This window comes from Sinobacterium caligoides, from assembly GCF_003752585.1.
Classification (GTDB): domain Bacteria; phylum Pseudomonadota; class Gammaproteobacteria; order Pseudomonadales; family Sinobacteriaceae; genus Sinobacterium; species Sinobacterium caligoides.
The window spans coordinates 1-57,671 of the sequence record NZ_RKHR01000011.1 but is presented as its reverse complement, the minus strand read 5'-3'; the positions used below and the strand labels follow the sequence as shown (position 1 = coordinate 57,671).

Sequence of the window (57,671 nt, the reverse complement as noted above, 5' to 3'; positions counted from 1 at the left end):
GCTTGGGGGTAACGCGCGTGAGCGAGAAGTTTCTTTGTCGACGGGTGATGCGGTACTCAAAGCATTGGAGGCTTCGGGTATAGCCTGTATTGCGGTAGATACACGCGCAGACTGGATGTCGGTGTTGGCGCAACACGGAGTTAAGCACTGCTTTATCGCCTTGCACGGGCCCGGTGGCGAGGATGGAACGATACAAGGGGCGCTGGAGTATTTAGGTATTAGTTATACCGGTAGTGGCGTATTAGCCTCGGCGTTGGGGATGGATAAACTGCGCTGTAAGCACTTGTGGCGCGGTATTGGTTTACCGACTGCAGACTATCGCCTGTTGGACGATCGTAGTGACTTTGCCGAGTTATTGGCTGCACTGGGTGGCAAGGTGATTGTTAAGCCAGCGCTGGAAGGCTCTAGCATTGGTATGTCGATAGCGGAGACGGCTGAGCAGTTGTCAGCAGCCTATCAATTGGCTGGGGGGCAGCAGGCTGTAGTCATGGCCGAGCGTTGGATTGATGGACCAGAGTATACGCTTGCAATCTTGAATAACCGCCCGTTACCTGCGATCGAGCTGCGTACGGAGCACAGTTTTTACGATTACGACGCTAAATATATTGCCAACGATACTCAGTACATTTGTCCTGCACCATTAGATGATAGTGCCGCAGATGAATTATCTACTTTGGCATTGGCGGCTTTTAATAGTATCGGCTGTGATGGCTGGGGCCGGGTTGATTTTATGCGAGATAAGCAGGGGCGGTTTATGTTACTCGAGGTGAATACCGTGCCGGGTATGACCAGTCATAGCCTCGTGCCAATGGCTGCGCGTGAGGAGGGTATAGATTTCAATGCCCTAGTCTTACACATATTATTAGATTCATTGTAGGAGTGGTTAAGTAAAGGTTATGGTGATGAGAGTAGAGGGCAACAAACGGGTGAAGAAAGGGGCGTCGCGTAAGCAAGCCCGAACTCCGCTTGTTGTAAAATTACCTTTTAAAGCCATAGCTATCGTACTGCTGGGGTGTTCGTCGTTGGTGGGGGGGTATTATGCGCTCACAAACCTACCGGAGTTCCATTGGCGTTGGATGAATGACCCCGTCGCTGTCGACTCATTCATTGTTAAAGGGCGTTTTGAGCATATTGATCGCTTGACAGCAGAGGCTGTCGTGATGCCCTATATGCAGAAAGATTTTTACAGTATTGACCTAGAGCAGGTAAGGCAAGACTTCTTGATGCTTCCATGGGTGGAGTCGGCCATGATACAGCGCGTCTGGCCGGATAAGATTGAAGTGAAACTTGCCGAGCAAGGTGTGATCGCGCGTTGGGGGGAGGGAGCATTACTCAATCAGGCGGGAGAGGTCTTTAAACCGAGCGATATTAGCAATGCATTACAGTTGCCCCTACTTGAAGGGCCTGACGGCCTTGAACATAAGGTCATGGATCTATATCAAGAACTCAGCTTGATGTTGGGGGCTAAAGGGCCATCGATAGCGCGCTTAGCTGTCGATAACAGATATAATTGGCTGTTAGAGCTGGATGATGGCGTTAGGTTGATTCTGGGTGATGAGTTGATGGTGGAACGTCTGAGACGCTTTATTACTGTTTATCCGCAATTGCAGTCACAGCCTCAAGCGATAAAGTACGTCGATTTACGCTATGTCAACGGTCTTGCGGTCGGCTGGAAAAGTGTAAAAGAGGAAAATGGTAATGGTTAAGCAAGAGCAGAGCCGACAACAGAATAGGTACTGGAGAAAGTTCGATGAGTAATCCGCAGCATGGCAAAATGATAGTCGGGCTTGATATTGGTACGAGCAAAGTTGTTGCTATCGTTGGCGAGATTAATGCTGAAGGTGGTATCGAGATTGTCGGGTTGGGCTCGCATCAGTCCAGGGGCCTTAAGAAGGGGGTCGTCGTCAATATTGAGTCAACGGTACAATCTATACAGCGAGCTGTCGAAGAGGCGGAGCTGATGGCGGGCTGCCAAATCCACTCTGTTTATGCGGGCATTGCTGGCAGTCATATTAATAGCCTTAATTCACATGGCATTGTGGCGATACGTGACCGTGAAGTTTTTCCGTTAGATATTGAAAGAGTCATTGATGCGGCACAGGCGGTTGCCGTACCTGCCGATCAAAAAGTGCTACATATTCTCCCGCAGGAATACGCCATAGATGATCAAGAAGGGGTGAAAGAACCTCTCGGTATGTCGGGTGTGCGCCTCGAGGCGAAAGTGCATCTGGTGACTTGTGCGATCAATGCGGCGCAAAATATTGAGAAGTGCATTCGTCGATGCGGCTTAGAGGTTGACGATATTATTTTGGAACAACTAGCGTCTAGTTACTCCGTGTTGACTGAAGATGAGAAAGAGCTTGGTGTCTGCCTAGTCGATATAGGCGGCGGCACTACTGATATTGCTATTTTCACTGAAGGCTCAATTAAGCATACAGGCGTGATACCTATAGCGGGTGATCAGGTTACTAACGATATAGCGATGGCCCTGAGAACACCGACACAGCATGCCGACGAAATTAAAATTAAATACGCTTGTGCGCTGACGCAGCTCGCTGGGGCAGATGAAACGATCAAAGTGCCGAGTGTCGGTGATCGTCCTCCACGTGATTTATCGCGCCAAGCCTTGGCTGAGGTTGTTGAACCACGCTATGATGAGCTATTTACTTTGGTGCAAGCGGAGATTCGTCGCAGTGGTTTTGAGGATATTATCCCAGCGGGAATCGTACTGACCGGTGGTACCTCGAAGATAGAGGGAGCGATTGAGTTAGCGGAAGAGATTTTCCACGCGCCTGTTCGCCTCGGTTGTCCAACGAATGTGACTGGATTGAAAGATATAGTTAAAAACCCCATCTATGCAACAGGGGTTGGCTTGTTACAATATGCCTTAGACCAGCAGGGTGTAAGCGCTATCGTGCAGAGGGAGCGTCAAACGATGAGTTTCTTCGCCCGCGCCAAGCAGTGGTTTCAAGGTAATTTTTAAAGAGTTGTAGAGCACCCGTAGTGCAAATACAAAAGGGAGAGCGCTTATGTTCGAAATGGTAGATAACGTACCCCAGAGTGCGGTGATTAAGGTCATCGGCGTCGGTGGTGGTGGCGGTAATGCCGTCAAACACATGATCACGAACAGTGTTGACGGCGTCGACTTTGTCTGTGCTAATACGGATGCTCAGGCATTGGCGGATGTCGCAACTAAAACCGTGCTGCAGCTGGGTGGAGCCGTAACAAAAGGCTTGGGCGCAGGTGCTAATCCAGCGGTTGGTCGTCAGGCGGCAATGGACGATCGCGAGCGCATTTCTGAAGTGCTTGAAGGTGCCGACATGGTCTTCATCACTGCGGGCATGGGTGGCGGCACGGGAACAGGGGCGGCACCGGTTGTTGCCGAAGTTGCGCGTGAACTTGGTATTTTAACGGTCGCGGTCGTAACTAAGCCATTCCCCTTCGAAGGGCGTAAGCGTATGCGTATCGCCGAAGAAGGGTTGAAGGAACTCGGTGAACACGTCGACTCGCTGATTACCATTCCCAATGAAAAACTGCTAGGTGTGCTAGGTAAAACGACTAGTTTGCTGGATGCCTTTAAGGCGGCTAACGATGTTTTATTAGGTGCGGTGCAGGGTATCGCCGACCTGATTATTCGCCCGGGTATGATCAACGTCGATTTCGCGGACGTAAAGACTGTGATGTCTGAGATGGGTATGGCGATGATGGGCACAGGCAGCGCAACCGGTGATGACCGCGCTAAGCTTGCTGCAGAGGCGGCGATACGTAGCCCGCTACTAGAAGATGTCAATCTACAGGGCGCCCGCGGTATATTGGTGAATATTACAGCCGGTGTTGACTTGTCTTTGGGTGAGTTTACCGATGTCGGTGAGACCGTCGAAGATTATGCCTCCGATAACGCGACCGTGGTTGTGGGTACGGTAATTGATGCAGAGATGAGTGATGAGATTCGTGTGACTGTTGTCGCTACCGGTCTTGGCGCGGAGCTCGCTGAGACGCCAGTACGCCCCGTCGTCGACAACACGCGCAAGGCAAATGGTACTTTAAATTACAACGAGTTAGATCGCCCTACCGTGATGCGGAAACGCACTGTTGATGCGCTGTCGACGCCACCGACTAAGCAGCCTATCGCGGACAATGCGGAGCAGCGTAAGAAGGATAAGGATATGGAATATCTTGATATTCCAGCTTTTTTACGCAGACAGGCGGATTGATCTTGACAAATCAACAGTAACTGATTGGCGCTGAGGGGACGGTTCTGGTACAATCGCGCCGCCCCGCAATGCATATGCAGTTTCTTGCGGGTATTTAACAGGGTTAAAGAGTCGATGATAAAGCAACGTACGCTTAGAAATGCAATCCGGGCAACGGGTGTGGGTCTACACACCGGGCAAAAGGTCTATTTGACTTTGAAGCCTGCGCCGGTAAATACAGGTATTATCTTCCGTCGCGTGGATCTGAATCCGCCGGTAGAGGTGCACGCCAAAGCCGATAATGTCGGCGACACCACGCTGTCTACGACACTGGTCAATGGCGATGTGCGCGTATCAACGGTTGAGCATTTGCTCTCTGCGATGGCAGGTCTTGGTATCGATAATGCGTATATTGAGCTGACCGCACCAGAAGTTCCTATCATGGACGGCAGTGCGGGACCGTTTGTGTTCCTGATTCAGTCTGCGGGTATCGAGGAGCAGGGTGCGGCGAAGAAGTTTATTCGCATCAAGAAAAAGGTCACCGTTAAAGATGGTGATAAGACGGCGACTTTCCTGCCTTTTGATGGCTTTAAGGTGGCTTTCGGCATCGACTTCGATCACCCCGTTTTTAAAGGGCGTAAGGTTAATGCCGAGGTGGACTTCTCTAGTACTTCTTTCGTGAAAGAAGTGAGTCGTGCACGTACCTTCGGCTTTATGCATGAAATCGAATATTTACGCTCTAAGGGTTTGGCTCAGGGCGGCAGCGTGGATAATGCCATCGTTGTCGATGAGTACCGCATCCTCAATGAGGGCGGACTACGCTACGATGATGAGTTTGTTAAGCACAAGATTCTCGATGCTATTGGCGACCTTTATCTACTTGGTAATAGCTTGATAGGCGAATTCCGTGCGTTCAAATCAGGGCACGCCCTTAACAATGCTTCGCTGCATAAGTTGATGGCCGAGACGGATGCTTGGGAGGTTGTGACCTTTGAGGATGGTGCAGAGGCACCGATCTCCTATATTAATGCCGCTGCTGTGGCATCATAGAGTAGTCAAAAAAAGAGGCGTAACGCCTCTTTTTTATTGGCTAGAAATAATAATGAAGAGTGAGCTTGTAATGGATGACGGCTTAGACACTCCAGCACGAGTTAACTGAAGTAATGAAGATTATTGTTGTTAGTGATCGTGGTGATCGCTCTTATTCCTTCCATCTAACGCCGCTTAGCCGGGCGCTCATGGGTATTTTCTTTCTGTTGCTATTGTCGATGGCATCGCTGCTGAGTTATCAACTTTGGCAGAACTCGTCCATCACCGTGCTTGATTCGCAGGGTAGTGAGGCCTGGGTGGCGCGACTAGATCAGCAGGGCAGTGATGTGGAGGCGCTGCGTGAAAGCGCACAGCGAGATTTATCGGCTCTTACCTTACAGTTAGCAAACCTGCAGAGCCGCCTGCTGCGTCTGGATGCTCTCGGTCAACGAGTGGCCAAGCTAACTAAGCTCGACAGTGGCGAGTTTGACTTCTCGGCGACACCGGCCGTCGGTGGCCCGGCGGCAGAATCGGAACAGCAGCTTGACTATCAGCCTCCTGCCTTTATGGACTTGATCAACCAGATGTCTGTGGAGATCAACGATCGTGAGCAGCAGTTACGGATTCTAGAGGATATCATCAGCAACAAGCAGCAGGCGAATGAGCGCTTTATTTCTGGCCGGCCGATTGTGAAGGGCTGGATGTCGTCACCTTACGGTCACCGAACAGACCCTTTTAGCGGCAAGATAGCGATGCATCATGGTATCGACTTCGCTGGCGAGGAGGGCTCTTCGGTTATTGCTGTTGCTGGCGGCGTGGTGACTTGGGCGGGGCGGCGCAGTGGCTACGGTGTATTGGTGGAGATCAATCACGGCGATGGTTATAAAACACGATATGCCCACAATGCCAAGGTGTTAGTTAAAGTGGGGGACATTGTGAAGAAAGGTGACGCTATCTCTCTGATGGGCTCGACGGGGCGCTCTACTGGGCCGCACGTACATTTCGAAGTGTTAAAGAACGATGCCAAGGTGAACCCGGCGCGCTTTGTTTACCGGGCGAGTCGTTAGAAGTTATTGTTATAAAAGCGTCTTTTGTCTTCTGTGTTGCCTGAAAACATTCCTCATTAGGTTAAATTAGCCACAATAAAGCAACCGTTTAGCAGGGGGTAGATTTAACTGCTTGCGTACGAGTGGGTAATGGGTAAAACTGTAGCGCTTTAGCGCGTCGTGAAGCTAATGAACGTGCATGTTTATCAGGGTATCTCTCGCCCTGTCATTGACGAAGGTTATTATGATTGTCCGCTTGTTAAGAAAAGTTTTAGGTACTAAGAACGATCGCGAATTAAAGCGAATGCGCAAATTAGTCGTACAGATCAATGCGTATGAAGAGGCCGTCTCGGCCTTGAGTGATGAGCAGTTGCAGGGGAAGACTCCTGAATTTAAGCAGCAACTTGCAGACGGCAAAACTTTAGATGAGATTCTGCCGGAAGCCTTCGCAGTCTGCCGTGAGGCCAGTAAGCGTGTGATGGGCATGCGTCATTTTGACGTTCAGCTGATCGGTGGTATCACCCTGCATGAGGGACGTATCGCCGAGATGCGCACCGGTGAAGGTAAGACACTGGTAGCAACACTCCCGGTTTACCTAAACGCTCTTGCCGGGGAAGGCGTTCACGTTGTTACCGTGAATGACTATCTCGCCACGCGTGATGCCAACTGGATGCGCCCACTCTATGAGTTCATGGGGCTGACCGTCGGTACCGTGGTACCGCAACAGGATCCAGTGAGTAAGCGCGCGGCCTATGCTAGCGACATTATTTACGGTACCAACAACGAGTTCGGCTTCGATTACCTGCGTGACAATATGGCTTTTGCCGCCGAGGAACGCTTCCAGCGTAAGCTCAGTTTTGCCATTATCGATGAGGTCGACTCGATTCTCATTGATGAGGCGCGCACGCCGTTGATTATTTCCGGTCCGGCGGAAGATCACTCAGAGCTGTACCGCAAGGTTAATACCTTCATCCCCAGTTTGCAGGAGGCGCCAGAGGCAGAAGAAGGCGCCGAGCTGGTGGGTGACTACACCATCGATGAAAAGCAGCGCCAAGTTGAGCTGACTGAGTCGGGCCATACTGTGGTCGAAGAGTGGATGGTGTCGCAGAAACTGCTGGAAGAGGGCGATAGCCTCTACTCCAGTAGTAACCTGACATTGTTGCATCACGTGCATACGGCATTGAAGGCACACATCTTATTCCAGCGTGATGTCGACTATATCGTGCAGGAAAAGCAGGTGGTGTTAATCGACGAGCACACCGGTCGTACCATGCAGGGGCGCCGTCTTTCTGAGGGCTTGCACCAGGCGATTGAGGCAAAGGAGGGTGTTGAAATTCAGTCGGAGAGTCAGACGCTGGCTTCGACCACCTTCCAGAACTATTTCCGTCTCTACGACAAGCTCGGTGGCATGACCGGTACTGCTGACACCGAGGCCTTCGAATTTCACCAGATTTACGGCCTCGATGTTATCGTACTGCCGACCAATCGCGAGGTTTTACGTAAAGACTTAAACGACCTCATCTACTTGAGCAAGCAAGAGAAGTTTGATGCTGTGGTAGAGGACATTCGCGAGTATCAGACCAAGGGCGTGCCAACGTTAGTCGGTACCGCTTCGATCGAGTCTTCAGAAGAATTGCACCGCCTATTGGTCAAGCACAAGATCAACCACCAGGTACTGAACGCCAAATTCCACTCGAAAGAGGCCGATATCATCGCTCAGGCCGGTCGTCCTGGTGCGGTCACTATCGCCACAAACATGGCTGGTCGTGGTACCGACATCGTCTTGGGCGGTAACCTCGAGGCTGAAATCGCCGCGTTGGTCAACCCAACCGAGGCGAAGATTGCCGAGCTGACTGAGGCTTGGGAGCAGCGTCATCAGGCGGTACTCGATGCGGGTGGTCTGCACATTATTGGTACTGAGCGTCATGAGTCACGCCGTATCGATAATCAGCTACGTGGTCGTGCCGGTCGTCAGGGTGACCCAGGACTGTCGCGTTTCTATCTGTCGCTGGAAGATAACTTAATGCGCATCTTTGCCTCTGATCGGGTGAAGAACTTCATGCAAGCCTTAGGCATGGAGAAGGGTGAGGCGATCGAGCACCGTATGGTCACCAATGCCATCGAGAAGGCGCAGAAGAAGGTCGAGGGACGTAACTTCGACATGCGTAAGCAGTTGCTGGAGTTTGACGATGTGGCAAACGATCAGCGTCAGGTCATCTATCAGCAGCGCAACGCCTTACTCGAGCAGGAAAATGTCAACGAGATGCTCAGCACTATTCGCGAAGATGTGGTGTCGTCGCTGGTGGCGGAGTATGTGCCGCCGCAGAGTGTTGAAGATATGTGGGATGTGCCGGCGCTTGAGCAGCAACTGAATGCCGATTTTGGCCTAGAGCTGCCGGTTCAGCAGTGGCTCGATGAAGACGATGATCTACACGGTGAGTCGCTACAAAAGAAGCTAGTTGAGTCAGTTGAAGCTGCCTACCAAGAGAAGTCGGCGATGGTCGGCGAGCAGATGAATCAGTTTGAGAAGCACATCATGCTGCAGGTGCTCGACTCGCTGTGGAAAGAGCATCTGGCGACGATGGATGCACTGCGTAATGGTATTCATCTGCGCGCTTATGCACAGAAGAATCCGAAGCAGGAATACAAGCGCGAGTCGTTCGAACTGTTCCAGGAAATGTTGGAGAACTTTAAGCATGAAGTGGTTTGCTTCATGTCGAAGGTGCAGGTGCGTGATGAGGATGCCGAGCGCATCGAGCAGCAGCGTCGTGAGCAGCAACAGGCTCAGCAGCAGCTGGATATGCAGCATGCCGAGACTGCCGCACTGGGCATGAGTGAAGAGGGAGAGGCCGAGGGTGCTGAGACGGCTAAGCAGGTGCCAGTGCGTACCGCGCAGAAGGTCGGTCGTAACGACCCCTGTCCTTGCGGCTCCGGTCAGAAGTTTAAGCAGTGCCACGGCAAGCTCTAATCACTCGCTGCAAATAGCTTCCAGATAGTTGATAAAAAGCGCTGTTTTAACAGCGCTTTTTTTTTGTATAGTAGAGGGCTCGCCGAGTGTTTACCGGCGGACAAATAAAGTGGCTCGATGAGCGACAATTTTCAGGTATAGATAATAAGGAAGGTAAGGGCAATGGCAGTCGGCAACGGTGATCTACCCCAGTTCTACCCCGTGGCGGGGTTTCGTTTAGGCACCAGCAGTGGCGGCATCAAAACGCCCGGGCGCAAAGATGTGGTGGTGATGGAGCTGTGTAGTCGTGCAACGACGGCGGCGGTCTTTACCCAAAATGCCTTCTGTGCGGCGCCAGTAGTGGTCGCCAAGCGCAATCTCGCCGCGCATCAGCCGAGCTATTTTCTGGTCAACACCGGTAACGCTAATGCGGGCACGGGCGAAGCCGGGCTGCGCGCCGCGGAAGATTGTTGCGAGGCCCTAGCCAAGGTGGTCGACGACAACAGTAATGCGATACTGCCGTTCTCGACCGGGGTGATCGGTGAGTCGTTGCCTGTGGATAAGGTCGTCAGCGCGCTGCCGGATGCTGTCGATAAGCTCAGTGAAGAGGGGTGGCAGGAGGCAGCCAGTGGCATCATGACTACGGATACGCGGCCAAAGGGCGCGACCAGCCGGTTGCACCTCGACGGCAAGCAGTGCGTGATTAGCGGTATCACCAAGGGCGCGGGGATGATTAAGCCGAACATGGCGACCATGTTGGGTTATGTGGCGACGGACGCCAAGGTGCCGCAGCCGCTGTTGCAACAGATACTGACCCACGCGGTGAATCAGAGCTTCAACCGCATTACTATCGATGGCGACACCTCGACCAACGACGCACTCACCCTGACCGCCACCGGCGAGGGCGAGCTGCTGATCGATGGCAGTGATCCGGCGCTACTCGCGGCTTTTCAGGACGAGATCACCAGCGTCTGTATTGAGTTGGCGCAGCTGCTGGTGCGTGATGGTGAGGGGGCGAGTAAGTTTGTCACTGTCGATGTCAGCGGCGGCGTCGATGAGGCAGAGTGTCTGCGTGTCGCCTATACCATTGCCGAGTCGCCGCTGGTGAAGACGGCGCTGTTTGCCTCCGACCCTAACTGGGGCCGGTTGTTGGCGGCGATCGGCCGTGCTGGCATCGAAGGTCTTGATGTCAGTAAGATCGACGTCAGCCTCAGCGGCATCCTGATCGCGGAGAAGGGCGAGCGTGCCGCAAGTTACAGTGAGGAGAAGGGCCAGGAGGCGATGGATCAGGAGGAGATTGTTATCGAGGTGACACTGGGTCGTGGCGATGCGGCGACCAAGGTGTGGACCAGTGACCTTTCCCACGAGTACGTGCGTATCAATGCCGAGTATCGTACCTGATGGCGGCGAACGAAACCTTGCAAGAGGGCGTGGACGGCATGCCTAAAGAGGCGCTAGATGTGGTATTAGCCGTCATCGTGCACCCGGGCCGCCGCCATTGTCTGCTGTCGAAGCGTCCAGAGGGCGTCCATCTCGCCGGTCACTGGGAGTTTCCCGGTGGCAAGGTGGGGCTCACCGAGGGCTTGCAGGCGGCGCTGACGCGTGAAGTGCGGGAAGAGCTCGGTCTGGTGGTTTCGACGGCGGATAGTCGTCTGTTTAATAGTCTTAATCACAGCTACCCCGAGCGGGACGTCTGTCTGCATACCTATCTGGTCGAGGGGGTGGCGAGCGAGGCTTACCTGCCGCTGGGTGAGGACGGTGTCGGCAGCGAGGGGCAGTTGACGCGCTGGGTTGCCTTCAGTCGCCTCGGTGACTACGACTTTCCCGCGGCCAACGCGCCGATCGTGGCGGCACTCAAGCGGAACCGCTGGTAAAAGCTGCAGCTCGTCTATAGCTTTTGTCTATATGAGCGGCGCAACGCCGCTCTGCACGCGGTTACTTAGTAGCCTTCCGGTGATTCGAGGTCGCCGGAGAGTACGTCATCATAGACCGAGCTACCCTGAATCGTGCGCTCCTCATTGCTCCAATCGATAAAGTCGGCATCCTTGCAGCGCTTGCTGCAAAATGGCCGGCTGGCGTTGTCGCGGCTGTAAGGCGTGGGTTGCTGACAGCTGGGGCAGTTAACGATTGGCTCGTTGCTGGCGTGGCTTTGGCTCATGGTGATCTCTCTGCAGTGGTGGTACTAACTTGAAGCGTCGGCCTTGCGTTCGGCTTCGAGCAGATAATACCGGTGTAGGCGCGCAACTTCACCCTCTAAATGATCGAGATCGCGGTCGTTGAGAATGACGTCGTCGGCCTGCTCTAGCCGGGTCTCGCGGCTCGCCTGTTGTGCGAGGATCGCCTCTACCTGACCTCTACTGTTGTTGTCCCTGGCCATGGTGCGGCTGAGCTGAATCTCACGTGGCACATCCACCAGCAGCACGCGATCGCAGAGGCTGTTTTGCCCAGATTCAAACAGCAGCGGCGATACAAACAGGCAGTAGTGGCTGCGGGCGGCGCCGAGCTGGCGAAAGATCTCCTCGCCGATGAGCGGGTGCAGCAATCCCTCCAGCCAGCTCTTAGCCTCCGGGTCGCTGAAGATGCGTTGGCGCAGCTGGGCGCGGTCGAGCTGGCCGTCGGCGAGTAAGATGTCGTCGCCGAACTGGGCGCAGATCTTCGCCAGCGCCGGTTGGCCGGGCTCGACCACGGTGCGGGCGGCGACATCGGCGTCGATGACTTCGATGCCGAGTTGTTGAAAGCGGTCGCTGACGGCGGTCTTGCCGCTGCCGATGCCACCGGCTAGGCCGACGATATACATGGTGTGTTAGCTCCAGAAAATGGTAGGGGGGCGACGCCCGAAAAATTGATCGGTCTATGATAGAGGCTTATTGCCGGCATAGCGATCGAGAGAGGGTGAGGGCGAGCACTGATCAATGCTCGCCCCGATAGATGGCGATTAAATGTTGCTGTTAGCCTAGTTGAGGCCGGCAAACTGCAGATAGTGCTGGGTAATGGTGTCGCCCCAGAGCAGGGCGATATAACCGGCGCAGGCGAGGTAGGGGCCGAAGGGGATCGTGGTCTGGCTGTCGCGCTTGCTGAGTACGATCATCGCCACGCCCAAGATGGCGCCGACACCGGCGGAGAGGATCAGGATCAGCGGCAGTGCCTGCCAACCCATCCAGGCGCCGAGGAAGGCCAGTAGCTTGAAGTCGCCGTAGCCCATGCCTTCCTTGCCGGTCAGTAGTTTGAACAGCCAGTAGACGGACCACAGCGCCAGGTAGCCGGCGATAGCGCCCCAGAAGGCGTCACCGAAATCGGCGAACAGGCCGAAGTAGTTGGCGATCAGCGCCGCCCACAATAGCGGTAGGGTGAGGCTGTCGGGTAGCAGCTTGTGGTCGGCATCGATCAGCGTCAGCGCCACCAGCACCCAGGTGAACGCGACGGCAACGAGGCCGGCGATGGTGAAGCCGAGTTGGTAGATGACCAGGGCGGAGAGCAGCGCAGTGACCGCCTCGACGAGAGGATAGCGCAGTGAGATCGGTTGTTGGCAGCTGCTACAGCGGCCGCGCTGCAGCAGATAGCTGACGACGGGGATGTTCTCCCACGGGCGAATCTTGTGGCCGCAGTGCGGGCAGCTGGAGTTGGGCGTGGCCAGATTAAAGCGCTCGGCCGTGGGTAGCTTCGGTAGCTCGCTCTCGTCGAACTCCTCGACTTGCTGTTTCCAGTCGCGGTACATCATCAGCGGCAGCCGATAGATCACCACGTTGAGGAAGCTGCCGACGAGCAGGCTGATAATCAGGACGACGGCGATAGCCGTCATCGGGTGGTGTTGAAAGTATTCGAGGTACAACATGTAAAAGCCTGACTCTATTATAAAGATAGGGGGAGTTTACATGACCTGACCGATGGTGAATATCGGCATGTACATCGCCAGTAGTAGCACCCCGACAACACCGCCGAGCACCGACATGATCAGCGGTTCCATCAGCGAGGTGAGGCTGTCGACGGCGTTGTCGACTTCCTCTTCGTAGTGGTTGGCGACTTTCGCCAGCATCTCATCGAGGGCACCGGACTCCTCGCCGATGGCGACCATCTGGATTAACAGGTTGGGGAACAGGTCGGTGGCTTTGATCGAGGCGTTGAGGGTGTTGCCCGAGGTGACCTCCTCCTTAACCTTGTTGATCGCGCGATAATAGACGTCGTTGCCAGCGGCGCCGGCCACCGAGTCGAGGGCGTCGACCAGTGGTACACCGGCGGCGAAGGTGGTCGATAGGGTGCGGCTGAAGCGTGCCATGATCGACTGGTAGACCACTGAGCCGATGATCGGCGCCTTCAATAGCGCGCGGTCGAGGCCGTCGGCGAAGGGTTTGGAACGTTGCCGGGCCTGGCCGAACAACACCACGGCGACGACGATGGCGGCAACAATAAGCAGCGCGTAGGCCTGCACGAACTCGGAGCAGGCGAGCACGAAGAGGGTCAGTGCAGGCAGCTCGGCGCCAAAGGAGCCGAAGGTCTCGGCAAACTGGGGCACCACGTAGATCAATAGGATGCCGGTGACAATACAGGCGACCGCGACCACGGCGGCGGGGTAGGTCATCGCCTTCTTGATCTTTTTCTTCACCGCCTCGCTCTTCTCTTTGTAGAGGGCGACGCGGTCGAGCATGGTCTCCAGCGCACCGGACTGCTCGCCGGCCTCGATCAGGCTGCAGAACAGCGCGTCGAAGTACTTAGGGTGTTTCTGCAAGCTCTCGGCGAGGCTGGTGCCGCCGGCGACGTCGTCACGGATTTCCAGCACCAGCTCGGCCATGGTGGGGTTGTCGAGGCCCTCGGCGACGATCTCGAAGGACTGCATCAGCGGCACGCCGGCCTTCATCATGGTGGCCAGCTGGCGGGTGAAGACGGTGATGTCGGAGGTTTTGATCGGCTTCTTATTGCTGAACAGTGGCTTGGTTTTCTTACGCACCTTACCATTCTTGATGCCTTGGTTGCGCAGCTGTGCCTTGGCGAGGGCGATCGAGGCGGCGCTTATTTCGCCACTGGTCTTGCGCCCCTGCCTATCCTTGCCCTCCCAGGTATAGGTGGCGCCCTTGGCGGCGTTACGTGTTGCAGTGGCCATACTTAATCCTTCGTTACTCGGTTAACTTCTTCTAAACTGGTTAATCCTGCGGCGGCTTTCAATAGCGCTGAGCGTCTCAGGTCGTTGAAACCTTCCCGGCGTGCCTGGTCGGCGATATCGATAGAGTTACCCTCCTCCATGATAATGCGTGCGAGGTTGTCGGTGATGCGAACCACTTCATAAATACCGACACGCCCTTTGTAGCCGTTGTTGCACTGTGAGCAGCCATTACTGCTGGGTTTCTTCAGCGTCATGGTGTCGAGGTCTTGCTCGGTGAAGCCCTCTTTTAATAGCATCTCGCGGGGGGCGTCGCTGAAGTCTTCGGCGCAGTGTTTACACAGGCGTCGAGCCAGGCGCTGGGCGATAATTAGGCTGACGGTGGTGGCGAGGTTGAAGGCCGGTACGCCCATGTTGAGTAAGCGGGTGACGGTCTCGGCGGCGCTGTTGGTGTGTAGCGTCGACATCACCATGTGACCGGTCTGTGCCGCCTTGATGGCGATCTCGGCGGTCTCCAGGTCACGAATCTCACCGACCATGATGACGTCGGGATCCTGACGCAGGAAGGAGCGCAGCGCCTCGGAGAAGTTGAGGCCGATCTTGGCCTTGACGTGCACCTGGTTGATGCCCTCGAGGTTGATCTCGACGGGGTCTTCGGCGGTGGAGATGTTGCGCTCGGCGGTGTTGAGGATGTTGAGGCCGGTGTACAGCGACACGGTCTTGCCACTACCGGTGGGGCCGGTGACTAGGATCATGCCCTGGGGCTGATGCAGCGCGGCGAGGTACATCTCTTTCTGATCGTCGTCGTAACCGAGCGCCTCGATGCCCATCTGGGCACTGCTGGGGTCGAGGATCCGCAGTACGATCTTCTCGCCCCACAGCGTCGGCAGGGTGTTGACGCGGAAGTCGATGGAGCGCTTCCTCGACAGTTTCAGCTTGATGCGGCCATCCTGCGGCATGCGTCGCTCGGAGATGTCCATCTCCGACATCACCTTCAATCGCGCCGACAGCTTACCGGCGAGGGTTAGCGGCGGCCGGGCGATCTCTTTTAGTACGCCGTCGGTGCGAAAGCGCACCCGGTAGGATTTCTCGTAGGGTTCAAAGTGCAGGTCGGAGGCGCCCATCTTGATGGCGTCGAGCAGCATCTTGTTGACGAACTTGACGATCGGCGTGTCGTCGCTGCCGTTGCCGTCGTCCTGTTCTTTCTCCTGGGTATCGGGACCAATGTCGAGGTCTTCCAGGCTGTCGTCGAGGTCGCCGAAGTCGACGTCGGTGTCCTCGGTATTATCGGCGAGGTTGGTGATCAGCAGGGTTAGCTGATCCTCGTCGACCAGTACCGCCTCGGTACTGAGCCCGGTGTGAAACTGGATCTCATCCTGGGCGCGGAAATTGGTGGGGTCGGAGACACCGATAAACAGTCGCGTGCCGCGCTTGAACAGCGGCACCGCGCGGTGTCTCTCGATCAGCTTGGGGTCGATCAAGTCGTTGGGCATGGCCTCTGGGTTGAGGCTGGCGAGGTCGAACAGCGGATTGCCAAACTCGTCGCTGGCCAGTTCGGCGATGGTGCGCGCCGGTACCAGCTGTTGCTGTACTAAATAACTGACAAATGGCTGCCGATCGCTGTGTGCCTGTTGCCAGGCGTGGCGCGCGCGCTCCTCATCGAGCAGGCCCTCTTTGACCAGGCGTCGGGCGAGGCCGTTGAGGGGGGAAATACTGGGCTGGCTCATAGTCACCGTCTTAATCAATGCAAGCGTGTTGTGTTGGCCGATTTTTATTGGCTCTTATATAAGGCAAGCATACGTCGATCCGTCGCCGAGATAAAGCCCTAAGCTATTGGCGGTGCAGATGCCGTCAGCGGGTGATGGTAGCAGGTGACGCAGAGGGTCACATTGTGTCGGTGAGGGGAAGTGTTAGGCGAGATAGCGGAGTTGCTAGGGCGGCCTAGTGATATTACTTATAACACTTCTATCAAGTTGGCACAGCGGTTGCTTTGTTAAGCTCACCAATACTAATTCTGTGTATAACAGACCTCTGGAGTGACACTTATGAACAAGCAACAATCCGGTTTTACCCTCATCGAATTAATGGTGGTCATCGCGATCATCGGTATCCTCGCCGCCGTCGCCCTGCCGGCCTACCAGACCTACACCAAGAAGGCCAAGTTCTCCGAGGTGGTGTTGGCAACGACGGCGGTTAAGAGCGCCATCGAGGTTTGTGCTCAGACTCAAGCGACGACTGCAGACTTTGATAGCGAATGTATCGGTGGCTCAAATGGTGTTATTGATATAGCTACCGGTAATGGACAGGGCATGCTCGATAGCATTGAAACTACGGCTGGTCCAACTAACGCTGAGGTTTTGGTTACCGCGACGGGCACCAGCGATGTTGACGACCTGACATATATTTTAACCGGAGAGCTAACAAACGGCCAAGTTATTTGGACGCGTAGTGATGACTCTACCTGTATTTCAGCAGGCCTTTGCTAATCGCTTAAGCTAAGCCTCAGCTGGATTAGAAACACCGACCCCTGCGGGTCGGTGTTTTTTTTTGCCTGCTGTAAAGCTTTAGCAGCAGGGTCGCACGCCGATAGAGTTGTCGGCGTCGGCCTTGTCGCTGCTGGCCTGAGCAAGTGGCGGGGGCAGAGTTGCCCTGGGCTTGCTCGATGGCGAGACGGCGGTTAGGTGAGGGCTCGTGGTCCGAAAACTGGCGGCGGTGAGCAGCTATCGATAGAAGAAAAATGTCACAGCTGCAGGATAAAAGCAGAGGCAGGTAATAAGAGGCGGCTAAGAAGGGCTGGGTAAAAAGAGGGGCGGGGCGAGAAGGCCGCCGCCCGGTGTCCGCTTAGCGGCGACGGTTCTTGTAGGCGACGGAGGTGGCCTCGCGGCTCTCTAGGCGAGCGAGGATGCTGGCCATCTCATCGGCCTCGGCGGCGATTTTCTGACGACCGGCCTCTTCCCGCGCCGTCTTCTCGGCGGCGATGGCTTCCTTGATACGTTTCTCTTTGATGCTGTTACCGGTACGGCCGCTGGCGATCTTCGGTGCCTTCAGCGTGGCCTTGGCGGTCTTGCCCGGCTTGCCAATGCGTGGCGCGGCCGTTGCCTTACCGGTGGCTGCGGTTTTGTTGGCTGCGGTCTTGTTGGTGGTGCTCTTGTTGCCGGCAGCGGTGCTGCTGCCCGCGTCGCCGGTGCCGACACCGTTGACGCGCATGGCGAAGACGGTCTTGGCGGCTTCGGAGTGGACCTTTTTGTCGAGGGGGCGGCGGCCGCGGACCATGCCGCTGACCGAGGAGGCCTTGTCGATGTTCTGCGGCGCCAACACAACGCTGGAGTTGACCGTCTTATGGCCGCGCAGACTGATGCCGTCGAACTTCAGCATCGCCTCGCGGTTGAGTGTGGTCAGCTCTTCCATGGAATCGGCGAAGGCCCACTCGCTGACCTGGAAAGCGTCGCTGCCGTAGTCGCGTATGTCATTGTACAGGGGGAAATCTAACCCCGCGGCGGTGGACGAGAGGTATTGTTTCCACTTCTCCTCGGCGGTGTTACGTGCGGTGCCAACATAAACTTCGTTGGTGTGTTGATTGGTGATGGTAAATACAATCACTTAAAGCTTCCCCATTAATACAGCTGAACAACGATGGCCGGTGGCGCGGCAACAGACCGCCGCGCACAAAGGGGGCGTATTATAGGCAAAACCTTATAAATTATAAGGCTTGATATTTGAGTATTTTTTCGGCCCGGATTTGGCGTTGGCCAAATGCGCAGAGGTGAAGCGATGCGCTGATTGCACCGAGTCATCGAACCCGGTGCCAACGCGCAAATAACCGCCGCAACAACCGATTGTTAGGCGGTGATGATGCGCAGCGTGTTGGTGCCGCCGTGCAGGCCGGTGATATCACCGTGGGTGACGATGACCTTGTCGCCGGGCTGGATGTGACCGCGCTCGAGCAACTGCTGCAGCGCCGGCTGTTCGACATCCTGCGGCTGCTGGAACAGATCGAACTCGATGGCGGTGACGCCGCGATACAGCGCCATCTTAGCGCAGCTGTCGGCGTGGCGGGAGACGGCGTAGATCGGCATGTTGGAGGCCAGGCGCGACATCCACATCGGTGTCGAGCCGGACTCGGTCAGACAGAGGATGGCGCGAATGCCGGAGGTGTGGTTGGCGACGTACATCGCCGCCATGGCGATCGACTGGTCGGTGCGCTCGAAGTCGATCTCGAAGCACAGGTTGGCGGCATAGGGACGTACCTGCTTCTCGGCACCGATACAGGTGCGGGCCATGGCCTCGACGGCGGCGATGGGGTATTTACCGGCGGCGGTCTCCGCCGACAGCATCACCGCGTCGGTGCCGTCGAGCACGGCGTTGGCGACGTCGAACACCTCGGCGCGGGTCGGCATCGGTGCCTCGATCATCGACTCCATCATCTGGGTAGCGGTGATGACGCAGCGATTGAGCTGGCGGGCGCGCTCGATCATGTGCTTCTGTACGCCGACCAGTTCGGCGTCGCCGATCTCTACCCCGAGGTCGCCCCGTGCCACCATTACGGCGTCGCTGGCGATGATCATCTGTTCGAGTAGTTGGCGGTCGTGCACGGTCTCGGCGCGCTCGATCTTGGCGACGATGCCGGCGTCACAGCCTTCGGCCTCGAGCAGTTGACGAGCCTGATGCAGGTCATCGGGGCTGCCGGGGAAGGAGACGGCGACGTAGTCACAGCGCAGCTCGGCGGCGAGCTTAATATCGCGCAGGTCTTTCTCAGTCAGCGCGTCGGCGGCCAGTCCACCGCCGAGGCGGTTGAGGCCCTTGTTGTTGGACAGCGTGCCGCCGCTGCGCACGATACAGTGTACGGCGCTGCCGTCGACGCTATCGACCTCAAGTACGATACGGCCATCGTCGAGCAGCAGCTTATCACCGCTGCCGACTTGGTCGGCGAGGGGAGGGTAGTCGACGCCGACGATCTGTTGGTTGCCGGCGTCGGGGTCGAAGGCGGTATCGAGGGTGAAGCGGTCGCCGCTCTCGATGACAATGCGCTGTTCGCTGAAGCGGGCGATGCGAATCTTCGGCCCCTGCAGGTCGCCGAGAATGGCGACGCTGAGCCCGAGTTCATCGGCAAATTGACGGATCAGTCGTGCGCGTTCTCGGTGGTCGTCGGCGTCGCCGTGCGAGAAGTTGAGACGCAACACGTTGGCGCCGGCCTGTAGCAAGGCCTTGAGGGTGTCAGGGTGATCAGTGGCGGGACCGAGGGTGGCGATGATTTTCGTTCTTCTGGGCATTGTTGAGTCTTGATCCTTGGAAGTTAAGTGCAGTTTAAGCACACATTGAGACGGGATGATGACAAGGCTAGCAGATTAGGCCGATGAAATGCTGGAATTGTAACTATACTCGTGTGTAATTTGAGGTAATGTATTAGGCGCATAGGAAAGGGGCGGCTAGAGGCGACCACCCAGTTAGGTGGTCTGCATTGGCCGGCGACTGGTTACAATCGATATTGAATAGTAGCAGTATCGATCAGTAGCAATATTGAGTAAAAGCAATATTGGGTAAAGGCAATATTGGGTAAAGGCAATATTGGGTAAAAGCAATGGCGAGGTCGCCGCAACAATAACAACGATTAAGGTAGGTTTATGATTCCCCATGTGGCACTAAAAGAACAGAAAATTTTAATTGCTGGCCCTACCAGCCAGGTGGCGGCGCCGGTTATCGATGCGCTGCGTACTGATAATACCCTCTATGCGATCGCTCGCTTCAGCGATGAGGCGCAGCGGTTGGCGCTTGAGGCCAAGGGTGTGCACTGCCTGCGCGCCGACTTGGCGACGGATGATCTGGCGGCGTTGATCCCCGATGATATCGATTATGTATTGAACTATGCCGTGGTTAAAAGCGGTGACTTTGCCTATGACCTGAAGGTGAATGCCGAGGGCGCGGGTCGGTTGATCGCGGCTTGCCGTGGGGTGAAGGCGTTCGTGCACTTCTCGTCGACGGCGGTCTATGAATACGCCAAAGGGGAGCTGTGTCGTGAAGACTCGGCCCTCGGTGATAATCACCGGGCGATGTTTCCCACCTACTCGATCAGTAAAATCGCCGCCGAGAGCGTGGTGCGCTTCGCCGCAGAAACCTTCGAGGTGCCGGTGGTGATCGCGCGACTCAGCGTGCCTTATGGTGATAATGGTGGCTGGCCGCTGTTTCATTTACAGATGATGCAGGCGGGGGTGCAGATTGATATTCATCCGGATCGTCCTAACGCCTATAACCTGTTGCACAGCTGTGACTATATCGAGAAGATCCCGGCGCTGTTGGCCAGTGCCAGCCCGCAGGCGGTGACGGTGAACTTCGGTGGTAGTGTCGCCACCTCGGTGGAGGAATGGTGTGGCTATCTGACCGAGATCTCCGGCTTCGAACCCATTTTTAATGAAACCCCGGCCGCCTTCGGGACACTGGCGATCGATACCGAAAAAATGCACGAGTTACTCGGCCCGACGCGTGTCGACTGGCGCGAGGGCATCCTGAGTATGATTCAGAAGATGGCGCCAGGGCTGCTGAAACCGGCCTATCGGCCATAACCTTATAAGCAAATCAAGGAGTGATGATGACCAATGAAGAGTTGCAGTCCCTGCAGAAGAGAGTACAGCGGTTGGAGGCAATCGAGGCGATTAAGCAGCTGAAGGCGCGTTATCTGTCCGCCTGCGATAGCAAGCAGCTGACGCTAATTCGCGATTGCTTCGCCGAGGGTGAGATCGATATCGACTACGGTGCCGTGGGCTGCTTCCGGCACCGCGATGAACTGCTGGCGCTGTTCGACAACGTCGGTAATCACCAGCACATGGTGGAGATGCATCACGGCCAGAACCCACGCATTACGCTGCTGGATGAGGAGCAGGCCGAGGGTGAGTGGGGGCTGTACTACTTTCTTATCAACAGTGAGGAGAATACCCTTACCCAGCTCGGTGGCGTCTATGCGGACCGCTATCGGCTGATCGATGGTCAGTGGCGCATCACGGCCTCTCAATTTACCCCCACCAGCACTTTAGTGAGTCAGTTAGAGCAGGGGCAGGCTGAGATCATGGTCGCGGGACGGCCACCACAAAGTGTGACGCAGGAAGCATAAGGCGATTTAAACGCCTTTTATTATTGGCAATACGCAAGCTTGTGTCATCGGCTTGCCAAGGGATATGGCGTTAAGCGGGGAATGCTGCTAATTTGGCGGGCTGAAATCCCATTAATAGCCTAAACACGCGAAGGAAGTACCGATGCCTAGAAAGGATCTGGATGATTTAAATGATATTCCCAGCCTAATTCCAGAGCGCGATGAGTCGCGAGCGAATTCCACAGGCCACAAGCCCCGTGCGACAGCTCACAGCCATGCGCCGGCACCAGCGGCGACAGCGCAGAAGCAGGGCAGCAGTTTTTGGACCGTGGCGGCTTTGCTGGCGCTGTTGTTGGCGCTGTTGGCCGGCGGTGCCTCTTACTATCTGTATCAGCAGCTGCAGCTGACTAAGCAGGGGCTTGAACAGGCCGATACCCGATTGGGGGCGCTGGAGGCGCGACTGTCGAGCAGCGATGAGTCGATGAACGAGTCCTCGCAGACGATGTCGTTGAAGATCAAGGAAATGGGTAAGAAAGTCGACGAGCACTATAGTCAAATCGACAAGTTGTGGGCGGCGCGTAACGCCCTGTTGAAGACCAGTAAGGCGAGTAACGGTCAGCTCAGTACACAGGCGGCGGCGCTGAAGACGCTACAGAAAGAACTGAATACTAAGATGGCGGCGCTCAAGGTGGCGACAGCTAAAAGCGATAGCAACAGCAGTAAGTTGAAGTCGCTGGCCGATCAGGGCTTGGCCACTAATCTCAGCGTCGATACGCTGGAGCAGACGGTCGAAGAGCAGCAGCGCCAGCTGCGTCAGCTGGTCGATGCCGGTAATAAGCTCAAGCACAGCGGTGGCAGCACCGAGCAACAGCTGAAGGACTTGAGCGAGTGGGTTGATTCTTTCAACGGTTATCGCAAGCAGGTCAACCAGCGTCTATCGGCTCTGGAGAAGGGCTAAGCGCAATCGTTAGCCTGATGATAAAAACGGCCGCTTAGCGGCCGTTTTTGTTACTGACGAAATGATCTTGCTGCACCATAACCTGTAAACGCGAGGGGCTGTTGTAATCAGGCCGCAGTGTGTCGCTAAATCGTGTACAATCACCGCCAAAACGGGCAGCTGTTGTGTCGAGGGGAGGGGGGGACCATCTACCCTGCTGGCTATAGCGCTACCGATAATACGTAGGCGGCGCTCGACCGCCACTATGGTTCAAGCTGAGGAGTAACTTCGATGACCGTGATCCGTCAAGACGACCTGATCGATAGCGTGGCCGATGCGCTGCAATATATCTCGTACTATCATCCGCTCGACTTTATCCAGGGGGTCCATGAGGCCTATCTGCGTGAAGAGTCGCCAGCGGCGAAAGATGCGATGGCACAAATCCTGATCAACTCGCGTATGTGTGCCGAGGGCAAGCGCCCGATCTGCCAGGACACCGGTATTGTCACCGTTTTCTGTAAGGTCGGTATGGACGTGCAGTGGGACGCGACGATGTCGGTGACCGACATGATCAACGAAGGCGTTCGCCGCGCCTATACTCATCCTGACAACGTGTTGCGAGCCTCGATTCTAGCCGATCCTGCCGGCGCGCGGGTCAACACCAAAGACAATACGCCAGCGGTCATCCACTACGAAGTGGTCGAGGGCAATACCGTCGATATTCAGGTGGCAGCGAAGGGCGGTGGTTCCGAGAACAAGTCGAAGATGGTGATGCTTAACCCCTCCGACTCAATTGTCGACTGGGTGAAGAAGACCGTGCCGACGATGGGTGCGGGCTGGTGCCCACCGGGCATGCTCGGCATCGGCATCGGCGGTACCGCTGAGAAGGCGGCGGTGATGGCCAAGGAATCACTGATGGACCCGATCGACATCCACGAGCTGCGTCAGCGCGGCCCACAGAACCGGGTCGAAGAGCTGCGTTTAGAGTTGATGGAGGCGGTCAACGAGCTTGGCATTGGCGCCCAGGGCCTGGGCGGCCTGACCACGGTATTGGACATCAAGATCATGGATGCGCCGACACACGCGGCCTCGCTACCGGTCTGTATGATCCCCAACTGTGCGGCGACACGACACGCCCACTTCGAGCTCGACGGCACCGGGCCGGCGCTGCAGACACCACCGAAGCTGGAAGACTGGCCTGAGATTAGCCGCGCCAGTGGCGATGACGTCAAGCGGGTGAACCTGCAAGACGTGACCCAGGCGGAGATGGAGACCTTGCGCAGTGGCGACACCATCTTACTCAGCGGTAAGATGCTGACTGGTCGCGATGCGGCGCACAAGAAGATCGTCGAGATGCTCAACAACGGCGAGCAGCTGCCGGTCGACTTGAAGGGACGTTTCATCTACTACGTGGGGCCTGTTGACCCCGTACGCGACGAGGCCGTCGGCCCCGCCGGTCCGACCACGGCGACGCGGATGGATAAGTTTACCCGCCAAGTCCTCGAACAGACGGGCTTGATGGGCATGATCGGTAAGGCCGAGCGCGGCGATGCGGCGATCGAGGCGATTAAAGATGCCAAGTCGACCTATCTGATGGCCGTCGGTGGTGCAGCCTACCTGGTCTCGCAGGCGGTGAAGAATGCCGAAGTCGTGGGCTTCCCGGAGCTGGGCATGGAGGCGATCTACGAGTTTGACGTGGTCGATATGCCGGTGACCGTCGCGGTCGATAGCCTAGGGGTGTCGGTACACAAAACCGGCCCGCAGATCTGGGCCGAGAAGATTAAGGAGCAGATTGTCGAGGTGAAGTAAGCACCTCCTCGACTAGCGTTAGAAAAAAGCCCTCGCTGCTCGCAGTGAGGGCTTTTTTGCTTGTTATATATGGTCGTCAGTTATGGACGCTGATGGCGTTGATGTTCAGTGGCAAAGCCGAGCGGGGAAAATAGTGCTTACTAAGCTTTGACCTGAGCGGTGATCTGGGTATGCTTCTTCCCCCAAGGATGTTTTCCCCCATCGAGCCATTGAAATAGGACCGCTATGAAGAAGCCAACAATTGTTGTGCAAATACTAATTGCCGTTGCCATCGGCGCATTATTTGCCAGTGTCGCGCCAGCGTGGGCGCAACACTTCGCTATTCTCGGACAGTTGTTTGTCGGTGTGTTGAAGGCCATCGCGCCGGTGCTGGTCTTTGTGCTGGTAATGTCGGCGATCGCTAATAAAGAGGCCGGTGTCGGCAGTGCTAAGGTGGTGAAGACGTTGGTGCTGTACTTGTTGGGGACGTTTTGCGCCGCCACTGTCGCGGTGTTGATGAGCTTCCTATTTCCACAGACGCTGGCGCTGGTGAATGTTGCCGAGGGCGCGCCACCGCAGCACGTCAGCGAGGTGTTGATCAACGTCTTGCTGAGCCTGGTCGATAACCCGGTGCATGCCCTGTTGACCGGCAACTTCCTCGGTGCTCTGAGCTGGGCGGTAGCGCTGGGTTTGGCCTTCAAGCAGGCGCCGGAGGGTTTCAAAAGCAGTATTGCCGTGGTCGCCGATGCGCTGACCAGTATCGTCACCAAAATCATCAAGTTTGCTCCCCTCGGTATTTTCGGCCTGGTTTGTACTACAGTAGCTGGCGCCGGGGTGGAAGCGTTGATGAACTACCTGCACCTAGCGGTATTGTTAGTTAGCTGCATGTTGATCATGGCGCTGCTGGTGAACCCGCTGTTGGTGTTCCTATTGACCCGTCGCAACCCTTATCCGGTGGTGTTGCGTTGCCTGCGCCAGTCGGGCATCACTGCCTTCTTTACTCGCAGCTCGGCGGCGAATATCCCCGTCAACCTCGACCTGTGTCAGCAGTTGGGCATCTCGCGCTCACTGTTCACTGTCACCATCCCCATTGGTGCGACGGTGAATATGGCTGGCGCGGCGATCACCATCACCGTGATGGCGCTGGCGGCGGCGAACACGATGGGCATCGATGTGTCGATAGGCAGTGCGCTGGTGCTGTGTATTATTGCCGCGCTCGCCGCCTGTGGTGCCTCGGGCGTGCCATCGGGCAGCCTGCTATTGATCCCGCTGGCAGCCTCACTGTTTGGTATCGACTACGATATCGCCATGCAGGTGGTAGCCATCGGCTTCATCATCAGTGTGATTCAGGACTCGGCGGAGACGGCGCTGAACTCCAGCTCCGATGTTATCTACACCTATGCCGCCGATCACAGCAACGATCGCTGATAGCGCTTTACTAACACACGCCTCAAGGTGCTGTTTGTGACGGCAGCTTGAGGATGTGTCTGTTGAGCCTTAGATTATTCGTTAGTTTTATTGGCTAGTGTTATTAGATCGCGTTATTGGTTAGCGCTATTGCGCGGCGTTATGGCGCGCTGCGCCGTGTGCTATAGTGATGACGCGTTTACTTCATCATTCATTCGAGACCTCCCGCCGCTATGAACACCCCGACCTTTCTCTGGCACGACTACGAGACCTTCGGCGTCGACCCCTCGCGCGACCGCCCCAGCCAGTTTGCCGCCATCCGTACCGATATGGAACTGAACATCATTGGTGAGCCGATGATGTGGTACTGCAAGCCCGCCGACGATGTGCTGCCGCAGCCGGAGGCGTGCTTGATCACCGGCGTCACGCCGCAGCAGTGCCTGCGTAAAGGGGTGTGTGAGGCGGAGTTTATGGCGTTGATCGACGAGCAGATGTCACGGCCCAACACCTGTAGCGTCGGCTATAACAGCATCCGTTTCGACGACGAGGTCAGCCGCTATGGCTTTTACCGTAACTTCATCGACCCCTATGGGCGGGAATACCTGAACGGCAATAGCCGCTGGGACTTGATCGATGTACTGCGCATGACTTATGCGCTGCGCCCGGAGGGGATTGAGTGGCCGCTGAACGATGACGGCCTGCCCAGCTTTCGCTTAGAGCTGCTCACCGCCGCCAACGGCATCGGTCACGAGAACGCCCACGATGCGCTGAGCGATGTCTACGCGACCATTGCCGTCGCCAAGTTGATCAAAGAGAAGCAACCGAGGCTGTTCGACTACGCCTTCAAGCTGCGGCAGAAGACTGTGGTCGGCGGCATGGTCGACGTGAATAAGCTGACGCCATTATTTAACGTCTCGGGGATGTTTGGCTCGGCCCGCGGCTGCATCTCGCTGGTGGTGCCGTTACTGACCCATCCGGTGAATAAGAATGAGGTGATCTGCTTCGATCTATTGCAGAGCCCGCAAACGTTGGTGGCGATGACGGCGGAGGAGATTGCGCAGTGGCTCTATACGCCGGCACGAGACCTGCCGGCGGGGGTCGTGCGTCCCGCGTTAAAGAGCATCCATCTCAACAAGAGTCCGATGATTGGGCCGGCGAAGATGTTTACCGAGGATGCGGCGATGGCGGCGCGCCTGGGACACGATGTGCAGGCCTACCGAGAGAACTTTAAGGCGCTGCGCACGCAGGACATTGCGGCGATCAAGGCGAAGCTGTTAGCAGTCTATAGTCAGCCACGGGAGTTTGCCGCGATTACCGACCCCGACCGTATGCTCTATAGCGGTGGCTTCTTCAGCCGTGACGACAAGCAGACAATGGCGCGCATTCGCAAGATGGCGCCGCTCGAGTTAGCGGAGTCGAGCTTTAGCTTTGACGATGGTCGGCTACAGGAGATGCTGTTTCGCTACCGCGCCAGAAACTATCCCGAGACCCTGAGTCTCGACGAATACCAACAGTGGCAGGAGTTTCGCGAGTTGCGTCTGATGGATCCTAACGGTGGCGGTAGTATTACCTTCGAGGATTACATGTTGAAGATCGAGCAGCTGTTTAACGAGGGGCGCTCGGATCAGCAGCAACAAATCCTACAGGCGTTGGTAGAGTATGCCGACATTATCGGTGGCGGTTAGCCACTCATTGGTGCGGCCGTGTCTGTTCGGGAGCGTTAACGGTGCTCGTTAGTATCGGTGGCTCGCCGGAGGGTTGTTGCCCTGTGTGTAGGGTCTCGCGCTGCAGGGCATATTGCCCGGGTGCCGGTGACCAGCGATAGATATCGGTGCTCGGGTAGTGCTTCTTGGTAAACTCGATCAGTGAACGCTGCCAGCTGATGTCGGTGGCGGCGCCAATGTACAGTGCCTCGAGCGACTGCTTGCTAAAGGTCTCTTCGTTATACCAGTAGCGACAGTCCTGTATGTTGCAATCGCCGCTCTCATCCTGAGCCGGCAATTTAAATTCACGCCATTCTGCCTCCTGCTGTTGGTCGAGCGATTTATGACAGAGCAGTTCGATGAACTCGTTTTGGCGTGGGGCGACAAACTCGCTGGCGGCGATGCGGTCGAGTTGTGGTTGCGCATCAATCAGCCTGGCGGGCTGGGGGTGGTAACTCAGCGGCCGACTGATCATGCCTTTAGAGAACTTGGCGCGGGTGAAGCCGAGGGCGATACCGCGGTGTTGGTCGCCGTAATGTTGCCAGGCGAATAGGTTGTCGGGTTGCTGGCAGTAACAGCCGATGCGGACCTGTCGGGCGAAGTAGCGCCACTGGTTAAGGCTGTCTTCGGCGTGGATAAAGAAGTGCCGAACCAGCGGCCGGATCAGCGGCTGTAAGTGTTGATAAGCCTCGGCCCGACTCTTGAAGTGGTCAGTGTCACGCCACTGCAGCAGGGTCTGTAATAGCGGCGTTGATGTTGTTCGAGGCGCAGGACTGCTCTCGGCGAAGAGCAGTTCGACCAGATAGTCGCTGAGCCAGTGAATCAACTCGCCGGCGCTGAAATCCACTTCGGCATTGTGGTCTGGGCAGAATAACTCGCCGAGTAGGTGGGGGGCACTGAAACGCAGGGTCTGTTGTTGCAGCACGTTGAGGGCGGTTTCTGGCGGATAATATTTATAGAGTCGATGCAAAATACACCTCTATAACGGTGAATGGCAGTATACAAAGGATAGTCGATACGTCTTAATTGGCGTAGCAGCGAGTGATCGAGGCTCGCCGCCTATAATGAAACGGGGATGGAATAATATATGAGTGCTTCTAAGTCGGTAGAGACGGTCGAGCAGTTTGCGCGTGATGATGCCGAGTTGCTCGATAGTCAGCCGCTATACCAGGGTTTTTTTAGCTGCCAGGGGCTGACCCTGAGGCACCGCCTGTTTGCGGGGGGGTGGAGTGAAGACTACCATCGCGAGCTGTTTGAGCGGGGCAATGCGGCGGCGGTGTTACTCTACGACGCGGCGCGCGACAGCGTGGCGCTGGTAGAGCAGTTTCGGGTGGGGGCGCTGGCGTCGACGCTGCCGGGTGGTGAGCGACCGACACCGTGGCTGTTCGAGGTGGTGGCGGGCATTATCGAGCCCGGCGAGACCGCCGAGGCGGTAGCTCGTCGGGAATCTGAAGAGGAGGCGGGCTGTGTCATCGGTGAGCTGGAACATATCGCGGGCTATTACCCGAGCCCCGGTGCCTGCAGTGAATATATCGAGCTGTTCTGCGCCAGTGTCGACAGCGCCGAGCTGGGCGGTTTGCACGGTCTGAGTGATGAGCATGAAGATATTCGCCTGCATGTGCTGACGCGTGATCAGGCCTGGCAGTGGTTGCTCGAGGGGCGCTTGAACAATGCCAGTACGCTGATCGCGATGCAGTGGTTACAGATGAATGTGACCCGCTTGAGGCAACAGTGGTGACGGCGCAGCGATTGTTCATCGCCATCCCATTATTGCCGGACTTGGCCCAGCAGCTCTGTCAGATGCTGCCGCAGTACGGTGATGACCGCTTCGGCAGCTGGCAGGCGGAGCGCAACCTACACCTGACTCTGCTATTTCTCGGTGAGCAGGGTGAGGCGGAACCAGTTATCGAGCTGATGGAACAGAGCGCCGCCGCCTGTCACCACCTCGACTTTACCGCCGATAGTTTGGCCCTGCTGCCGGCGCAAAATGCCGCTCGCCAGCTGTGGGCGTTTCAGCCGCAGCCGAATAGTGTGTTGATGCAACTGCAGACGCAGCTGGCTGAGCGCTTTACGGCGGCAGGGCTGTATGCTTCATCTCGCGCTTATCTGCCGCACATAACGCTGCTACGCGGCAACGCCGCGTGTCCACTGCCGCTACCACTTGAGCCGGTCGATGGTTTTGCACTCAGCGTCAACCGCATGGTGCTCTATCGTAGCAGTGCCGAGGCACTGCCCGATGGCGGTGAGTGGCGGCACTATGAACCGCTGCACACGACCTACCTCAGTGTTTAATCACGCTGTTGGGGGAATGCGATCGCCGTCGTTGTACCGCCTTGACGGAGCGGCTACACTCGCCTGTTGCCAGCAAGGGCCGTCGATCGCCCTGCCAAGAGAAGAGATGAAGACGTGAACGAACAACCAGAAAACGCCGACTCACCGTCGTCGCCCGAGCCGAGCAAGCCTCGTCGCGGTTTATTACGCTCTAGTGCTATCGTCAGCTTGATGACCATGTTGTCGCGGCTGTTGGGACTCGTCCGAGATGTTTGTTTTGCCCATTATATCGGTGCCGGTGGCGGCGCCGACGCCTTCTTCGTAGCCTTTAAAATCCCCAATTTTTTGCGTCGTTTGTTCGCCGAGGGGGCCTTCGCTCAGGCCTTCGTGCCGGTGCTGTCGGAGTATCAGACACAGCGAGGGCACGGCGCGGTCAAGGCGTTGGTCGACCGGGTGGCAGGTGCGCTGGGCGGTACGTTGTTATTGCTCACCGGTGTCAGTATCGCCGCGGCTCCGTTGATTACGACGGTGTTCGCTCCCGGCTTCATGGCCGATGAGATCAAGTTCCAGATGACGACGGAACTGATTCGCATCACCTTCCCCTACCTGTTATTGATCTCGCTGACAGGCTTTGCCGGGGCGATCCTGAATAGCTACGGTCGCTTTGCCGTGCCGGCGATTACGCCGGTACTGCTAAACATCTCTCTGATCGCTGCGGCCGTACTGTTCGCGCCAGGGCTTGAGCAGCCAGCTTATGCGTTGGCCTGGGGGGTGTTGGTGGCCGGGATGGCGCAATTCCTCTTCCAGCTGCCTTTCCTCTATCGCATGGAGCTACTGCCGAGGCCGCGTTGGGACACTAAAGATCCCGGGGTGCGACAGATTATGACGCTGATGGTACCGGCGCTGTTCGGTGTCTCGGTGAGCCAGATTAACCTGTTGCTCGATACCATTCTTGCGTCGCTACTGCCCTCGGGTAGTGTCTCCTGGCTGTATTATTCCGACCGCCTGACCGAGCTGCCCCTGGGGGTCTTCGGGGTGGCGATTGCGACGGTGATTCTGCCTTCGCTATCGCGGATTAGCGCCAGTGATAACAACGATGAGTTTGCCTCTACCCTCGACTGGGCGGCACGTTGCGTGTTGTTTATCGCGCTGCCGGCAACGGCGGCGCTGCTGGTGTTGGCCGAGCCCATCTTAACGGCGCTGTTTCAATACGGTGCCCTGACTGCCAACGATGTCAGCATGTCGGCACACAGCCTGCGTGCCTACACCATCGGCTTGAGTTTCTTCATGCTGATCAAGGTGCTGGCCCCCGGTTACTATGCGCGCAAGGACACCAAGACCCCGGTGCGTATCGGTATCAAGGCGATGCTGGCCAACATGGTGTTAAACATCGCCTTCGTCGCGCCACTCTACTATTACTTCGGCCAGGGCCATGTCGGTCTGGCCTTGGCAACCTCGGTGTCGGCGCTGTTGAACGTCTACTGGCTGTGGCAAGGTCTACTGCGCGACGGCGTCTACCGCTGGACTCGCCTGTTTATCGTCACTGTTGGCCGCTGCCTGTTTGCCAGCGTGACTATGGCTGCGGCGTTGTATGGGTTGTCGCAGTGGGTGGCGGACTGGTCTGCGCTGCTGTGGTGGATGCGTGTCGGCCTCGTCTTGGCGATCTGTGCGGCCGGTGCGCTGGTCTACCTGTTAACCTTGGCGCTGACGGGTGCGAGGGTAAGACATTTTAAAGCCTCGACATCGGTTTAGGCGGTGACAGTGCTTTTTCGTTGTTTAAGTGCTTGATCCGTGATGGAAGTGGACGGGGTGTAGAGGGCAGCGGCGGAGTGGGGTATAATTCCGCGCCTGCCCGCATACGAGTGAAATGATGGAATTAATTCGTGGTCTCCACAATCTACGCCCCCGCCACCAAGGCTGTGTCGCCACAATCGGGGCGTTCGATGGCGTGCATGTCGGTCATCGCGCCGTCTTGGGACAGTTGCTCGAGAAGGGGAAGGCACTCAACTTGCCGACGGTGGTGATTGTTTTCGAACCGTTGCCGCGTGAGTTTTTCTCGCCACTTCAAGCACCTGCGAGGCTAATGAGCTTTCGTGAGAAGTTTGCGGCGCTGCGTGAGCTGGGGGTGGACCGGGTCTTGCGGATCCAGTTTAACGACCGCTTCCGCATCAAGTCGGCAGAGGACTTTATTCACGAGGTCTTTGTGCAGGGGCTGGGGATAAAATACCTGGTCGTCGGTGATGACCTGCGCTTTGGCCATGATCGCGAGGGCGACTACGAGTTGTTGCGCACAGCGGGTGAAGAGCAGGGCTTCGAGGTGGTTAATACCTCGACATTGCAGATACAGCATGAGCGTGTCAGCAGCACGCGTATCCGCCAGGCCCTAGCCGATAGTGACTTCGCCCTGGTCGATGAGCTTTATGGGCGGCCGTTTTCGATCAGTGGCAAGGTCGTCTACGGACGCCAGTTGGGACGTACTCTCGGGGTGCCAACGGCGAACCTACAGTTGCACAGGCTGCGTGCGCCGCTATCGGGTGTCTACGCCGCAGAGGTGTTTGGCGCCAGTGAGAAGGCGCAGCCGGCCGTGGTCAATGTCGGCACTCGACCGACAGTTGACGACGGTATTAAGGCCATTTTAGAGGCCCACCTTATCGACTTTAAGGCTGACCTCTACGGCAAGGCGATCACGGTGGTGTTTCGTCAGAAGATCCGCGAGGAGAAGAAATTCGACTCGCTGCAAGAGTTAGAACAGAACATTAAGGCCGATATCGAGACTGGCCGAGCTTTTTTTGGTTTGTAAGAATCGTAGTAACAGTCGCGATCGAGCTGCCTTGGGTAGCGCCGTCACTGGCTGTGATAGACATTTAATTAACTAGCATGAACGAAGTGTAAATAACCATGAGTGATTATAAAGCGACGTTAAACCTGCCGCAGACCAGCTTCTCAATGAAAGCCAATCTGCCAAACCGTGAGCCGAAGATGCTGGAGCAGTGGGAGAGTATGAACCTCTACCAGCAGATTCGTGAGCGCATGGCGGGTCGCGAGCAGTTCATTTTGCACGATGGCCCTCCATACGCCAACGGCAATATTCACATCGGTCATGCGGTTAATAAAATTCTCAAAGATATTATTATCAAGTCGAAGACGCTGAGCGGCTTCGATGTGCCCTATGTGCCCGGTTGGGACTGCCACGGCTTACCGATCGAGCTGAACGTCGAGAAGAAAGTGGGCAAGGCCGGTGTCAAGGTCGATGCTGCGACCTTCCGTCAGAAGTGCCGGGAGTATGCCGCGAAGCAGGTCGATGGTCAGCGCACTGACTTTAAGCGTCTCGGTGTGCTCGCTCGCTGGGAGCAGCCCTATCTGACCATGGACTTTAACTTTGAGGCGGATATTGTTCGTTCACTCGGTAAAATTGCCGAAAACGGTCACCTCAATAAGGGCTTCAAGCCAGTGCACTGGTGTCTGGATTGTGGCTCGGCGTTGGCGGAGGCGGAGGTCGAGTACAAAGATAAGCAGTCGCCGTCGATCGATGTGGTCTTCACCGCCGTCGATGCAGCGGCCGTTGCTGGCGCTTTTGGTGCCAGTGTTGAGGGCGAGATCGACATTATCATCTGGACCACGACACCCTGGACACTGCCTGCCAACCTGGCGGTTAGCCTCGGTGCGGAAGTTGATTACGTGTTGGTGCGTGCCGGCGGGCGTCATCTGGTGCTTGCCGAGGCGCTGGCCGAGTCGGTACTGGCTCGCTGCGGTATAGAGGATAGCGAGGTGCTGGGGCACAGTAAAGGTGCGGCGCTAGAGAAGCAACTGTTGCAGCACCCCTTCTACGACAGGCAGGTGCCGGTTCTACTGGGAGATCACGTCACTACCGATGCAGGTACCGGTTGTGTACACACCGCTCCAGCACACGGTCAGGAAGATTTCGTGATCTGTCAGCAATACGGCATCGAGGTTTATAACCCGGTGGGTGGTAACGGTGTCTATCTGCCCGACACCGAGATCTTCGCTGGCCAGCATGTGTTCAAGGCCAACAAGACCATCGTCGAGGAGTTGGAAACGCGTGGCAAGCTGCTGGCGCACAGTGAATTCGAACACAGTTATCCACACTGCTGGCGTCATAAGAGCCCGATCATCTTCCGTGCTACACCGCAGTGGTTTGTCAGCATGAATCAAAATGGCTTGTTAGATCAGGCTTTAGGTGAAGTCGAAAAGGTCGAGTGGTTGCCAGAGTGGGGCCGTGCACGTATCGATAGCATGCTAAACGACCGCCCCGACTGGTGTGTCTCACGACAGCGCACCTGGGGGGTGCCGATTGCGCTCTTTATCCACAAGCAGACGGCTGAGCTACACCCTGAGACGCCACGTCTGATCGAGGCGGTTGCTCAGTTGATCGAGCAGCAGGGCATTCAGGCCTGGTTTGATCTCGAACCTGAGTCTTTATTGGGAGCCGAGGCGGCCGACTACGATAAGGTGTCGGATACCCTCGATGTCTGGTTCGATTCAGGTGTCACTCACGCTGCCGTGTTGCAGCGCGAAGAAGGCCTTAGCGCCCCTGCGGATCTTTACTTGGAAGGTTCGGATCAGCACCGCGGCTGGTTCCAGTCGTCGCTACTGACCGCGACGGCGATGACCGGCCAGGCGCCGTATAAGGCCTGTATGACACACGGTTTTGTGGTCGATGAGAAGGGGCAGAAAATGTCCAAGTCGATCGGCAACGTGATCGCGCCGAAAGAGGTGACCCAGAGCCTGGGTGCAGATATTCTGCGCCTGTGGGTGGCGGCGACCGACTACCGTTCGGAGATGCGCGCCAGTAACGAGATTTTTAAGCGTACCGCCGACTCCTATCGTCGTATTCGCAATACCTCGCGCTTTTTGTTGTCGAATCTCGAGGGTTTCGATCCGGCCGTTAACTGTGTCGACCAGGAGCAGATGATTGCGTTGGATCGCTGGGCCGTCGATCGTGCCTACGAGTTACAACAGGAGATCATTGAGGCTTTTGATAGCTATAACTTCCACAGCATCTATCAGAAGATTCACAATTTCTGTGCGGTCGATATGGGGGGCTTCTACCTCGATATCATCAAGGACCGTCAGTACACTACTGGCGAAAATAGTCTGCCACGTCGTTCTTGTCAGACAGCGCTGTACCATATCTGTGAGGCGCTGGTGCGCTGGTTAGCGCCCATCTGTAGCTTCACCGCGGAAGAGGTTTGGTCGTTTATCCCGGGACAGCGTGCGGATTCTGTCTTCCTTGTCGAGTGGTACCAAGGGCTTAGTGAGATGCCTGCCGCTGGCGAGTTTGGTCGCGATTATTGGGCCGATGTGAAGCAGGCGAAAATTGCCGTTAACCGAGAGGTTGAGAAGCTGCGCAAGGAGATCGGTGGTTCGCTGAAGGCGGAGATCACTCTCTACTGTGATGAGCGTATTCGGACGGTACTACAGCACCTTGGCGATGAGTTGCGCTTTGTCTTGATCAGCTCTAAAGCGGAGATCGCCGCACTGGCCGATGCCCCAGCTGACGCGCTCGACACCGAATTAGAGGGGCTGAAGGTGGTTATCAAGGCAAGCGAGGCGGAGAAGTGTGAGCGTTGTTGGCACCACGCCGAGAGTGTTGGCAGCATTGAGCAGCACCCGACACTCTGTCAGCGCTGTGTCGACAATATCGATGGAGACGGTGAGGTTCGCCACTTCGCCTAATAGCGCGTATTAGTGTCGGCGAGGTATCGTCGCACTACCGATTATTTTAGTGAGGCTCGCTGTCTGCGAGTCGATCTTTATTTGAGAGACATAGCATGAAGTGGTTTTGGTTTGCGTTAGCTGCGCTGGTGGTCGCAATTGATCAATACACCAAGTTCCTCGCTAGTACTGAGTTGGCTTACCTGCGGCCGCTAGAGGTAACCAGTTGGTTCAACCTGATGTTGGCGCATAACGAGGGGGCTGCCTTTAGTTTTCTGAGTGATGCCGGTGGTTGGCAGCGCTGGTTCTTTACCGCCATTGCGTTAGCGGTTGGTGTGGTACTGGCGATCTGGCTTTGGCGTCTGCCGAAAGAGTCGGTCTGGATGTCCTGTTGTTTAGCGTTGATTCTCGGTGGTGCAATTGGCAACCTGATCGATCGTGCTTTGCTGGGGCATGTGGTCGACTTTATCTCTGTGCATTACGCAGGGCGTTACTACTTCCCGGCTTTTAATATCGCCGACAGTGCGATTAGCGTTGGTGCGGTCATGTTGATCATTGATAGTTTTCGCCCCAATAAGGCGGTTGCAGGTTGACAGCATCTATTGGCCTTAGGGTCTAGATTGTCGGTCTCTATGGGATGTATTAGGCAGTATTTAACCGAAGAGCAAAAGCGATGACTGGTAAAAGTATTAGTAAAGACTCTCGAGTCACCCTTCACTTCACCTTGAAGCTGGCTGATGGAGCGGTTGTTGATTCGACCCTCGAGCGGGAGCAGCCCGGCAGTTTTGTGATGGGCGATGGCACCTTGTTGCCGGGCTTCGAGCAGGCGCTACTTGGTCTGCAGGCAGGAGAGAAACACCAGGCGGTGGTGACACCGGAGGGTGCGTTTGGTCAGCCGAACCCGAATAACGTGCAGACGATGCCGCGCAAGCAGTTTAAAGATATGGAGCTGGAGCTGGGCTTAATGTTGAGCTTTGCCGATGCCAATAAGGCAGAGTTGCCCGGTGTCGTGCGACGTATTACCGACGAGGTAGTAGAGATCGATTTTAATCACCCGTTGGCGGGCCAAGATATTATTTTCGAGGTTGAGATTCTCGAGGTGGCCTAAACTGCGTCGCCCTAGAGTGTATAAATTCTGCTTTTATCGACGCTGATAAAAGTAGAGACGATGGTAAAATTTTTGTTATAGAGCGATAGCTGTTATGTTTTCTAACCACGAGTTAACAAGCCAAGAGTTGCATGGTATGAAAATAAAATTAGCCAACCCGCGCGGCTTCTGTGCCGGCGTCGATAGGGCGATCGACATCGTTAATAGAGCCTTGGATATTTTCGGGGCGCCGATCTATGTGCGGCACGAGGTCGTACACAATAAATTTGTGGTCGATAATCTCCGTGACCGCGGTGCAATCTTCGTCGAAGAGCTCGATGAGATACCCGACGATAGTATCGTTATCTTTAGTGCTCACGGTGTGGCTAAGTCGGTGCGAGTTGAGGCTGAGCGTCGTGCGTTAAAAGTGTTTGATGCCACCTGCCCATTGGTAAGCAAGGTACATATGCAGGTGGTGCGCGCCAGCCGTCAGGGCGGTGAGTGCATCCTTATCGGTCATCGCGGTCACCCGGAAGTCATTGGCACCATGGGGCAGTTCGACGATGAGAACGGTGGCTCGATCTATCTCGTGGAAGACCCGGAGCAGGCCATGGCGCTGCAAGTACGTGATCCTGAGGCGCTGAGCTATGTCACCCAGACGACGTTGTCGATGGATGATACGGCCAAGGTTGTCGAAGTACTGCGAGAACGCTTTCCGGCGTTGAGCGCCCCACGCAACGATGATATCTGCTATGCCACGCAAAATCGGCAGGACGCGATTAAGGTATTGGCGCAGCAGTGTGATCTGGTATTAGTCGTGGGTTCACCGAATAGCTCTAACTCCAACCGTCTCGCCGAACTGGCGCTGCGTATGGGAGTAGAATCCCACCTGATAGACAGCGTTGACGATATTGACTCGGCGTGGTTAAAGGGTAAGCAGAGTATCGGTGTGTCGGCGGGCGCGTCGGCGCCAGAGGTACTGGTGCAACAAGTCATTGAAGGCTTGCGCAGCCTCGGTGCTGAGCCGCCAGAAGATATTCTTGGGCAGCCGGAGGATGTGACTTTCTCTATGCCCCGGGAGTTGCGGGTCGTGGAGTTACGTTAAGCTTCACTGTATTGAATGCTGTTTGTTATTAAGCCGCTGGTAAAGAAGCGGCTTTTTTTTGCCTGTGAAAAGAGTGAAGCAGGTATTAAGGCGTGATTCCTAGCCAGCTTCACGATCTGCTTAACCGTTGGTCAGTACAAAATAGCCGTTTGTCAGAGGCTGCTGTGTTGCTTACTGCTGTTGATATAGATTAGTAATCAGAAAATTAACATCGACTGCAGTATGTCTATTGAGGTCATCTTGGATAAATGATGAATAAAAAAGCACAGCGAGGTGTAACCCTACTTGAGTTATTAGTGGTGCTGGCAATTTCGGCGATTTTGTTACTCGTCGCATTACCAAGTTTTAAAAGCCTACTCGCTAAGCAGCGCTTTGATGCGGATATCGAGGCGGCGATGATAGCGATGAAATATGCGCGATTAGAGGCTTCTCGCCGGCAAGATTTTATTTATGTCCACAGAGACGGTAATGATGGCGAAAATGAATTTACTATCGCTGAGGCTGCCACGGTGGGTGGGGCAGAGACGATTTTAAAAATAGTTAAAACCCAGCTCGACGATAGTGTGGGCGGAGAGGATAGTTTTTATTTTAAACCTAATGGGACGATTAGCGGCGCTAATACGCGTGTATTCAAATTTTGTCGTGAGAGCGGAGAAAATGGCAGGCAAATCGAAATACTATTGTCAGGCCGTATTCGTCTCTTCTCCATTGCCAGTGCGAACTGCCCCTAGGAGGTAATTGCCTAATGCACAAAAATAAACAGGCTGCATTTGCCATGGTTGAAGTGTTGGTTGCGATGCTAGTGATTGTCGTTGGTTTGCTGGGAATGATGGCGTTTCAGATGCAAGGTTTACGTAACAACTTACGCACACAGTCGCACAGCCAGGCAATCATCCTAGCTTACGATATGGCGGAGCGGATGCGCAGTAATCGTGGCGGTTGGGAAGATGGCGATTACGATGCTATTACCGACAAGGGGAGTGAGGTGAGCTGTAGTGATTGCAGTTATCAACAAACAGCGGATAACGACGCTTATCGCTGGATTAGTGAAATAGAAGGGGTGCTCCCAGGTCATGGCTCAGAGGTGGCTGTCGGCACTGTGATGAAAGAAAATGGCGGAGGCAACAAACAACAGTGGTGGAATATCTCGATCACCTGGTATGAAAAGGCAGAACTGATCGGCGGTGACCCTGTTGAAAAAAACTATTTATTGACGGTGACGCGCTAATGAAGAGAAAAATGCAATCACAGCTGGGTCTTACTTTAGTTGAACTGTTAGTGGCGATGGCGATTGGAGCGATCTTGATACTGGGGGTTTCTGAAACCTTTGTGACGCACAAGATGAGCCACTCGCTGCAACTGGGTATCGGTCATGTGCAGGAGGGGGGGCGCATGGCTGTTGCAATGATGTCGCGTGATGTACGTATGGCAGATTATTGGGGATGCGCCAAAAACGGCATTAACTTGAGCAGTAGTATTGGTTTTAATGCTAACGACGATAAATATGACTTTCTAACCGGAGGGGCAGGGGGCGTGTCGGGCAAGGATGTTGTCGGCAGTATGACTATTGATGGGCTACCGGTAGTCGATGGCAGCTCGGTAGTCACTCTGCGAGGCGCTCAACCCTCAAGCTGTACGGTTACTACTACCGGCACTGATCTTAAATTGGCGACGATTGGTATTTCCGGTTGTGAGGTAAAAAAGAATACCGTGGTGGCTATCAGTAATTGTCTGGCTGGTGATATTTTTGTTAATTCAGCGGCCGATAATGCCAGTGTTCTCGGTTATAAAAGCACAGGGACGACGCCACCCAATAACGCAGGCAGTCAGGTGATACACTGTGGGGTGGGCAATGACTCATGTCTTTCTCAGCCGTATGAGGTCGGCGCACAAATTTTATTCCCCTACAGTGTTAGTTATTTTGTGTCTGTTGGTGCCAGTGGCGAGCCTGGTCTTTATAAATACGATGCGTTAAAAAATAATAGCAGTGAGTTGATCGACGGGGTTGAAAGTATGAAGGTCAGTTACGCGATCGATCTAGATTATGATTCCACGAAATCGATTGTGGACTTAGAAGCTCCCTCTCGCTCTGTGCATACCTATATGACAGCAAAACAAATTAATCAAAAGCCCAACATTAAGTGGGAACAAGTGATTGGCCTGAAGGTTGATTTATTGTTACGAAGTGATGATGGAGTACGGTCAGAATCGAAAACAGTAACCTTCAATGGCGTCAACTACGGTGGCGCTGATCGTCGAATGAGGGAGATCTTTAGTTCGGTAATGAATATTCGTAATCGCAGTGTACCCAGCTCGGAGGGGTTATAAAAATGAGACAAGTGAGATATAAGCAGCAGCAGGGTGCAGTGTTATTGCTGGCTTTACTGCTGTTGATCGCCGCGAGTATATTGGCTCTTTCTGGGCTTAGCAGCTCCGCTATGCAAGCACGGATGGTCGCGGCAACAGCTGATAGTGTGACGGCATTATCTTCGGCAGAAATGGCGTTAAAGAAAGCAGAATCTGAGATTGGCCATATGAAACTAGCCGATATAGCCACTTTTGACGCAATAGGCCCACACTATGCCAAGGGATTGGCTGCCGTCGGTGATGAGGCCTTCGATACGAGTAAGTGGGTGGGGGCTAGCCCGGTGAACGACAACCCCGACGGTATTGAAGATGGTCTATATATTATCGAATTGATGAACGATGCTAACGGTTATACGGATGGAGATATTATCAAGGCAAATAATATCTTCGGAGCCTCGGATAATGCAGGCGGTAATATTTTTAACGGTGGCGGAAACAAGGCCGATACCGGTGCGTATACCTTCCATACCTTTCGGGTCATTGCAAAAGGCTATGGCCGCTCTAAGAAAACGGTGCGGGTCGTCGAGGCTTATTATCGCAAAGGTTTCTTAAATTAAAGGCGCAATAATGAAACAGCAAGGTTTTACATTAATTGAAACATTGGTCGTGATTGCGATTATTGGCATCATTACAGCGATAGCAATGCCAAGTTATCAAGAGCATGTGAAAGAGGCCAAACGATCGCAGGCGAAGGCGGCTCTGATGGCGTTTTCGGCCCGTTTAGAGAGAAATTATGCGGAGACGATGAGCTATGAAACGAAAAGTGATGGCTCTGTGGTAACTGCAGCATCTATTTTTTATGAGAATGTGCCAGAGGGAAGCTCTAACGGAGAGCGGGATTATCGTTTGAAAGTTATCGCCGATAAAACGGATGATGATCAGTTCACGATACGGGCTGAAGCGGTTAATGCGATGAGTGATGACGGTGACTTCGAGTTAAATAGCATCGGTGAAAAGAAGTGGGCTGATAGATCCTGTTGGAAAAAATCCTGTTAATAACACCTAGGCCACCGCGTACAGCGCAGGGGAGAATGATGAAAAGAATTTATAAACAAGGCCTGATTGTATCGGCGTTATTAACGACACAAACACTTTTAGCAGGCCCTGCTACTTTATCCACAGTACCGATGGTGACGTCTGAGGATGTGCGACCTAATATCATGTTGCTACTTGATACCTCGGGGTCGATGAACTATTCCCTTAAAAATGGTGATTGTAGGCATGACGTAAATGCAAGAGTGCCTTGTCGTATTGATTTGGCTAAGAGGGCGGCGGAATCACTCGTCGATAGGTTGGATTTTGTTCGTCTAGGCTATGGTACGTTTAGTAGCCGACATACAGGTCAAGGTGGGCGTTTACGTTATGATATTGCTGACTTAGATAATCAGGTTAAAAAGGATGTTAAACAGGCTATTTCTACAACGAGAGCCAGTGGCGGCACTCCATTAGCTGAGTCGTTAGAGGGCTTGGGGCGATATTTTAGTAAAAAGAATGGTAGCCCCCAGAGTAAAGAGTTTCTCGACAACTTGGACGATGATACGAAAGCACCTAAAGCTTCCGATGTTATTCAGTATTACTGTCAAAAAAACTTTATTATCGCACTGACAGATGGTGCGCCATCACAAGATGACGGTGTTTCTAAATACATTAAAAATTATGATAAAACTAAAGACTATAGTTATAGAGAATACTATGTCTCTGATGCTACGCATAAGCTTTATGACACTGACTTTCGGCCAGACATAACAGATCCTAGTGACCCAGAGCATATTAATAATGTCATCACCTACTTGATCGGCTTTGCGGAAGAGAGTGTTTATGGTGCAAATACGGCAACAGGAAAGATGTTGCGTGATGCGGCGACAGGGGACCCGAAACTAGAGGAGGGTGGAACACGTTTGGAGGGCAAGTTCTACCCCACGGCGGACGAGAATGCGCTCGACGAAGCGTTTAAGTCAATCTCTAATGATATCGCGGCGAAAGTCGGCAGCTCGTCGACGGTGAGCTTTAACACCTCCAGCATTCAAAATGGTAGCGAGGTGTACTTTGCCCGCTTTAATACCGCAGGCTGGTCAGGCGAGCTGGGCTCTTACCCGATTAATAGCGACGGGACGATTAATGAAGAGGCTAACTGGACGACGGCTGATACTATCGACAAAATGTCTGACCAGGATATGTCTGCTCGGGTCATTTACACCTACTACGACATTAGTAATTATTCTAACGATCTAAATTCAGCTGCTACTGACAGCAAGAAACATGATGGTAAAGGGGTAACCTTCCGTTACGATAATTTGACGTCATATCAACAAGCGGACTTTAAACGTGGCACAGATACGTCAGCACAGAACTATCTGAATTATATCCGTGGTGAGCATCGACATGAGATACGCAACGGCGGCACATTGCGTGATCGTAAGTCTCGTATTGGCGATATCGTTAACGCGGCCCCAGTGTATGTGGGTAAGGCGAATATGTGGGACGATCATATGAAGGTTGGCGGCGTTAGTTACGCCGATTTTAAAGAGACCGTCAAAGATCGTACACCGATCGTTTACGTTGGGGCTAACGACGGTATGCTGCATGGCTTCAACGCTTCTGATGTCGAGTCAGTGATGGGCTATGAAGAGCTGGCTTTTGTCCCTGCCAGTGTTTATAGCAATGATCTAAGCGAGGGGCTGCATTACTACGCTGATAAAGATTATCGTCACCGTTTTTATGTCGATCTCGCGCCGACCTATGCCGATGCAGGCGTTAACGGCAAGTGGAGGAGTGTCATTGTCGGCGGTAATCGTGCTGGGGGGCGTAGTATTTTCGCTCTTGATGTAACTAACCCAGCAAGCTTTCACAATACAGACAAGGCTGCTAACAAGGTGGTGATGTGGGAGTTCACCCACCCGGATATGGGTGCTAGCTATAGTCGCCCTCAGGTTGCGCAGTTAAATAACGGTCGTTGGGCGGCAATTTTTGGTAATGGTTATAACACTAATGACAACGAAGGACATGACGGCAAGGCCAAGTTGTTTATCGTCTATTTAGATGCGGACCCCAGCGATGGCTGGCAGCAAGGCAGCGGTGAAAACGCGGATTATTTAGTGTTATCGACAAAGAATGGTGAGAGTGCCAATAACAACGTGCGCAATGGTTTATCGACACCGAGGCTCTATGATCTCGATGGTGATAGTACGGCGGATAGAGTTTTTGCCGGTGACGTGATGGGAAATATGTGGGCTTGGGATCTGTCGTCCGATGACGCAGATGACTGGGGTATCGCCTATAAGAAGGACGGTAAGCCTCAGCCGCTCTATACTGGCAACGAAAAGGCACCGATCACGACGCAGCCGATTATTCTCTACAACACCGATGTTGATGACGATGGTGACACAACTACGAAAAACTTAGTGGTACTGTTTGGTACAGGTCAGTTTGTTACCGGCGGCGATAAAACGACCACGGACACGCAGCATTTCTTGGCTGTGCATGATAATGGTATCGGCGGCATTGAGCTCGACGACTTGACGCCGCGGACAGTTAGCACGCAGACGGACAAGCGAAATATCACAGCGGGGGATAAAGTTGATTGGCAGCGCACTAAGGGGTGGGCGTTGGCCCTACCCGATGAGCGTGAGCGACTAGTGGTATCCCCGTTTGTGCGCCGCCACGTCGTCTTCTTTAACACGTCGATTCCAGACAATATTCCCTGTAGCGGTGGCGGCAGTGGCTGGCAGATGGCTGTAGAAGCCCTCGATGGTTTGGACCCAACGGCGTCAGCCTTTGATAGCAATGGTGATGGCGTAGTGGATAGTGAGGACGCAATTTATGCTGGCAAACATTTCGACCACGGCCTGCCTTCAGAAACGTCGACGCAGGGCAATAATGGTTACACGCCTGGCAGCGATGGCAAGCTGCCAGAGCCCGATGCAATGCGCAGTCTGTCAGGCGCGACGACTCGATTGAGTTGGACGGAGTTGCTTCGCAAGGGCTGATGTTTTAATGATGAGCCCTGACGACGAATATCATTCGCAGTCAGGGCCTGCGTTATAACTTTCGACTATACCGTCCTGGTTGTGGTCTTTTTGAAAGTAACTTCTCCCCCCCATGTTGATGGTGAGCATCTTGGCTTGCTTGTCCTTATCTTCACCGTGTTTTGGGCAGAGAGTAAAGGTGCCAGGATTTTTGTTCATTCCATTTGCCTTGAAGCTTAGATAGCGTCGATTGTTCCAGCTGATGTCACTATCACGCCCCTCACTCTGCCATACTCGCAACAGTTGATCGTTATCGTTTATCTGTTTGTTGCCATCGTGGTCGCTGAAGACGCTAATGGCGTTATTCCAATTGTTGCTGCAGCGCTGATTACTGTAAGGGCAGACGACAACGTTATCGTTGTGGCGCACAGCATTATATCGGGCAAGGCTCAGCAGTTGCTGTAATGTTAGGCCGTCGGCGGTGATGCGTTGGCGTATCAGTAAGTGTTCAAAGCCGCCTAGTTGGCTGCTTAGGGTGGTAATAATCGCGAGTACGGTCAGTATTTCGATAAGGGTTGTACCGAACTGCTTCGAGGGGGGAATAAGAGTATGCATAACGTTAGCCTCCTTGCTGTAAACGTTATGCTGAATGTAGTGTTTTTATTGGTGGCTGTGCACCTAATTTAGGGGGTAAATAGCTACTCTAAATTAAGTTTCTTCAGCTTATAGCGTAGGGCTCTAAAAGAGATACCAAGTAGCTTGGCTGCTGCCGTCTTATTCCACTTTGTTTCCTCTAAGGCGTTGGCGATGGCCTCTTTTTCGATGCTGGATAAAAACTCCTCAAGCGAATCAAACTCTTCTTTACCGCTGATACTGGGGTAGAGTTCTGAGTGTTGAGTGGCGCTACTGTTCTTACTGTTGTTAGCAAGGTGTAGGTCGCTTGCGGTGATGGTGTCGTCATCGCACATGGTATAGGCGCGCTCTAGAATATTCTCCAGCTCTCGGACGTTACCCGGGAAGGCGTAGCGTTGTAACTCTGCAATGGCTTCATCGGTGAGGCAGGGTGTTTCGCCACCCCATTCTGCAATGAGTTTATTAAGGATGTGCTGACACAATATCGGGATGTCAGCAGGGCGTTGCCTTAGTGCAGGGACCAGCAACTCAATGACGTTGAGTCGATAGTAGAGGTCGGAGCGAAAGCGTTGTTCCTCTACTTCGAGAGCTAGGTCTTTGTGGGTAGCGCTGAGTATGCGGGTATCGATGACTTTTTCTTTTAGCTCTCCGACCGCGCGTACCGATTTCTCTTGTATTGCGCGCAGTAGCTTTACCTGCATGGCCAGTGGTAGGTCGGCGACTTCGTCAAGGAACAGAGTGCCACCGTTGGCGGCTTCAAATAGGCCGATCTTATCGCTGCTGGCACCGGTAAAACTACCCTTCTTATGGCCGAAGAATTCACTCTCCATTAGCTCGGCGGGAATGGCACCACAGTTGACCGGTATGAAGGGGCCATCGGCTCGGGGGCCACTGCTGTGTATAAGTCGTGCTACTAGTTCTTTACCGGTGCCGGACTCGCCGCTGATATAAACTGGCGCCTGGCTACGAGCGAGTTTGTTTATCTTGCTGCGCAGCTGGGTGATGGCCTCGGTATCGCCTAGCAGCTCTACTTGGTTTGGTGGGGGACTTTTGCTCTCTACTGTTGCGTTTAAACTCAGAGCGCTGTCGATCAGCTTGCGAAGTTGGGTGAGATCGATGGGCTTGGAGACGAAGTCAAAAGCACCAGCTTTCAGTGACTCAACGGCGGTCTCCATGCTGCCAAAAGCGGTGATGACGGCGACGGGTAGCTGGGAGTAGTGTTGCTGAATATAGCTCACTAACTCAATGCCATTGCCATCGGGTAGGTGCATATCGGTTAGACACAGATGGTAGTCATTTTGGCTGAGTAGCTGTTTCGCCTTGCTGATATTCTCTACGGCGGTGGTGTTCAGCCCCATGCGACTCAGGGTGATCTCGAGTAGCTCCCGGATATCGGGTTCATCGTCGATGATGATGACGTCTAAGGTATTGCTCATTCTTATTAACTCGTAGGCCAGCGTTTCATTGGGTGTGAGAAGGTGAGCTTAAAACAACTTCTGCCACGTTGATCGCGCTGGTAGTGCAATAGGGTGTGATTGGCTTCACACATTTCACGACATAGGTACAGGCCTAGCCCACTGCCGGTACTCTCTGTGGTGTAAAAGGGTTCAAAGACTGTATCGATCTTATCTTCGGCGATGCCTGCACCAAAATCAACTATGTCTATCTGCGGTAGTTTATTGTTCTCGTCGGTATAGCCTCGAATAATGACAGACTGTTCTCCACTTACTTGCTGACTATAACGTATGGCATTCTCGCAGAGATTGATGAGTACTTGGTTTAATTGCCCTGGGTCGAAGTTAATGTGGATATCATGCTCGAGTTCAAGGGTCACTTGACTGGCCGGTTGACTGTGTAGGAATTGTTCTTTGAACTCTCGAAGATAGTTGGTCATCGACAGTTGCTCTGGACGTGTTTCTCCGCGTCGTGAGATGCTGAGGACGTTTTCAATAATGTCATTCATCCGCAAGCAGTTGTTCTGTACTATATTTGATAGTTTGAGGTCGGCGCTATCAAGTTGTTCGCTCTCCTTGAGCAGCTGTGCGGCATGACTAATAGCGCCCAGTGGATTGCGGATTTCGTGGGCGATGCTAGCGGTAAGGCGACCGAGAGAGCTGAGCTTGATCTGCTGGGCCTGCTGCACCAATAGTCGATCATCTTCGAGGAAAATGATCGATTCATGCTCATTATTTGGGCTTAGAGGGGCAAAGTTAACCCGTATTTTAGGGCCGGAAGCGTAGGGTTCAAAAAGTAATGAATGTTGTTGAGGGTCGTTTAACCAGCGATCATACTTATCGGCTAGCAAGTTGGGTAATTGTTGTGTCGCAGTGCTAAGCATGGTTTTGTTACCACCCAGTAGTCGCTGCGCGGCCTTATTTATTAGGCGTATCTTATGTTGCTTGGTGGCTACTATCACGCCAGTTTGCATGCGCTGTACGATTAGCTGATTGAGGTGTTGTAGGTCGGCGAGGGTTGACGCCTGCTCGCTAGCAAGCTCCTCGCTTTTTAATATGCGATAGGCTAGGCGCTGTACCAATATGCTGGCGAGGAAGAAAATGACGCCTTGTACGGCAGCGGAGAGCAACAAATGGCTGTAGCCGTTACCGAGTTCGAGGTATTGGTAGCCACTGCGAGTAAGGACGGCAATGGTGGCGATAGCGGCGAGCAAGAGAGAAATTGTGGGCCCCATGGAGATGGCGCCTGAGGCAATGATAATGATTAGTAGCAAAGAGAGGGCATTACCGGCCGTACCTGAGGCATAACACAGTAGGCTGATGACAGTGATGTCGATAATAAAACAGAGCAGCAGAGTGCCACGCACTTGCTTTGTCGATAGTGTAATGCCGAGCATGATGAGATTGGCCAGGCAGACAGCGCCATAACTAATAATGCTCAGCGCAAATAGGTTGGGGTATAAGTTACCAATAATTTTTGGTTCCAGCTCTATAAAGAACATGGTTAACAGGCACAGGCAAAGAAATATCCTGTAGAAAGTATAGTTGCGGAAAAATAGTCGTTCCGTATCAGGAGAGAGCATTCTTTATTGTCTCGGTGTGTCGAAGGTATCGAATCGAGTCTACCTTAGATGGCGGAAAAGTCGTAGTGTTAGAGTCGAAGGGGAGCTGAAGGCTATTTAGGTAGGCGGAACTTGATCGGTAGTTTAACGACAAACTCCTCGCCAGCGAGTGCGTTAGGAGCCGCAGGGTAGTTGGACTTACGTACGGCTTTAATTGCCGCGCTGTTGAGAGAGTGATGCGGAGAGAGCTGGTTTTGATTCAGAGTGATGACCTCACCTTTGCGATCAACAACAATCGTTAGAATAATATCACCCTCAAGGTTGCCGTCGATGGCAATGTTAGGGTAAGTGATGTGGCGATAGGTTTCTTTAAGTATGTTAGAGCGATGGCTGAGCTGCCTACTTTGCTGTTGCTTTTTCTTCAGGCTGTCGTGATCGTTGAGTTGCTTGGTAATCGTTGTAGCTTTGCTCGGTCGGTGTACGGTTAGCGGAGGTGAAGGCTCGCTATGCTGTTTGAGCGCTGTCGGTGTGCTAGCGGCACTAGCGACGGAAAGCTCGGTAACAGCTTTTGGTGTGGTATTTTTATTTTGCGAGTTGGCACCTGACTTGGTGTCTACGGCTTGCCAGCCTGCTGATGCCTTTTTCCGTTCCGGTGAAGCCTGCATGTGGGTGTAAGTGTTGATGAGAGAGATAGTCTTGGGGTCGCTGCCTAAGTTGAGTAGTTGTGATTTGAATTGGCTTGATGGCGGCCGCTTGCCAATCCAACTCCTTAGTAACACATTGAAGAAACCCGCGTTGTTAAATTTTCCGATAAGTTGATTGTTGATACGCACCTCGACGAGCTTTTGCTGGTTGAGGGTAATAGAGACCTCGTCTTCTCGCAGTAGTGGTTGGTTAATCAAGCGGGTGAAACGTAGGATATCGTTGTCGTAATCGTTGAGTTGTTGTTGGTTGTTATTGATTGAAATGCTCTCCAGCCAATACTGATTGAAGCGACGAGCCGAGAGCTGTTGTTTGAGGATTTTTAAGGAAATCTTCCCCTGTGTCGGCGCTTGTAATATTGTACCGGCTGAATGGTTGCGCTTCTTAAGAAAGAGCGCAGCGATGAAGTAATCTTGCGTGTGTTTGTTGTAGACGGTAATACCGTTTAGGCGTAGGGATTCTTGGGCAATGGCGGAGGTTGATAGCAAGAGCACAAGTATAGCTGTTGTCATTGTTTTCATCGCATATCCTTGGAGCTGCACGCTACTGCAGTGCAGATTCTTGTTATTATTGTATTGGCGCCATATTCCTTACCTGCCAAATACTATAATCCAGTTTTTTACACAATAGTAAAGCTATAATAAGGCAATAATTGAGCACTGGCGCAAATTTTAACGGGGCTAGAGTGATGATATAAAATTGCTTAGTAGGCCTTTTATCGGTTTAATTGTTATCTTGATATTCTTAGAACAAGAAAGCGTAGCAGATGCAGATTAAAACGATAGACCAGTTGTCGAACATAGAGCTAGATGGGATATTGCTGCGCCTGCCATTTTTTAGGGGCGTTAAGCAGCGTAGCCAGGCGCAGTTTAAGGAGCTAATGCACTGTTGTCGCCTGGTGGAAATGGACAGTAATGAGGTGATATTGCGGCGTGGTGACAAGAGCACGTGGTTGTATTTCTTGTTACGAGGGGAGTTGCTTGTCTATCCGGGGTTGCAAGCGGGCGAGTCATCTATTGGTCAGGTGTTACCAGGCGAGATGTTTGGTGATCTGGCGCTGATCGGCAATAGTGAGCGGCAGGCAACGGTCTGTAGCGCGGACAGTGGTGGTGGCATTGCTCTCTTTGCCTGTGATGCGAGTTGCTTCGGCAGGTTAGAGGATGATTACCCGATCTCTCAGGAAACCAAGCTAGCTTTTTATCGTATGATGACTGACTCTGTTCGCTGGAAGTTGGAAAAGCATCGAATGGCTTGTCCAGAACACCCGTTGGTGGCAAAGATCATTGCGCTGCCGCTTTACCGAGGGGCTCGTGGTGGTCTTCAGGAATTGCAGGCCTTGGTCGAGCAAGTGTTAGCGTTAGCGGAGATATTGATTGCGTGGAATAGCGATACCCAGCCGGCTTATCTGGGCGGTAGACCACAGCTAGGCGAGCCTTAGAAAGGCGGTCCGTACCAGTGCCTGTTCCATACCGCTAATACCTTGTCACTGTATATTCGTCTGCCATAGCTGCCGTTGTAGCGAGCTAAGGCAGGGGCGAGGCGACCTTTCTCTCTATCGATGTAGAACTTTAAGATAGTGCAGCCGTAGCGTAGGTTGGTGTCTATACTGGTCAGATTGTCATCTGCACGACCAATCTCATTTTTCCAGAAGGGCATAACTTGCATCATTCCCTGGGCGCCGACTCGAGATATTGCGAAACGCTTGAAATGACTTTCGATCTCGATAAGCGCGAGAACGAGGTCGGGGGGTACACCGGCACGGGTGGCTTCTGCGTGGACCTTCTTCAGCAGGTCGATGCGCTCGGCAGGGTCTTTAATGTAGCGACTCAGTGGTTGCTGCATGGTCATTAGCCAGACCTCGGCGTCAAACTTGTCTTCAAAGCTGTGAGCGTTGTGCAGCGACTGCTTTAAAAAACGAGAAAGTGCCTCGTGCTCCTCTGCTGGCGGGGTGGCAGAAAAAACGGCGCCACTAAGTAGTAGTGTCGCCGTGATGATGATCCTGCGTAGCATTAAATAGCGAGCTTATCGATGATGGTGTCGAAGGCTTGTGCGAGCGCTATATCTTGATTGTCGCTATCGCCGCGCCCTTTGTATTCGACCATGCCCTCTTTCAAACCGCGATCACCAATGACGATTCGGTGTGGGATGCCCATGAGCTCCATGTCGGCGAACTTGATGCCAGGGCGCTCCTTACGGTCGTCGAACAGGACCTCGATACCTTGCTCACTCAGCTGGCGATAGAGTGCCTCACAAGCTTCAGTTACGGCCGCAGACTTGTGGTTGTTCAACCCGACAATAGCCACTTGATAGGGTGCGATAGAGGTCGGCCAGATGATGCCTTTGTCGTCATAGTTTTGCTCGATCGCGGCGGCGACGATTCGGGATACGCCAATGCCGTAACAACCCATTTTCATCACAACCTGCTTGCCGTTCTGGTCAAGCACGGTGGCGTTCATCGCCTCTGAGTAGGTTGTACCAAGTTGGAATATGTGGCCGACCTCGATGCCTCGCTTGATGTCGAGGACACCTTGGCCGCAGGGGCTAGGGTCACCGGCGACGACGTCACGAAGGTCTTCGATACGAGCGAGGGGGAGATCGCGCTCCCAGTTAACGTTCAGCAAGTGGTAGCCGTCACGATTGGCGCCACAGACAAAGTTGCTGCAGTGGGCGGCACTGCGGTCGACAATGGTTTCCAGTTCGAGGCCGACAGGGCCGATTGAGCCGGGTGCGCAGCCGATCTGTTGCTTGATCTGTTCATCGCTGGCCAGGGTGAGTGGGCTGGCGATGGCGCTACATTTTTCGGCCTTAATCTCATTAAGTTGGTGGTCGCCACGGACAACTAGAGCGACGAGTAGCTGCTCACCGATAGCCTGCCCTTTCTCGTCGATGGGTTGCTGACCCAATACGATCAGCGTTTTCACTGTCTGTGTACTGTCGATCTTAAGCAGCTCGGTAACGTCGGCGATGCTATGTGCGCCCGGAGTGGCAACTTCGCTGAGTTTATCGCCAGCAGGGGCTCGCTCACCTTGTGGTGCTATGGCCTCGGCCATCTCGACGTTGGCCGCATAGTCACTGCTATCACTGAAGGCGATGTCATCTTCGCCAGAAGCGGCGAGTACATGAAACTCATGCGAGGCGTTACCGCCAATGGAGCCTGTATCGGCAATAACAGCGCGGAAGTCGAGACCTAGACGAGTAAAAATGCGCGTATAGGTGTCGTACATGGATTGATAGGTTTGTTCTAGGCACTGCTCGTCGGCGTGGAAGGAGTAGGCGTCCTTCATGGTAAATTCACGACCGCGCATGAGACCGAAACGTGGGCGAACTTCATCGCGAAACTTGGTTTGAATCTGATAGAAGTTGGCGGGCAGCTGTTTGTAGCTATTAATTTCATTGCGGATGAGGTCGGTGATGACCTCTTCATGTGTTGGCCCAAGGCAAAATTCTCGGCCGTGGCGATCGTGGAGGCGGCACAGCTCTGAACCATACTTCTGCCAGCGCCCGGTTTCTTGCCAGAGTTCGGCCGGTTGCACTACCGGCATGAGTACTTCCATGGCGCCGCTGCGATCCATTTCCTCGCGAACAATGCGCTCGACATTGCGCAGGACTTTTAATCCGGCAGGTAACCAGGTGTAAAGACCGGAGGCGAGTTTACGAACAAGGCCCGCGCGGATCATCAGTTGATGGCTGATGACTTCGGCGTCTGCTGGGGTTTCTTTAACGGTGGCAATAAGTGTTTGGCTTGCGCGCATGGATTCATCTACCCGAGTGGTGCAAAATGGATTGGGTAACGATTTTACGTGGCATTACCGCCACAGCACAAGCTTGAGGTAAAGACAATGGAGCAAAAACCGTTTCAACTGGCCGCTGAGTTAGCGAGAGACTGCATTCATCTCGGTGATTTTCCGCTTTGTAGGGTGCTGATGATGAATGATGCTCATTACCCGTGGTTTATTCTGGTGCCACGTAGAAACGGCATTCGCGAGGCCTTCGAGCTGGATGAGTCAGATCAATTGCTGTTGCATAAGGAGTCAATTGCTTTCTCCGCTTGGTTAAGCTCCACCTTTGGTGCCGATAAAATTAATGTCGCGGCACTGGGTAATATGGTTCCACAACTTCATCTTCACCATATCGCGCGCTTCAAAAACGATGCGGCCTGGCCAGGTCCTGTTTGGGGGGCGAAACCAGCACAACCGTTCACTCGAGAAGATGCTGAGGGGCTAGCGGGAAAACTCTCACTGTTGGCTCGTCTACCTGGTTTTGTAGCGATTTAGAGGCTTTTTTAAGGGTTAACGCAAAAAACGCCGGGTTAGATTCAGAAAGTGCTTGAAACATGTGTTTTTATGCGATATATCGTTACTCAGCCCTGTAAAACCTGAGGTTTACTCATGTTTACAGTTTTATCAAAGATTAAGCGTCGGCTTTATCGGGGTGGATGAGAATGTTTGTCTGCAGTTTGCAGTGAACCTCTCGCACTCTTTCAAAATAAACAGGACTCCGTCTCATTATGGCCACTAAAAAAGCCGCAGCACCTAAGCGTAAGATGACCGCGCTAAAAGAAAAGATGACTAAGGCTCAGATTTTCTCTGAGATCGCTGAAAATACAGAGCTGACTAAGAAGCAAGTTGCAGCTGTATTTGAAGAGTTGGATATTCTTATTGAGCGCTCAACCAAGAAACGTTCCGTTGGTGAATTTACTGTTCCCGGTCTGATGAAGATCGTTACTGTGAAGAAGCCGGCGAAGAAAGCGCGTAAGGGCATCAACCCTTTTACTGGCGAAGAGGCAACTTTTGCTGCCAAGCCTGCGTCGGTTGCCGTTAAGGTACGCCCACTGAAGAAGCTCAAAGAGTTCGCTAACAACTGATTTTACAACGTTGCTAGTCACTGTTTGACGATGGTTGCGGCGCTAATACCGCCGCAATGCGCACCTCTTTCAACATGTCATCCTTTACCTGTTGATACTATTTTCCTCCTCTCTGTTTATCCTTACACCCATCATCGGGTATAATGCTTCGCTTTTCTTTCCCTGTTCTTAGTGATGTGCTAGATGTCGTTGAGTAGCAGAGTTTGTGCGGGGGTAATATGCCAATCTATGAATACCAGTGTCAGTCGTGTGGGCATCAGTTAGAAGCATTGCAGAAGATGAGCGATGCGCCGTTAACAGATTGTCCCAGCTGTGCGAATCCTGAACTGAAGAAAGTTATCTCGGCAGCTGCCTTTCGCCTTAAAGGCGATGGTTGGTACGAGACAGATTTTAAAACAGGTAGTAAGAAAAACCTCGCCGGTGATAGCGGTTCCTCGGGCGAGTAATCAAAATTTGAAGCTTATAGCGACCTGCTGAGGTCGTAATTATTATGGTAGGCCCACTTGAGGCCCCAATACAGGAAGATTGTTATGCGCAGCCATTACTGTGGTGATGTTCGTTCAGAACATATTGATGAAACCGTAACACTGTGCGGCTGGGTTGATCGTCGTCGTGACCACGGTGGTGTGATTTTTCTTGATATGCGTGATCGTGAAGGTGTCGTGCAAGTGGTCTTCGACCCCGATACTCAAGAGCATTTCGAGCGCGCTAACAAGGTTCGCAGTGAGTACGTACTAAAAGTAACGGGGCGTGTTCGTGCCCGCTTTGAAGGCACCGTCAATCCTGGCATGAAGACCGGTGAAATTGAGGTGCTTGGTAAAGAGCTGGAAATTCTCAATGTGGCGGCAACACCACCGTTTCCGCTAGAAGATAAGAATGTTGGCGAAGACATCCGCTTGAAGTACCGCTACGTGGATCTACGCCGCCAAGAGATGCAGGATAAGCTGCGTCTGCGCGCTAAAATCACTTCGGCTATACGTAGCTCTCTTGAAGGTAATGGCTTTCTTGATATTGAAACACCAATTTTAACTCGCGCTACCCCAGAGGGAGCGCGTGATTACTTGGTGCCTAGTCGTACCCATGAAGGCAAGTTTTTCGCGCTGCCGCAATCACCGCAGCTATTCAAGCAGCTATTAATGGTTTCGGGTTTTGATCGTTATTACCAAATTGCTAAGTGTTTCCGTGACGAGGATCTGCGCGCTGATCGTCAGCCTGAATTTACCCAGATTGATATTGAGGCTTCTTTTGTTGATCAAGAGAGCATTATGTCGCTCACCGAAGAGATGATCTGCGACTTGTTCAAAAGTGTCCTCGGTGTTGAGCTCGGCAGCATTCCACGCATGCCTTTCGCAGAGGCGATGGCCCGATTTGGCTCTGATAAGCCGGATATGCGTATTCCACTCGAGCTGGTTGACGTCGATGACTTGATGCGTCAAGTTGATTTCAAGGTCTTTAACGGTCCTGCCAGCGATCCTAAGGGGCGCGTTGCGGCGCTGAAGGTGCCGGGTGGTGCGAGTATCTCGCGCAAGCTTATCGATGGTTATACGAAGTTTGTCAGCATTTATGGCGCTAAAGGTTTGGCCTGGATTAAGGTCAACGAGTTAGCAAAAGGTATTGAAGGGCTACAGTCTCCGATTATTAAGTTCATGCCGGATGAAATCGTGCTGCAGCTAATGGAGCGATTAGACGTTGCCGATGGCGACATTGTCTTCTTTGGTGCGGATAAGGCGAAGATCGTCAACGAAGCTCTCGGTGCGCTACGTTGCAAGCTCGGTGAGGATCTCGATCTCTACACGGCAGAGTGGGCGCCGCTATGGGTTGTCGACTTCCCGATGTTTGAGGAAACGGATAGCGGTTGGACTTCGCTGCACCATCCCTTTACCGCGCCGGCTTGCTCTCCGGAGGAGCTTATCGCAAACCCGGGCGAGGCATTGTCAATTGCTTACGATATGGTATTAAACGGTTGCGAGCTAGGTGGTGGTTCTATTCGTATCCACGATCAAGAGATGCAGAAAACGGTCTTTAAGGTCTTGGGTATTAGTGACGAAGAGGCGGAAGAGAAGTTTGGTTTCCTTCTTGATGCTCTTCAGTTTGGTGCGCCACCGCACGGCGGTCTAGCCTTTGGCTTGGATCGTATTGTCATGTTGATGACAGGTAGCGAGTCGATTCGTGATGTCATTGCGTTTCCTAAGACGCAGTCTGCGGGCTGTTTGATGACGAAGGCGCCTGGTGAGGTGTCAAGTCAGCAGTTGCGCGAGCTGAGTATTAAGCTGCGCGAAGAAGAAAAAGCGGGAGAGTAAACGTGGCGGGTCATAGCAAGTTTGCGAACATCAAGCACCGCAAGGCGGCTCAAGATGCTAAACGAGGTAAGATCTTTACGCGTATTATTCGTGAGATTGTTGTTGCCGCTAAAGGTGGTGCCGATGTCGCCGATAATGCACGTCTGCGCGCCGTTGTCGAGAAAGCGTTGGCGGCTAACATGACGCGCGACACTATTGATCGTGCGGTAGCTCGTGGTGCTGGCACCGGAGAGGGTGCTGACATGGTCGAGATCACCTACGAGGGGCGTGCTCCTGGTGGTGTGGCGGTGCTGGTAGAGACTATGACCGACAACAAGAATCGCACGGTTGCGGAGGTGCGTCATGCTTTTAGTAAGCGCGGCGGGCAGCTGGGTACCGGGGGGTCTGTTGCCTACTTATTTGATCGTAAGGGGGAGATTAGTTTCGCGCCGGGCGTGACCGACGAAGAGACCGTGATGGACATTGCTCTGGAGGCCGGTGCGGAAGATGTCGTCGCCCATGATGATGGTTCGATCGATGTGGTTACCGCCTTCGAGGATTTCTTGACGGTAAAAGATGCCCTCGTTGCTGGAGGGCTTGAGCCTGAACAGGCTGACGTCGCAATGGTGCCATCGATGACGGAAGAGCAGAACGTGGATTCCGCCCGCAAGGTGTTGGGGTTGTTGGATATGCTCGAAGACTTGGATGATGTGCAGAACGTTTATAGCAATGCCAGTTTCTCGCCGGAAGTGATGGAGCAGCTGGCGCAGGACTAAATACGATGTTAGCTCTAGCCCGCGACAAGCGATTGTTGCGGGTTTTGTTGTTTTGAGGGGATAGAAATGGCCTTAGCTTGATATTTTTATGATGTCAGTCTATTTCGATGTCGCTATAATGGCGCTCGAATTGGGCCGCAAAGAGCCGAGTCGCCGCTTCAGGCGAGCAGTTGATCAGTTAATACCTACCCGAGGATACTATCTTGAATTTCCAGAGCGCCTCCCGTGCACAGTTAGAGGCTGCAGAAGCAGAATTGGCACAGCAATATCAAGCCCATCAGTCATCAGGACTTAGCTTAGACCTAACCCGAGGAAAGCCCTCTACGGAACAGGTTGAGTTGTCGAGCTCGCTCGACGGTATATTGGCGGGTAACTATATTAGCGAGGAAGGGGTCGACCTTCGGAACTATGGTGGTCTGGATGGCATTCCCGGTATGAAACGTTTGTTTGCTGAAACGTTTTCCATCGATGTATCGCGTATCTTGATTGGCGGTAACTCGAGCCTGACCTTGATGTATCAGAGCGCCTTATTTGCTTTGCAGTTTGGCTTGGGCGGTGAAGGGAGTGCCTGGAATCAAGAGTCGGGAGAGGTGAAGTTTATCTGCCCGGTGCCGGGTTATGATCGCCACTTCTCCGTTTGTGAGCACCTAGGAATCAAGATGATCCCTGTGGCGATGGACGAGAATGGGCCGTTAATGGATGAGGTGGAATCGCTCATTAAGGCAGATCCTATGATCAAGGGTATCTGGTGTGTGCCGCGCTTTTCCAATCCGACGGGCTGTGTCTATTCTGATGAGGTTGTTGATCGTATTGCTGCTCTTGCAGGTATTGCTGGTAATAACTTCCGTGTATTCTGGGATAACGCTTATGCGGTCCATATTCTAGATGATGAGGCGAAGGAGTTGGCGGATGTTTTCGTTTCGGCGAAAAAGCATGGCACAGAGGATAGTGTGTTGATCTTTGGGTCGACCTCAAAAGTAACTTTTGCTGGTGCCGGCGTTGCCTTTATGGCGGCCTCGTCTTCTAATTTGGCTGCTTTTAAGCGTCATTTGGGTTTTAGTTCTATCGGGCCGGATAAGCTTAATCAGCAGCGTCACATCAACCTGCTGAAAGATGCGACGGGTTTTAAGGCGCATATGACGCAGCATGCTGCAATTTTAAAGCCTCGCTTTGACATTGTTGAAAAGTATTTGATCGAGGGTTTGGCGGGAAGTGGTATTGCGTCTTGGTTAAAGCCACAAGGGGGGTATTTCGTTTCCTTTGATAGCGAGCCTGGTCTGGCTAAGCAGATTGTAGCGATGGCAGCCGACGCAGGCGTTAAGTTGACGCCTGCGGGCGCGACGTTCCCTTACGGCCATGACCCGAAGGACGCAAATATTCGTCTTGCCCCGAGCTACCCCTCTCTGGAAGAGATTGAGCAGGCGATGGCAATATTTGTCGTTTGCGTAAAGTTGGCGACAGTTAGAAAAATGCTGAATGCATAGCTAATCTGTTAGGTGGTAGTGGCTTGTTGTGGTTGCATAGGGGGTTATGTATATAGTCGACACGACGACCATTTTGTTCGTGTTGACATCTGCTTTGTTGATCTCTGATGATTTATTGGTTTATCTGCAAATAACCGTTGACACCAGGTTGCGATTCAGTAGAATACGCAGCCCGACATTGAGCGGCTTCGCAAGAAGATATGCTCTGTCAGAAGATGTTACG

Annotated in this window: 51 protein-coding genes (1 of these 51 running past the window's edge); 37 read left to right on the top strand and 14 right to left on the bottom strand. The window is 53.8% G+C overall.

Annotated features, from left to right (window positions below):
• The 9 genes from EDC56_RS19275 to EDC56_RS19235 form a co-directional block, all read left to right on the top strand.
• Positions 1-877 carry the 3' portion of a D-alanine--D-alanine ligase gene (locus tag EDC56_RS19275; protein WP_123714228.1) on the top strand. It extends 56 nt beyond the left edge of the window, so the window shows 877 of its 933 coding nt (coding positions 57-933); its start codon lies beyond the left edge, outside the window; it ends in the stop codon at positions 875-877.
• A 19-nt stretch (positions 878-896) separates the two neighbouring features.
• Positions 897-1,706: a cell division protein FtsQ/DivIB gene (locus EDC56_RS19270; RefSeq protein ID WP_123714227.1), complete on the top strand. Its 810-nt coding sequence runs from the start codon at positions 897-899 to the stop codon at positions 1,704-1,706.
• A gap of 44 nt (positions 1,707-1,750) precedes the next feature.
• Complete coding sequence (gene ftsA / locus EDC56_RS19265; protein ID WP_123714226.1) at positions 1,751-2,983, top strand: cell division protein FtsA; 1,233 nt, start codon at positions 1,751-1,753, stop codon at positions 2,981-2,983.
• 46 nt (positions 2,984-3,029) lie between these two features.
• On the top strand, positions 3,030-4,214 hold the full coding sequence (ftsZ, locus tag EDC56_RS19260) for a cell division protein FtsZ (RefSeq protein WP_123714225.1): 1,185 nt from the start codon (positions 3,030-3,032) through the stop codon (positions 4,212-4,214).
• A gap of 114 nt (positions 4,215-4,328) precedes the next feature.
• The gene (lpxC, locus tag EDC56_RS19255; protein ID WP_123714224.1) at positions 4,329-5,243 is read left to right on the top strand and encodes a UDP-3-O-acyl-N-acetylglucosamine deacetylase; all 915 of its coding nucleotides are present in this window, start codon (positions 4,329-4,331) and stop codon (positions 5,241-5,243) included.
• Between the two features lie 113 nt (positions 5,244-5,356).
• Entirely contained in the window at positions 5,357-6,289 is a 933-nt protein-coding gene (locus tag EDC56_RS19250; protein WP_123714223.1) for a M23 family metallopeptidase, read from the top strand.
• A gap of 223 nt (positions 6,290-6,512) precedes the next feature.
• A complete protein-coding gene (secA, locus tag EDC56_RS19245) occupies positions 6,513-9,236 on the top strand; it encodes a preprotein translocase subunit SecA (protein ID WP_123714246.1) in 2,724 nt (907 codons plus the stop codon).
• 162 nt (positions 9,237-9,398) lie between these two features.
• The gene (gene argJ / locus EDC56_RS19240; RefSeq protein ID WP_123714222.1) at positions 9,399-10,616 is read left to right on the top strand and encodes a bifunctional glutamate N-acetyltransferase/amino-acid acetyltransferase ArgJ; all 1,218 of its coding nucleotides are present in this window, start codon (positions 9,399-9,401) and stop codon (positions 10,614-10,616) included.
• Positions 10,617-10,633: 17 nt separating this feature from the next.
• Positions 10,634-11,089, top strand: coding sequence for a (deoxy)nucleoside triphosphate pyrophosphohydrolase (locus tag EDC56_RS19235; protein WP_162844252.1), 456 nt, complete (start codon positions 10,634-10,636; stop codon positions 11,087-11,089).
• A gap of 65 nt (positions 11,090-11,154) precedes the next feature.
• Here the strand turns inward: EDC56_RS19235 and EDC56_RS19230 are convergent, their stop codons facing one another.
• The 5 genes from EDC56_RS19230 to pilB all read right to left on the bottom strand — a co-directional run bounded on the left by EDC56_RS19230 (position 11,155) and on the right by pilB (position 16,034).
• Positions 11,155-11,373: a DNA gyrase inhibitor YacG gene (locus EDC56_RS19230; protein WP_123714220.1), complete on the bottom strand. Its 219-nt coding sequence runs from the start codon at positions 11,371-11,373 to the stop codon at positions 11,155-11,157.
• Positions 11,374-11,397: 24 nt separating this feature from the next.
• On the bottom strand, positions 11,398-12,012 hold the full coding sequence (gene coaE, locus EDC56_RS19225; protein WP_123714219.1) for a dephospho-CoA kinase: 615 nt from the start codon (positions 12,010-12,012) through the stop codon (positions 11,398-11,400).
• Positions 12,013-12,168: 156 nt separating this feature from the next.
• Positions 12,169-13,047: a prepilin peptidase gene (locus EDC56_RS19220; protein ID WP_123714218.1), complete on the bottom strand. Its 879-nt coding sequence runs from the start codon at positions 13,045-13,047 to the stop codon at positions 12,169-12,171.
• A gap of 36 nt (positions 13,048-13,083) precedes the next feature.
• Positions 13,084-14,310: a type II secretion system F family protein gene (locus EDC56_RS19215; protein ID WP_123714217.1), complete on the bottom strand. Its 1,227-nt coding sequence runs from the start codon at positions 14,308-14,310 to the stop codon at positions 13,084-13,086.
• Positions 14,311-14,312: 2 nt separating this feature from the next.
• Positions 14,313-16,034: a type IV-A pilus assembly ATPase PilB gene (gene pilB / locus EDC56_RS19210; RefSeq protein ID WP_123714216.1), complete on the bottom strand. Its 1,722-nt coding sequence runs from the start codon at positions 16,032-16,034 to the stop codon at positions 14,313-14,315.
• A 318-nt stretch (positions 16,035-16,352) separates the two neighbouring features.
• Between pilB and EDC56_RS19205 the strand changes: the two genes are divergently transcribed.
• Positions 16,353-16,793 carry a pilin gene (locus EDC56_RS19205; protein ID WP_123714215.1) on the top strand — a complete coding sequence of 147 codons (441 nt, stop codon included), beginning with the start codon at positions 16,353-16,355 and terminating at the stop codon, positions 16,791-16,793.
• Positions 16,794-17,148: 355 nt separating this feature from the next.
• Here EDC56_RS19205 and EDC56_RS19200 read toward each other — a convergent pair whose 3' ends face one another.
• Together EDC56_RS19200 and pyk are read right to left on the bottom strand one after the other, a co-directional pair.
• A complete protein-coding gene (locus EDC56_RS19200) occupies positions 17,149-17,907 on the bottom strand; it encodes a GIY-YIG nuclease family protein (protein WP_123714214.1) in 759 nt (252 codons plus the stop codon).
• 239 nt (positions 17,908-18,146) lie between these two features.
• Positions 18,147-19,577, bottom strand: a complete 1,431-nt coding sequence (pyk, locus tag EDC56_RS19195; RefSeq protein ID WP_123714213.1) for a pyruvate kinase — start codon at positions 19,575-19,577, stop codon at positions 18,147-18,149.
• A gap of 351 nt (positions 19,578-19,928) precedes the next feature.
• On the opposite strand from pyk, the gene EDC56_RS19190 reads away from it, so the two are divergent.
• From EDC56_RS19190 to sbcB, 6 genes are all read left to right on the top strand, one after another.
• Entirely contained in the window at positions 19,929-20,864 is a 936-nt protein-coding gene (locus EDC56_RS19190; RefSeq protein WP_123714212.1) for an NAD-dependent epimerase/dehydratase family protein, read from the top strand.
• 23 nt (positions 20,865-20,887) lie between these two features.
• Positions 20,888-21,409 (top strand): nuclear transport factor 2 family protein, encoded by a 522-nt coding sequence (locus EDC56_RS19185; RefSeq protein ID WP_211333767.1) that lies wholly within the window; start codon positions 20,888-20,890, stop codon positions 21,407-21,409.
• Positions 21,410-21,551: 142 nt separating this feature from the next.
• On the top strand, positions 21,552-22,346 hold the full coding sequence (locus tag EDC56_RS19180) for a hypothetical protein (RefSeq protein WP_123714211.1): 795 nt from the start codon (positions 21,552-21,554) through the stop codon (positions 22,344-22,346).
• 270 nt (positions 22,347-22,616) lie between these two features.
• Complete coding sequence (locus EDC56_RS19175; RefSeq protein WP_123714210.1) at positions 22,617-24,134, top strand: fumarate hydratase; 1,518 nt, start codon at positions 22,617-22,619, stop codon at positions 24,132-24,134.
• Between the two features lie 225 nt (positions 24,135-24,359).
• Entirely contained in the window at positions 24,360-25,541 is a 1,182-nt protein-coding gene (sstT, locus tag EDC56_RS19170) for a serine/threonine transporter SstT (protein WP_123714209.1), read from the top strand.
• Positions 25,542-25,753: 212 nt separating this feature from the next.
• A complete protein-coding gene (gene sbcB, locus EDC56_RS19165; protein ID WP_123714208.1) occupies positions 25,754-27,205 on the top strand; it encodes an exodeoxyribonuclease I in 1,452 nt (483 codons plus the stop codon).
• Positions 27,206-27,209: 4 nt separating this feature from the next.
• On the opposite strand, the gene EDC56_RS19160 is transcribed toward sbcB, so the two are convergent.
• A complete protein-coding gene (locus EDC56_RS19160; RefSeq protein ID WP_148059468.1) occupies positions 27,210-28,193 on the bottom strand; it encodes a DUF2971 domain-containing protein in 984 nt (327 codons plus the stop codon).
• 117 nt (positions 28,194-28,310) lie between these two features.
• Here EDC56_RS19160 and EDC56_RS19155 point away from each other — a divergent pair, with 117 nt between their 5' ends.
• From EDC56_RS19155 to EDC56_RS19090, 14 genes are all read left to right on the top strand, one after another.
• Complete coding sequence (locus EDC56_RS19155) at positions 28,311-28,961, top strand: NUDIX domain-containing protein (protein WP_123714206.1); 651 nt, start codon at positions 28,311-28,313, stop codon at positions 28,959-28,961.
• Positions 28,919-29,515, top strand: coding sequence for an RNA 2',3'-cyclic phosphodiesterase (thpR, locus tag EDC56_RS19150; RefSeq protein ID WP_162844251.1), 597 nt, complete (start codon positions 28,919-28,921; stop codon positions 29,513-29,515). Before EDC56_RS19155 ends, thpR begins: the two co-directional genes overlap by 43 nt.
• A gap of 114 nt (positions 29,516-29,629) precedes the next feature.
• A complete protein-coding gene (gene murJ / locus EDC56_RS19145) occupies positions 29,630-31,246 on the top strand; it encodes a murein biosynthesis integral membrane protein MurJ (protein ID WP_281273382.1) in 1,617 nt (538 codons plus the stop codon).
• A gap of 115 nt (positions 31,247-31,361) precedes the next feature.
• Positions 31,362-32,294: a bifunctional riboflavin kinase/FAD synthetase gene (gene ribF / locus EDC56_RS19140; protein ID WP_342770057.1), complete on the top strand. Its 933-nt coding sequence runs from the start codon at positions 31,362-31,364 to the stop codon at positions 32,292-32,294.
• 98 nt (positions 32,295-32,392) lie between these two features.
• Entirely contained in the window at positions 32,393-35,191 is a 2,799-nt protein-coding gene (ileS, locus tag EDC56_RS19135; protein WP_123714203.1) for an isoleucine--tRNA ligase, read from the top strand.
• A gap of 95 nt (positions 35,192-35,286) precedes the next feature.
• Positions 35,287-35,763, top strand: coding sequence for a signal peptidase II (lspA, locus tag EDC56_RS19130; RefSeq protein ID WP_123714202.1), 477 nt, complete (start codon positions 35,287-35,289; stop codon positions 35,761-35,763).
• Positions 35,764-35,843: 80 nt separating this feature from the next.
• A complete protein-coding gene (gene fkpB, locus EDC56_RS19125; protein ID WP_123714201.1) occupies positions 35,844-36,278 on the top strand; it encodes an FKBP-type peptidyl-prolyl cis-trans isomerase in 435 nt (144 codons plus the stop codon).
• Between the two features lie 136 nt (positions 36,279-36,414).
• A complete protein-coding gene (ispH, locus tag EDC56_RS19120) occupies positions 36,415-37,362 on the top strand; it encodes a 4-hydroxy-3-methylbut-2-enyl diphosphate reductase (RefSeq protein WP_123714243.1) in 948 nt (315 codons plus the stop codon).
• A 248-nt stretch (positions 37,363-37,610) separates the two neighbouring features.
• Positions 37,611-38,093, top strand: coding sequence for a pilus assembly FimT family protein (locus tag EDC56_RS19115; RefSeq protein WP_123714200.1), 483 nt, complete (start codon positions 37,611-37,613; stop codon positions 38,091-38,093).
• A 14-nt stretch (positions 38,094-38,107) separates the two neighbouring features.
• Entirely contained in the window at positions 38,108-38,590 is a 483-nt protein-coding gene (pilV, locus tag EDC56_RS19110; RefSeq protein ID WP_123714199.1) for a type IV pilus modification protein PilV, read from the top strand.
• Positions 38,590-39,690 carry a PilW family protein gene (locus EDC56_RS19105; RefSeq protein WP_123714198.1) on the top strand — a complete coding sequence of 367 codons (1,101 nt, stop codon included), beginning with the start codon at positions 38,590-38,592 and terminating at the stop codon, positions 39,688-39,690. The genes pilV and EDC56_RS19105 overlap by 1 nt, the downstream gene beginning before the upstream one ends.
• A 2-nt stretch (positions 39,691-39,692) precedes the next feature.
• Complete coding sequence (locus EDC56_RS19100; RefSeq protein ID WP_123714197.1) at positions 39,693-40,286, top strand: pilus assembly PilX family protein; 594 nt, start codon at positions 39,693-39,695, stop codon at positions 40,284-40,286.
• A 10-nt stretch (positions 40,287-40,296) separates the two neighbouring features.
• Positions 40,297-40,725 carry a type IV pilin protein gene (locus EDC56_RS19095; protein WP_123714196.1) on the top strand — a complete coding sequence of 143 codons (429 nt, stop codon included), beginning with the start codon at positions 40,297-40,299 and terminating at the stop codon, positions 40,723-40,725.
• A gap of 35 nt (positions 40,726-40,760) precedes the next feature.
• A complete protein-coding gene (locus EDC56_RS19090) occupies positions 40,761-43,715 on the top strand; it encodes a PilC/PilY family type IV pilus protein (RefSeq protein ID WP_123714195.1) in 2,955 nt (984 codons plus the stop codon).
• Between the two features lie 30 nt (positions 43,716-43,745).
• Here the strand turns inward: EDC56_RS19090 and EDC56_RS19085 are convergent, their stop codons facing one another.
• The 4 genes from EDC56_RS19085 to EDC56_RS19070 all read right to left on the bottom strand — a co-directional run bounded on the left by EDC56_RS19085 (position 43,746) and on the right by EDC56_RS19070 (position 48,566).
• Positions 43,746-44,309 carry a GspH/FimT family pseudopilin gene (locus EDC56_RS19085; RefSeq protein WP_123714194.1) on the bottom strand — a complete coding sequence of 188 codons (564 nt, stop codon included), beginning with the start codon at positions 44,307-44,309 and terminating at the stop codon, positions 43,746-43,748.
• Between the two features lie 83 nt (positions 44,310-44,392).
• Positions 44,393-45,763: a sigma-54-dependent transcriptional regulator gene (locus EDC56_RS19080; RefSeq protein ID WP_123714193.1), complete on the bottom strand. Its 1,371-nt coding sequence runs from the start codon at positions 45,761-45,763 to the stop codon at positions 44,393-44,395.
• 5 nt (positions 45,764-45,768) lie between these two features.
• Positions 45,769-47,364, bottom strand: a complete 1,596-nt coding sequence (locus tag EDC56_RS19075) for a two-component system sensor histidine kinase NtrB (RefSeq protein ID WP_123714192.1) — start codon at positions 47,362-47,364, stop codon at positions 45,769-45,771.
• A 92-nt stretch (positions 47,365-47,456) separates the two neighbouring features.
• Positions 47,457-48,566, bottom strand: a complete 1,110-nt coding sequence (locus tag EDC56_RS19070) for a TonB family protein (protein ID WP_123714191.1) — start codon at positions 48,564-48,566, stop codon at positions 47,457-47,459.
• Positions 48,567-48,811: 245 nt separating this feature from the next.
• Between EDC56_RS19070 and EDC56_RS19065 the strand changes: the two genes are divergently transcribed.
• Positions 48,812-49,483 carry a cyclic nucleotide-binding domain-containing protein gene (locus EDC56_RS19065; protein WP_123714190.1) on the top strand — a complete coding sequence of 224 codons (672 nt, stop codon included), beginning with the start codon at positions 48,812-48,814 and terminating at the stop codon, positions 49,481-49,483.
• On the opposite strand, the gene EDC56_RS19060 is transcribed toward EDC56_RS19065, so the two are convergent.
• Together EDC56_RS19060 and EDC56_RS19055 are read right to left on the bottom strand one after the other, a co-directional pair.
• Positions 49,480-50,055 (bottom strand): lytic transglycosylase domain-containing protein, encoded by a 576-nt coding sequence (locus tag EDC56_RS19060; protein WP_123714189.1) that lies wholly within the window; start codon positions 50,053-50,055, stop codon positions 49,480-49,482. The genes EDC56_RS19065 and EDC56_RS19060 overlap by 4 nt on opposite strands.
• Positions 50,055-51,797: a proline--tRNA ligase gene (locus EDC56_RS19055; protein WP_123714188.1), complete on the bottom strand. Its 1,743-nt coding sequence runs from the start codon at positions 51,795-51,797 to the stop codon at positions 50,055-50,057. Before EDC56_RS19055 ends, EDC56_RS19060 begins: the two co-directional genes overlap by 1 nt.
• Positions 51,798-51,884: 87 nt before the next feature.
• On the opposite strand from EDC56_RS19055, the gene EDC56_RS19050 reads away from it, so the two are divergent.
• The 6 genes from EDC56_RS19050 to EDC56_RS19025 all read left to right on the top strand — a co-directional run bounded on the left by EDC56_RS19050 (position 51,885) and on the right by EDC56_RS19025 (position 57,448).
• Positions 51,885-52,319: an HIT domain-containing protein gene (locus EDC56_RS19050; RefSeq protein ID WP_123714187.1), complete on the top strand. Its 435-nt coding sequence runs from the start codon at positions 51,885-51,887 to the stop codon at positions 52,317-52,319.
• A 233-nt stretch (positions 52,320-52,552) separates the two neighbouring features.
• Complete coding sequence (locus EDC56_RS19045; RefSeq protein ID WP_123714186.1) at positions 52,553-52,909, top strand: HU family DNA-binding protein; 357 nt, start codon at positions 52,553-52,555, stop codon at positions 52,907-52,909.
• A 218-nt stretch (positions 52,910-53,127) separates the two neighbouring features.
• On the top strand, positions 53,128-53,355 hold the full coding sequence (locus EDC56_RS19040; RefSeq protein WP_123714185.1) for an FmdB family zinc ribbon protein: 228 nt from the start codon (positions 53,128-53,130) through the stop codon (positions 53,353-53,355).
• Between the two features lie 84 nt (positions 53,356-53,439).
• Positions 53,440-55,209 carry an aspartate--tRNA ligase gene (gene aspS, locus EDC56_RS19035; protein ID WP_123714184.1) on the top strand — a complete coding sequence of 590 codons (1,770 nt, stop codon included), beginning with the start codon at positions 53,440-53,442 and terminating at the stop codon, positions 55,207-55,209.
• A 2-nt stretch (positions 55,210-55,211) separates the two neighbouring features.
• On the top strand, positions 55,212-55,964 hold the full coding sequence (locus tag EDC56_RS19030; RefSeq protein ID WP_123714183.1) for a YebC/PmpR family DNA-binding transcriptional regulator: 753 nt from the start codon (positions 55,212-55,214) through the stop codon (positions 55,962-55,964).
• Positions 55,965-56,167: 203 nt separating this feature from the next.
• Positions 56,168-57,448, top strand: a complete 1,281-nt coding sequence (locus tag EDC56_RS19025; protein ID WP_123714182.1) for an aspartate aminotransferase type Ic — start codon at positions 56,168-56,170, stop codon at positions 57,446-57,448.
• The last annotated feature ends 223 nt before the right edge of the window (positions 57,449-57,671 follow it).

Coding starts and splice junctions, on each gene's coding strand:
- EDC56_RS19270 (WP_123714227.1), top strand. CDS start 897: ATGGTGATGAGAGTAGAGGGCAACAAACGGGTGAAGAAAGGGGCGTCG.
- ftsA (WP_123714226.1), top strand. CDS start 1,751: ATGAGTAATCCGCAGCATGGCAAAATGATAGTCGGGCTTGATATTGGT.
- ftsZ (WP_123714225.1), top strand. CDS start 3,030: ATGTTCGAAATGGTAGATAACGTACCCCAGAGTGCGGTGATTAAGGTC.
- lpxC (WP_123714224.1), top strand. CDS start 4,329: ATGATAAAGCAACGTACGCTTAGAAATGCAATCCGGGCAACGGGTGTG.
- EDC56_RS19250 (WP_123714223.1), top strand. CDS start 5,357: ATGAAGATTATTGTTGTTAGTGATCGTGGTGATCGCTCTTATTCCTTC.
- secA (WP_123714246.1), top strand. CDS start 6,513: ATGATTGTCCGCTTGTTAAGAAAAGTTTTAGGTACTAAGAACGATCGC.
- argJ (WP_123714222.1), top strand. CDS start 9,399: ATGGCAGTCGGCAACGGTGATCTACCCCAGTTCTACCCCGTGGCGGGG.
- EDC56_RS19230 (WP_123714220.1), bottom strand. CDS start 11,373: ATGAGCCAAAGCCACGCCAGCAACGAGCCAATCGTTAACTGCCCCAGC.
- coaE (WP_123714219.1), bottom strand. CDS start 12,012: ATGTATATCGTCGGCCTAGCCGGTGGCATCGGCAGCGGCAAGACCGCC.
- EDC56_RS19220 (WP_123714218.1), bottom strand. CDS start 13,047: ATGTTGTACCTCGAATACTTTCAACACCACCCGATGACGGCTATCGCC.
- EDC56_RS19215 (WP_123714217.1), bottom strand. CDS start 14,310: ATGGCCACTGCAACACGTAACGCCGCCAAGGGCGCCACCTATACCTGG.
- pilB (WP_123714216.1), bottom strand. CDS start 16,034: ATGAGCCAGCCCAGTATTTCCCCCCTCAACGGCCTCGCCCGACGCCTG.
- EDC56_RS19205 (WP_123714215.1), top strand. CDS start 16,353: ATGAACAAGCAACAATCCGGTTTTACCCTCATCGAATTAATGGTGGTC.
- pyk (WP_123714213.1), bottom strand. CDS start 19,577: ATGCCCAGAAGAACGAAAATCATCGCCACCCTCGGTCCCGCCACTGAT.
- EDC56_RS19190 (WP_123714212.1), top strand. CDS start 19,929: ATGATTCCCCATGTGGCACTAAAAGAACAGAAAATTTTAATTGCTGGC.
- EDC56_RS19185 (WP_211333767.1), top strand. CDS start 20,888: ATGATGACCAATGAAGAGTTGCAGTCCCTGCAGAAGAGAGTACAGCGG.
- EDC56_RS19180 (WP_123714211.1), top strand. CDS start 21,552: ATGCCTAGAAAGGATCTGGATGATTTAAATGATATTCCCAGCCTAATT.
- EDC56_RS19175 (WP_123714210.1), top strand. CDS start 22,617: ATGACCGTGATCCGTCAAGACGACCTGATCGATAGCGTGGCCGATGCG.
- sstT (WP_123714209.1), top strand. CDS start 24,360: ATGAAGAAGCCAACAATTGTTGTGCAAATACTAATTGCCGTTGCCATC.
- sbcB (WP_123714208.1), top strand. CDS start 25,754: ATGAACACCCCGACCTTTCTCTGGCACGACTACGAGACCTTCGGCGTC.
- EDC56_RS19155 (WP_123714206.1), top strand. CDS start 28,311: ATGAGTGCTTCTAAGTCGGTAGAGACGGTCGAGCAGTTTGCGCGTGAT.
- ribF (WP_342770057.1), top strand. CDS start 31,362: ATGATGGAATTAATTCGTGGTCTCCACAATCTACGCCCCCGCCACCAA.
- ileS (WP_123714203.1), top strand. CDS start 32,393: ATGAGTGATTATAAAGCGACGTTAAACCTGCCGCAGACCAGCTTCTCA.
- lspA (WP_123714202.1), top strand. CDS start 35,287: ATGAAGTGGTTTTGGTTTGCGTTAGCTGCGCTGGTGGTCGCAATTGAT.
- fkpB (WP_123714201.1), top strand. CDS start 35,844: ATGACTGGTAAAAGTATTAGTAAAGACTCTCGAGTCACCCTTCACTTC.
- ispH (WP_123714243.1), top strand. CDS start 36,415: ATGAAAATAAAATTAGCCAACCCGCGCGGCTTCTGTGCCGGCGTCGAT.
- EDC56_RS19115 (WP_123714200.1), top strand. CDS start 37,611: ATGATGAATAAAAAAGCACAGCGAGGTGTAACCCTACTTGAGTTATTA.
- pilV (WP_123714199.1), top strand. CDS start 38,108: ATGCACAAAAATAAACAGGCTGCATTTGCCATGGTTGAAGTGTTGGTT.
- EDC56_RS19105 (WP_123714198.1), top strand. CDS start 38,590: ATGAAGAGAAAAATGCAATCACAGCTGGGTCTTACTTTAGTTGAACTG.
- EDC56_RS19100 (WP_123714197.1), top strand. CDS start 39,693: ATGAGACAAGTGAGATATAAGCAGCAGCAGGGTGCAGTGTTATTGCTG.
- EDC56_RS19095 (WP_123714196.1), top strand. CDS start 40,297: ATGAAACAGCAAGGTTTTACATTAATTGAAACATTGGTCGTGATTGCG.
- EDC56_RS19090 (WP_123714195.1), top strand. CDS start 40,761: ATGATGAAAAGAATTTATAAACAAGGCCTGATTGTATCGGCGTTATTA.
- EDC56_RS19085 (WP_123714194.1), bottom strand. CDS start 44,309: ATGCATACTCTTATTCCCCCCTCGAAGCAGTTCGGTACAACCCTTATC.
- EDC56_RS19080 (WP_123714193.1), bottom strand. CDS start 45,763: ATGAGCAATACCTTAGACGTCATCATCATCGACGATGAACCCGATATC.
- EDC56_RS19075 (WP_123714192.1), bottom strand. CDS start 47,364: ATGCTCTCTCCTGATACGGAACGACTATTTTTCCGCAACTATACTTTC.
- EDC56_RS19070 (WP_123714191.1), bottom strand. CDS start 48,566: ATGAAAACAATGACAACAGCTATACTTGTGCTCTTGCTATCAACCTCC.
- EDC56_RS19065 (WP_123714190.1), top strand. CDS start 48,812: ATGCAGATTAAAACGATAGACCAGTTGTCGAACATAGAGCTAGATGGG.
- EDC56_RS19060 (WP_123714189.1), bottom strand. CDS start 50,055: ATGCTACGCAGGATCATCATCACGGCGACACTACTACTTAGTGGCGCC.
- EDC56_RS19055 (WP_123714188.1), bottom strand. CDS start 51,797: ATGCGCGCAAGCCAAACACTTATTGCCACCGTTAAAGAAACCCCAGCA.
- EDC56_RS19050 (WP_123714187.1), top strand. CDS start 51,885: ATGGAGCAAAAACCGTTTCAACTGGCCGCTGAGTTAGCGAGAGACTGC.
- EDC56_RS19045 (WP_123714186.1), top strand. CDS start 52,553: ATGGCCACTAAAAAAGCCGCAGCACCTAAGCGTAAGATGACCGCGCTA.
- EDC56_RS19040 (WP_123714185.1), top strand. CDS start 53,128: ATGCCAATCTATGAATACCAGTGTCAGTCGTGTGGGCATCAGTTAGAA.
- aspS (WP_123714184.1), top strand. CDS start 53,440: ATGCGCAGCCATTACTGTGGTGATGTTCGTTCAGAACATATTGATGAA.